Source organism: Companilactobacillus sp. FL22-3, from assembly GCF_054881455.1.
Window position 1 is genome coordinate 1 of record NZ_JBTYYZ010000003.1, and the last position, 57,671, is coordinate 57,671.

Here is a 57,671-nt window from a genome sequence, read left to right on the forward strand (position 1 = left end):
AGCTTCATAGCCTAATTTTTGACGGTCATCTGAACTCGATACTCTTACATATCCTACTTTGAATTCTTTAACTTCTTCATTATTCTTACTATTATTACTAGTTTTTAACATAAAAAAACACTCCTTCTATCTATTCGTCTACTTGTATATATAGACAAATATCAATTAGAGTGTCATTTTATTACTATATATTCAACTCTCAATTATCAGCAAATTTTCTTTGTTCACTTCTATTCTTATAAAATAAGTAATCATTACTATCATCATAAAAATGTATCAAAATTTAGACAAATAAAAAGCCTACAGCACCAGGGCTATAAGCTTGTACTTGCATAAACATATGGGTACTCGGAAGTAACTTCCACAGAGATAATTCTCCACAAGATCTTTAATCATGCGCATCTACCAATACCGCCATGCATATTTTGCTGTAAACAAAAATATAAATAATTTCAAGCTAATTTTTGGGTATCATGAAGATATTTTAATTTTCCATGACAACGTCCACAAACATACTTATTAGTATTTATTTTTTTAACCCGTTTGTATATTAAATGGCAATGCGTACACTCATAAATATGATAATTTCTTTGTCGAGATTTTCCTTGTATCGGAGAATATCTTAAACCGCCCACCTGTTTCAAAAGGATCTTAAAACTGCGGTCACGATGCTGAGCTGGCAGTCCGTCATTATATAAATGATAATGACATAACTCATGCTTAATAACTCCTACCAAGGTCTCATAACCAAAATCCTGATAAATTTTAGGATTGATATCGATATGACGATCAGCAAGATGAAATCTACCACCAGTGGTCTTTAGGCGTCGATTGAAAAATGCTTGATGTACAAAAGGTTTCCCAAAATATTCTTGGGAAACCTTTTGTATTAATTCAGTTAACTGTTGGTCATTCATTAAGCTAGTGTCGTCAACTTTTGGATCAATTTAGAAAACTTATCCATATATTCATCTTGCTTCTTCTCCGACTCATCAAACGCTTTACGATCAACTTTCTTATCGTCGCCAATACTATCAGTCATCTCACTGCAACCTTCAACATACTTTTTGAAAGCAGCTACTAAAGAAATATGTGTTCCCATCAATCTAGCTGGGGCCTTACCTTTTTCCAATTTAGTTAAAATTGCTTGGTAATTAGCTGTTCCAGCGGTGAAGTCCTTTTGAATCTTAACATATTCAACATCATCGATTTTTTCGACTTTCGAATGGTCTAGAGCTTCACGGATTTTTTCATATTCTGGATTTAATTTATCTTGTTCGGTTTGAATTGATTCCACGGTATCATTGATCAATTTTCCATATTGCATTGCTCTCTTTTGTGCAGCATTCATAAAAATTACCTCTTAATTTTTTTCTTCTTGAGTTTTTTCTGAATAAATATCTCGTTCGACAGTGAATCTTGGACGTTGTTTGACTTCATTGAAGATTTTGCCAACATATTCACCAATAACACTGATACTGATTAATTGTACACCACCCAAAGCCCAAATGGATATCATTAATGAAGACCAGCCTTGAATGACATGCCCTTGAATCTTTTGTACAAAACTATAAATCAGTAACACTAAACTGATAAAGACAATAAAGAATCCCAAGCCCATGATCAATTTTATCGGCACGATTGAAAAAGATGTAATTCCATCCATCGCAAACTTGATCATTTTTCTTAAAGGATACTTGGATTCTCCAGCGAAACGTTCCTTTCTGGCATAGTAAACTTTGGCTGACTTAAAACCAACTAAAGGCACAATCCCTCGTAAGAACAAATTCCGTTCTTTATAGCTGAGTAGAACTTGACAGGCACGCTGACTAAGTAAGCGATAATCAGCTGAATCTGGCACCAATTTAACTCCTAATGAACCCATTATCTTGTAAAACATTTCTGCAGTATTGCGTTTAAATGCAGTATCAGTGTCACGGTTATTTCTAACTCCATAGACGACTTCGGCTCCATTTAGATATTCATCAACCATCTTGGGAATGGCATTGACATCATCTTGTAGATCCGCATCTATCGTTATAACGGCATCGGAACTTTTGGCAGCACTAGTAACTCCAGCCAACAATGCTCCTTGATGACCAAAGTTACGACTCAACTTGACCCCTGAAACAATTGGATATTCTTTGGAAAAATCGTCGATCAATTGCCAGGTAGTATCCTTGCTGCCATCATCAACATAGACAATTTTACTCGTGGCTGTGATCTTTTTGTCGGCAATTAATCCATTCACGATAGCCGTTAATTCTTTAGTTGTCTCATGTAAAACCTCTTCTTCGTTATAGCAAGGTACAACAATACTTAATTTAAACATTTCAGACATTAGTTCTCCCCCACTTTATTCTGATCCAATCACAAACAGTTATTAACCCTAAACCGCTCAGAATGGCCAATATCGGTAAAAATTCTAAGCGATATCTTCCTTGAACTTCAATTAACAGTTGAACGACCGCAAATGCCATTAAGGGCAATATCAACACAAATATTTCTTGGCGTGGTTTGCCTTTTAACAACCGCAAGGAGCCGATCCATGAAAAGATTATCAAGACAACCGTTCCCATATAACCCAATAGTTTGGCTAAATCAGTAGCTCTGGTTGAATGCAGATTGATAAATTCTGCAAAATCAACTGTTTGTGAGCGGCTAGCCCAAAGGACCTCATTCTTATTCCAAAACAATCGCAACCAACCGTGAGTCTCGTTTAAATTCTTAATATTTTCTCGAATGACTTGATGTTCCTGACGGCTCATCTTAGCACGACTATCATTCAAATTGAAACGATTAACCATTGCCTGATCATAAACACCGTTTGAATTTGCATCGAGTCCGGTCACAAACTTCCATTCGGAATCACGGTTCTCAAGCCCATATTGATTCAAGCCGCTACTTTTAACCGCTAGTCCAGCCGCTGAAAAAATCACTTGATAAATAACTAGCGTAATTAAGATTTTTCCTAAGCCAGTCCAACTAAAATGGTTATTGTTTAGGAACAGATAAATCAAACCATAAACAAACACTCCCGCAATGATGACTGGACCGATGGGTCTGATGATACTGCCTAGTCCTAACGTTAAACCGGCCAAAGCATATGACCAATATTTGTTTTGCATGATCAAATAGAAAGTGACTAAAAACAACAACATCCCTAAATACTGATTATCTGCCTGACTATTTAAGCCAAACCAATCCAAATCGATCATTAAAACAAAGACAGCCAAACGAGCCATTTTGATATTATTAAATAATTTAATCGTCAAAATATAGGCCATTAACAAAATCAAAACTTGATACAAGACATTCAAGAGCTGTAAGGCAATGACATGCTCGCCAAAAACCTTCACGACAGTCATTACATAGACTAAGAATCCTGTCTGATACGCCCATTTAGCAAAATAATCATTATCATGCGTAAAAATGGGTTTCCCCTTTAAAGCTGCAGGAGCATTGCCCCAGAACGCCCCGAAGTCACTGACTTGAGTTTGAGGAACTAATCTCAACCAAATGAGGGCCACAATCGTAAAAATCGCCAATAAAGTGACTAATATTAACCAATTCAGTCGACTATCAGTATCTTTGATTCGATATAAAAAATATCCAACCCCTATAACAAAAATAATTGCACAAAGAAAAACCAGTATGGCTAGTACTGGTTCGACTTTAATATAATTAACGGTAAAAAAGTGTCCCATTTGAATCAAAACAACTGTTGTAAAAATTGCTAAACAGATTAAAATGATTCGACTAATAATTGCTTGAACTTTATTAATCATTTTTCCCCTCTAGAACTGCTACATTTTTCTGATGGTTCTGACAAAAGTTATTCAGCTTTTCAAGACACTTATCAATACTTTCCATGCTGGCCGCATAGCTGAATCTCAAATGACCTTCACCACCGATACCGAAGAAACTTCCTGGCAAAATTGCTAGGTGTTCTTCATCTAATAAATCATTGGCAAATTTAACATCATCTTGTTCATACTCAGCAGGAATTTTAGCAAACAAATAAAATGCTCCGTCTGGATCTGGACAATCAAATCCTAATTCACTCAAGCCTTCATGAAGCTTATCGCGACGAGCTTGATATTCTGCTCGCATAACAGCTGGATCGTCATAGCCATTCTTATAAGCTTCTAAGGCCGCATATTGGGTGATTGATGTGATCGAAGTCGTTGCCAATTCATGAATCTTATTGATTTGAGAAATGACGGCTTCTGGACCACAAACAACTCCAAAACGCCAACCGGTCATCGCGTGCGACTTAGACAATCCGTTCATCACAAGAGTCTGTTCCGGAAGAATGTTGCCAAATAAAATATGCTTAAAATTATATGTCAATTCACTATAAATTTCGTCACTAATTACAAAAATATCATATTTTTTTAAGATATTTACCAAGGCTTGCAATTCATCTTCAGTATAACTTACTCCAGTTGGATTGCTTGGATAGTTCAATAGGAAAATTTTGATACGTGGATTGGTTCTTAAGACTTCTTCCAGAGCTTCTGGCGTTACTTTAAAGTCCGTTTCCGATGTATCAAGGTAGACTGGTGATGCTCCATTGAAATCAGCATCTGGGCCGTAAATCGTGAATGATGGTGAAGGAATTAAGACTTCATCACCAGACTGCAAAATGGCATTAAAGGCGGAAAAAACACCTTCCGTTACACCGGTTGTCGCAACAATCTGCGTAGTGGGATCATAATTCAAACTATACTTGCCATGTAGATAATCTGCAACTGCTTCCAAAAGTTCATGATCACCTTCGGGAACAGTATAGTGAGTCTTGTTATCTTCAATTGCTTTAATGGCGGCCTGTTTAATATGGTCAGGAGTGGCAAAGTTTGGTTCACCGACAGTCATATTGACAGCTCCTGGGATCTGTTTGGCTCGCGCATTAAACTTAAAAATAGCTTGTTGTTTAATAGCAACAACAGATGGTTTCATTAGGGAAACTAAATCATTTTTCACTGTTAAACACCTCTTTATAGAAGAATACACCTTTATTCTAACATACGATAAAGATTCAAAAAAAAGACATTCAAACAATTTGAATGTCCAAATATGAAATACATAATAGTTGACTAATCATCAAAAACTGTATATGGCGACCGACGTTTATGAGCGGTTTTCTTATACCAGTTTTCAATTATTTCAGCACTCTTATCAGCTACTTCACGGCCTTCTAGATAATCATCGATTTCTTTGTATGTTACTCCTAAAGCCTTCTCATCTGGCAAACTAGGACGATCTTCTTCTAGATCAGCAGTGGGAGTCTTCTCGTACAAATTCTTTGGTGCATCAAGTTCAGCTAACATTTGCTTGCCTTGACGTTTATCTAAGCGGAATAATGGCGTTACATCAGCTGCACCATCCCCAAATTTAGTGTAAAATCCGGTAATGTTTTCAGCCGCATGATCAGTTCCCACTACAACTCCTTGATTGTCTCCGGCAATAGCGTATTGAGCAATCATTCTTGAACGAGCTTTGATATTGCCCTTATTGAAATCAGAAATCTTTAAGCCATTGGCTTCAACAGCGTCTACCATTGCGTCAACACTATCCTTGATATTTACACGAACAACCTTGTCAGCTTTCATCCACTCAATGGCTTGCATGCAGTCTGACTCATCTGATTGCTCACCATAAGGTAAACGTACGGCAATAAATTGATAAGCTGAATCGCCGGTCTCTTCTCGTAATTCCGTCATAGCGATTTGGGATAATTTACCAGCTAGAGTAGAATCTTGCCCACCAGAAATACCTAAGACAAGGGTCTTAAGAAAACTGTGTTGTTTCAAATAATCTTTCAAAAAATCAACGGAACGTCTGATCTCTTCTTCAGGATTGATTTCTGGTTTAGTGTGTTCAAATTCAATTATTTCTTTTTGCAATGGTCTCATTTTAGTCACCTAATCTAATATTGTTTACATCATTTCTAATCTTTTCAATATACTTCATCTTGTGACTGTAAAGTTTTGAAGATAAATCAACTGGATAGATTTGAGGATTCAAGATACGTTTGTACTCATCCCAAAGTGAATCAAGGTTATCGGCACAATATTTTCTAATTTGCTTAACATTAGGCAGATCATATACCAATTTACCATTAGTAAAGATGTCTTGTAATAAAGGTTTAGCTTGAAAATCTTCAACTGTTTTATTGATATAAGTATATTGTGGATGGAACATATAAAGTGAACTATGTTCTCTTGGATCTTCATTCCAAAAAGTAACGTAGTCCCCTTCGGACTTGTCATTCTTTTCGTTATTAGTAATTCGCCAAACTTGCTTCTTGCCAGGAGTAGAAATCTTGGCCGCATTACTGGACAACTTGAGGGTATCCATCATGTTGCCCTTGGAATCTTCGATACTAACTAACTTATAGACTGCACCTAATGCTGGTTGATCAAAGGCGGTGATTACCTTGGTACCAATACCCCAAACATCGATTTTGGCATCTTGCATCTTCAAGTTAAGGACTGTTTTTTCATCCAAATCATTGGAAGCATAGATCTTAGCATCTGGAAAACCAGCTTCATCAAGTTGCTTACGAACACGCTTGGAAATATAAGCCATATCACCAGAATCGATTCTAACTCCAAGGAAGTTGATCTTGTCGCCCATTTCTCGAGCAACTTTAATCGCACTAGGAACACCGCTCTTTAACGTATCATATGTATCGACTAAGAAGACACAGTTCTTGTGTGTTGTAGCGTAAGCCTTGAAAGCTTCATATTCATTACGATAAGTTTGAACTAAAGCATGAGCGTGGGTTCCAGAAATAGGAATACCGAAAATCTTTCCTGCTAAGACGTTACTTGTTGCATCAAAACCACCAATATAGGCAGCTCTTGTTCCCCAAAGTGCAGCATCAACTTCTTGTGCTCGACGTGAGCCAAACTCCATCACTGGATCATCACCACAGACAGTCTTGATTCGAGCAGCCTTAGTAGCAATCAGCGTTTGAAAATTGACCATATTTAGAATGGCCGTTTCAATCAATTGGCATTGTGCCAAAGGTCCTTCAACTTGTAAGATGGGTTCTTCGTTAAAGACAAGATCTCCCTCCAAAGCTGACCGAACCGTACATCTGAATTGCATATCTTTTAGCCAACGAAGAAATTCTTCGTCAAATTCACCATATTCGCGCAAATACTCAATATCTGAATCTGAAAAGTTCAATTCTTTCAGGTAGTCCACCACATGTTCTAGTCCCGCAAAAACAGCAAAGCCATTATCAAATGGTAAACTTCTAAAATAGACTTCAAAGACGGCACGACGATTGTGTAGCCCCTTCTTCCAGTACGTATACATCATATTAAGTTCATAGTAATCTGTATGCAAAGTTAAATCTTCATTTTGAAATTGAGTCATTATAGCTCCCCTACGAATTTATGTTAACAGCATATATTTTACATTATTTGTTATTCAAAGTCGCTTGATAACCGTCATTTACTTTATGTGCTAACTGTTCGATTGAATAATTATCTCTGACCTCTTGATAAAGTGCCAAGCCTTTTTGATCAAGGTTGCCATCACGCCACATTGCGTGAGCATCATTAAGAGCTTCAATCAATCCTTGTTCATCTTCCGAATCGATCAGCCAACCAGTATCATCATTGATTATTTTATCGGTAGCACCAACATTCGTCGCAATGACTGGCTTACCATAGGCTGCTGATTCGAGATAAACAGTTGGTAAACTTTCAGACTTCGATGTTAAAACTGACACATCGCATTCTTGATAATAATCACCAGTATTTTCCCGAAAACCAACAAAATCAACTTTATCTTTGATATGCAACTCTTTAGTTAATTCACGCAGTTGATCCATCAGTGGACCATCTCCTACCAGAGTCAAACGGAAATTAAACTTCACTTTACTTAAAGCTTCCAGCAATAGGCGGTGATTTTTGACCTCAACCAAACGAGCGACCTCTAATAGACTAAAAGTTGGCTGGCGCATGAATCTTGGATTGATTCCAGTGAAATCAATTGCGTTGAAAACTTCATAAGTATGATTGGTATTGATTTTCAAAGATTCAAAGTATTCCTCCAAATCAGGATTCATATAGAAAAGCGAATCTGCACGTTTTAAAGCATGCAAATTCAAATTCAACATAACTTTACCTTTGAGTCCTGAAAAATCAATCCTAGGGTCAGAATGGACGGTTATGACCCATTTAGCACGAATCTTCTTGCGAATTAAAGATACGATATAATTAGCCCGTGGTCCATGTGTATGTACGATATCGAAATGATTGTTATTGATATATTGGGTCAATGGTTTTAGAATCGATAGATCGAATCGTTGCTTCTGTTCCATAACTGATACGCTTAAACCATTTTCACGAGCCATTTTGGAAACAGGTCCGTTTTGAAAAGTTAACAGTGTACTTTTCTCACCGATCATTTTTTGACCTTTCATCAGGTTAACAATATATGTACGAGCTCCGCCGTCTTCATTACCGGCATTAATATGTAAAACCCTCATTAAGACACCTCTCAAATTAATCTTTCTCGTGTATAATAATACATTAAAGGAGAACGCCATGCACAAAAATAGAATAAATATTTTAGGTACAGAGTTTGATAATTTTACTGCAAAACAATTTCATCAATATCTTGATGACGATTTAGATTTAAAAGCTAACAAGTTTATCGTCACACCCAATCCGGAAATTGTTCTTGCAGCCAGAAAAGACCCTGAATTTTCAAAAATCATCAATAATGCTGACTACGTTATCCCTGATGGGATCGGTATTATCAAAGGTGCCAAAAGCCTTGGTACACCGCTTCATGAACGTATTACCGGCTTTGACACTTTACAATACTTGATTGAAACTGCTAATCGTAAGCTTTCAAAAGTTTATTTGTTAGGAGCTAAGCCTGAAGTCATTCAAGCTAGTGCCGCCAAAATAAAAAAAGACTATCCCCAGATCGACTTAGTTGGATATCATGACGGATACTTTCAAGATGAACAAGAAATCATTGATGAAATTTCTGAAAAGAAGCCTAACATCATTCTAGTTGCCTTAGGCTCTCCAAAGCAAGAAATATTCATTAACAAGTATCGTCATAGTTCTGATGCTATCTGGATCGGAGTTGGAGGAAGTTTTGATGTCTTTTCAGGGACTAAGAAACGAGCTCCCAAAGTAATTCAAAAATTGAATCTTGAATGGTTCTACCGTCTAGTAAAAGAACCCACTCGCTTTGGACGAATGCTTGCTATTCCTAAATACATGTCATTGATTAATCAAGAAAAAAAGTACAAATAAAAAGGTTGTAAGTCGGCTTCACATCGACTTACAACCTTTTTATTCTTCAACATCAATTGTATCAGGATCTTGATTATTATTAATGAAAATTCGTGCATTCAACATTGCATAACTCAAGATCGTTACGAAATAAATGCTTACGGATGGCGCTTCGATAACATGTCCTGTCATCAGTGCCATACCAAATCCTAAAGCAATACTGGATACGAGCATTGCCCATTTAAAGGACCACATGTACTTAAACTTGCGAATAAATGTTCCTATCAGATAGATTAGGCAATAAATGAGCGGTGCTAAATAGATGATTGTTCCAATGAAGCCAAACTGGAAGAAAATATCGATATAATCCATTTCGACCAATTTAGCTTTCTTTTCACTCTTATAGCTAGTTGCATAGCCCATCCCAAACATCTTTTGAGCTGGTGTAGCTTTGGAGAAGTTTTGGGCAGCATTTTCAAAGTAAACCGTCCGTCCACTTAACAAATATGAAACAGTCTTATTAGTTTTAACATATTTTTCTTGGTCAGCAGTTAAACCCTTTTTAGTCTTAGCCTGCTTCTTCTTATATTTGATCATATCATTGTGCAACTCAGCAGTTCTGGAAACTGCCATGGCTGGATAGGCTGCAAACACCCCACCTAAAGTCAGGACTAATAGTGCCACAATTCCAGCATTGAATCTGCGACGTCCACCTTCACGGAAAAAGTGAATGATTGAAGCTAAAATTGCCATGCAGAGACCAAAGAGGATTGCCAATAGTGAACCCTTGGTTCCAATCAACAGTGCTGAATAGATAGCAATAATAATTGTTAGCCAGTAATAGATTCTTGTCCAAGTATCGATCTTTTTTAAAGCGTACCAAACCATAATGGGAAAGGCGATGGAGACAATGGCACTCAATTCATTAGCGGCATAAAACCAGCCACTCTCACCCAGTTTGTAATAGGAATATGAACTGAAACTAGTATTAGTGAAATGAGCAATGATCATGATAATACTGATGATGTTTATGGCATAGAAGATCATTTTAGGGAAGAAACGATTGATAATTCGATCCTCAGCTAATTCTTCAAACGCATAGAAATATCCCAGTAACATTACTGGATAATACAAACTCTTAACTAAAGTTGTAATCTCCAATGATGGCAGAAAGAGCTTTTTTTGTTTGTAATTAATAAATAAACTAATTGCGGAAACTAACCCTAAAACTACGAAGTACAGAATTATCCGCATCCCCTGTTTATTATCTCGATTCAAGATTAAAAAAATCAAAATATAAAAGACGGTTAAGGCCATTACAGCCATTCGAATCAAAATTCCGAACGTAACATTAAAATTGGCTTGAGTCATCAACCCAGTAATTGCATCTAGAACTGGCTGAAAAACGATATATAGCATCAAAAAGATACTGTATTTTTTTATAAAGCTTTGCATAAGTGACTCCCAGTTAAAAATTTTAAAACTCAACAGATAATATCTTACCTTAAATTTATCTCGAAAGATATTAATTATCGCTCTAAATAAAATTCAAATCGATCTCCGGCATATTGTGACCGTACGTACTCAAATGGACGATCATCATCCAAAGTTGTAACCTGACGAACACGCAAAATTGCCGAACCACGTTTAACATTTAAAAAGTTAGCGATTTTTTCAGACGCCAAAATAGCTGAGACAGTCTGAGTGGCATTACCTAATTTTAACCCTGCTTTATCTTCCAGGGCCTTATAGAGTGAAGACGTGATGTCTTGTTTGCTCAAGCTATTAACAATACTGATTGGAATCGTAGCAACTTCAAAACAGATAGGTTGTTTGTCCGCATAACGGATTCTTTCCATTCGTAGCACCTGGTCACCAGTATGCAGCTTCAATTTCTCCATTTCGCTGATCGAGGGGTCAGCTACGTGATATGAAACCGTCTTGCTGGAAGGTTTTTTCCCTTGGCTCTCAGTTATCTCGGTAAAACTGGTTGTCCCAGACATTTTTTCTTGAACCTTGCTGCTGGCAACATAAGTTCCCGAACCAACTTGACGTTGCAAAATCCCCTCATCAACCAATGTTTGGATAGCTTGACGCAAAGTCATCCGACTCACATCAAAATCTTGTGACAATTGTCTTTCGGAAGGAATACGTTCTCCCACAGCCCATTTGCCTGATTCAATTTCTTTTCTGATTTCATTATGGATTTGTATATATACTGGTACCTTCATTGCTGCGAACTCCTTTTGAAGCATTACTTCTGTTAATTATACCGTATTTCCTTAAAAAATTAAGAATTGGTCTAAAAACTTAGAAAAAAAAAGGCAAAATCCAAAAATTGAATTTTGCCTTAAAGTGATTGGGTTAGCTGGATTCGAACCAGCGCATGATGGAGTCAAAGTCCATTGCCTTACCGCTTGGCTATAACCCAATGAATGGAGGGGAGTGGATTCGAACCACCGAACCCGAAGGAGCGGATTTACAGTCCGCCGCGTTTAGCCAGACTTCGCTACCCCTCCATGTGATAAACACATGTCTTTATTCGACTTAATTATATTACCGAAAATTTGAAATCATTGCAAGAGGATAATCCAAAAAATTATCTAATAATTTTAATATCTTTGGAACTAACGAATTCATTCGCCGAAATCCGATAGTACTGTGTGCCATTAATTTGAATCACCTTATCGACACCCCAGATGGAAGATCCAGCAATAGCTCGATTAGTGAGTGTTTTACCATGAGAATCTTTCAAAACCGCCATCGGCTTGGCGGTGATTTTAATTCTCTCAATCGTGAATTGATAGCCGTATGCCTGATTAGTTCGAATATAGTAATCCTTCGAAATTTGATAATAACTTCTGCCATTGATTTGAGCTGTTTTTGCAATCGCTAAATTGCTATTAGCAGCTAATTTAACATTCGATATCTTTCTTCCGTTACGATCATAAAGTGCAATCGGTCCATTATCAGGATATACCGTCACTGTCTTGAAATCGCTGGCCGCTAAAACTGGCGTACTAAAGCCAGTAATAGACATCAAAATCCAAGCTAGTAACATTGAAATTTTAAAACTTTTTTTCATCCACTAGTTCCACCTTTTCAAAGCTGAATTTATGATACCAAGTAAATATGAATTAATTTTGATTTTTTCCAATTAAACCAAAATACCCTCTGATTCTTAAAGTTAGAATCAGAAGGTATTCGAATTTTTTCAAATATTTTAGTTTACACCTTGCATCAAACGTTTGATACGAGGTACGAACATGATCAAGATCACTGCAGCAACCAATGTAACTACACCAGTCACTCCAAAGAACATCATTTCGTTTTGGGGATTACCAGGCTGGAACAATTTAACTAATTGCGCATTAGCAGCCTGACCAGCTGAATCGGCTAAGAACCACATACTCATCATTTGACTTGAGAAAGCCTTAGGAGCAAGTTTAGTCGTAGCTGAAAGTCCAACTGGGGAAATCAACATTTCACCAATTTCAATGATACCCCAACTTAGTACCAACCAAAGTGGATTAACTTTTCCACTTGGAGATAAACCAATCAAAGGAATCATCAAAACAAAGTATGAAATTGCTGTGGCAACCAATCCCATCCAGAACTTAGATGGAGATGAAGGTTGTCTCTTGCCAAGTTTTGTCCAAAGAATCGCAAAGAATGGCGTATAGATAATGATAAAGAATGGGTTAAGCATTTGGAACTGTGGTGCTGAAAGATTGAAACCTGCAAAATGCAGTTGAGTTTGTTCAGCCGCAAACAATGCTAAAACAACTGAACCTTGTTCCTCAATTGCCCAGAAAATCATTGCAGCGATAAACAATGGAATATAAGCAACAACTCTTGATTTTTCAACCTTAGTTACCTTTTTACTTGTTAACATCATGATGAAGTAGCCAATAGGTAAAGCAATACCCAAGATACTAATAATCGTAATGATGTTATCAATTGTAAAGGCATGAGCCACAGTCAAAATAATTACAATAATAATTACAGCGATAATTCCGTACGTTAAACGCTTATAGAAACGATTACGTTCCTCGCCAGTAATAGGGTCTGGTGCATGCAAACTTGATTCAGGCAAGTATTTGCGTCCATCCCACCAATATACAATCAAACCAATAAACATACCGATGGCAGCTAATGAGAATCCAGCGTGGAAGTTAAAGGCATTACTCATACTGTTAACGGCTTGTGGTGCAATCAATGATCCCAAGTTAATACCCATGACATAAATACTGAAACCAGAATCACGTCTTGGATCATCATCAGAATACAATCCACCAACCATTTCGGAAACGTTTGGCTTCAAAAGACCTGTACCAATAACGATCAAGGCAATGGAGCCATATAGTCCGCCTTGACCAATTGGAAGTGATAAGACGATGTGACCAAACATGATCAAAACACCACCCCAGAAGACAGTTCTTCTGGCTCCTAGAAGTCTATCACTAATAAAACCACCAAGCACACTGGACATATAAACCAGTGAACCATAAATCGACATAATTGAAGCGGCCGTAGTCTGGTTCATGCCCAGGCCACCCTTACTTACTGCATAGTACATGTAGAAAAGTAAGATAGCACGCATACCGTAGTAACTGAATCTTTCCCAAAATTCAGTTAAGAAGAGCGTACGTAGACCGGTCGGTTGACCGAAGAAACCTCGATCTTTTTTCTCGTCCATTAAAATTCTCCTCACATTACACAATGAATGAGTTAATATTAAGCTTTTCTCTTCCTTATGTCAAAACATTTTTTAATAAAAGCTCTGTTATCCCTTATATATCAACGAATAAAAATAAGAGCCTTTTAATATAGGCTCTTAATCTTAATGGTGCTTAAAGGCCTCTGTTGCCATAACTGCATCTTTCCATCCAGCGTAAAGATTGGTTCTCAAATCTTCAGACATTTGAGGTTGATACGACCTACCAGTTTGATAGTTCTTCTTAATGTCATCAAAATCTTTCCAAAAACCAACCGCCAATCCGGCCATAAACGCCACACCAAGTGAAGTTGTTTCCAATTCTGCGGATCGTTCCAAAGGAGTATTTAAAATATCGGCTTGAAATTGCATCAAATAATCATTAGCTGAAGCCGCTCCGTCCACTTTCAAAACTTCAATCGGCATCCGAGCGTCAGAGCGCATTGTCTCGATGATATCCTTAGTTTGATAAGCAATCGCCTGCAAAGTAGCTTTGACCAAATCCTTATCAGTCGTCCCCCGAGTGATACCAAAAATCGTCCCATGAGCTTGGTTATCCCAATATGGGGCACCCAAACCAGCAAATGCAGGTACGACATACACTTCATCTTGACTAGTTGAGACCTTCGCAATTTCAGAAGTTTCAGGAGTGTTGCTAATTAAGCGCATATCATCCCGTAACCATTGCAACGCAGCTCCGGCCACAAAGACACTTCCCTCTAGGGCATAGCTAACTTTTCCATTCAGACTATAAGCAATTGTCGTCAACAAATTATTATCCGATAAAGCTGGCTTGGAACCAGTATTCATCACCGCAAAAGCACCCGTTCCATAAGTATTCTTGACCATTCCCTTTTCAAAAGCCATTTGTCCAAAGAGTGAGGCTTGCTGCGAGCCGGTCATACCTGTGATTGGAATCTCAGAACCATAAAATTGATAATTCTTTGTTATACCAAATACTTCTGAATTGGATTTCACTTCTGGTAACATCTGACGCGGGATATTAAATAATTCTAATAATCCATCGTCCCACTGCAAAGTATTGATATTATAAAGCATTGTTCGACTGGCATTGGCAGCGTCTGTGGCAAAGTTTTCACCATCAGTCAGCTTCCACAATAACCAAGTGTTAACGGTTCCAAACAATAACTCACCATTTTCAGCCCGAGTTTGTGCACCTTCGACATAGTCTAAGATCCAACGAATCTTCGTAGCTGAAAAATAAGGACTGATAATCAAGCCCGTCTTTTGATGAATCTCGTCACGATATCCCTCTTTGATCAGATCATTAGCCATTTTAGCAGTTTGGCGACTTTGCCAAACAATCGCATTGTAGATTGGTAAGCCAGTCTTTTTATCCCAAACGATTGTTGTTTCACGTTGACTGGCGATACCAATAGCCTTGATTTGGGCTGGTTTAATACCTGAATCGATCAGAGCAGTCGCAATCGTTGTTTGGACCGCATTCCATAATTCATTAGGATCATGTTCGACCCAACCTGGATTAGGCAAAATTTGTTTGATTGGGTGTCTAGCCATCGCAACTTTTTTACCGTTATGGTCAAAAACAATTGCCCGTGCTGTAGTAGTTCCCTCATCAATTGCTAAAATATATTCTTTCTCCATCTCTAACTCCTAAACACCAAAAAAGGCGAAATCCGCCTTTTACTTTCTTACTTTATGCTTAAACTTTCTAGTTGCACTGACAGCTTCTTGCCAACCTTCATACAGATAGTCAGCTTTTTTAGCATCCATTTCTGGTTCAAATGTCGCCCCAGTAGCATATTGTTGCTTAATATCATCTAGGTTATCCCAATAGCCTACTGCTAGTCCAGCTAAAAATGCAGCTCCCAAGGCAGTCGTTTCCAAATCCTTGGCTCTTTGAACTGGAGTTTGTAAAATATCAGCTTGGAATTGCATTAGATAGCGGTTATTGGCAGCCCCACCATCGACTTTCAAAGTTGGGATCTCAATACCTGTATCCTGCTTCATAGTTTCAATAACGTCACGTGATTGATAAGCTAACGATTGCAAAGTGGCCTTGATAAAATCATCTTTAGTCGTTCCACGAGTTAAGCCAAAGACTGCCCCTCGAGCATCGGAATCCCAGTAAGGTGCACCTAAACCAGTAAAGGCTGGTACAACATACACTTCATCGTCATCACTTGAAGCCAAAGCAGCTTCTTCAGATTCCGGAGCTGTATCAACCAAATGCATTGCATCACGCAACCATTGGATAGCTGAACCAGCTACAAAGATACTACCTTCCAAAGCGTAGTAAACTTTGCCATTGATACCATAACCGATGGTCGTTAACAAATTATTATCAGATAGCTTAGGTTTTTCACCAGTATTCATCACGATGAAAGCCCCTGTACCATATGTGTTCTTTACCATTCCTGGTTCAAATGCCATCTGGCCAAAAAGTGCCGCCTGTTGGTCACCGATCATACCAGCGATAGGAACTTCTGAACCGTAGAAGTGGTAGCCCTTAGTTTGACCATATACTTCAGAATTAGGCCGAACCTTTGGCAACATAACTTTGGGAATATTTAGTGCTTTTAGAATTTCATCATCCCATTGAAGGTCGTGAATGTTGAATAACATCGTCCGACTGGCGTTAGAATAGTCGGTCACATGGGCAGCACCACCAGATAACTTCCATAATAACCATGTATCAATTGTTCCAAACAAGAGATCGCCGTTTTCAGCTCGTTTTTGAGCTCCATCGACGTGATCCAAAATCCAACGAATCTTTGTAGCTGAGAAATATGGATCGATCAGCAAACCAGTTTTTTCGTGGATCATCTCACCAAGACCAGCATCTCTCAATTCATCAGCGATGTCAGCAGTCTGTCGACTTTGCCAGACGATCGCATTATAGATTGGTAAACCGGTATTCTTGTCCCAAATGATTGTCGTTTCACGTTGATTCGTGATTCCAATCCCCTTGATCTGCTTTGGCTTGATACCAGATTCGATAAAGACCGTCGCAATCGTTGACTGAACTGCATTCCAAATCTCATTAGCATCATGTTCAACCCAGCCTGGTTGGGGAAAATGTTGTGTGAATTCACGTTGTGCATCGGCAATTTTAGTGCCTTTTTGGTCAAAGATAATTGCTCGAGTACTTGTCGTACCTTCATCAATCGCCATAATATATTCGTTAGCCATCATTTCACCTCATTTTAATGTAAACGTTTCATATTTGAATAGTATAACATCTGCAAAATTTTGCAAACTGTTATCACTTAATTTTTAATATTTTGTTGTTATATTCATTTAATTAAAACAATTTTCTCTTTTTTCTTTCAATACAATTAAAAGTGGCGAACAATCCTACCGATAAGATTGAGATGGACCAACCCAATTTCAATCCAGGAACTCGATAATTTAAAGCCACCTGATGCTTTCCGGCTTTGAGATTTACTGCCATTAAATTATCGACCACTTTATGAATTTTAGCTTTTTTACCATCAACCTTAATGCTCCAACCGTCATCGTAAGGAATACTGAATAGCATTGGCGAATCTTTGGCAACATCGATGGTTCCGCGAACTGTATCGTGATTCAATGTTGATGTGATCTTCAAAGAATTAGCTCGGAATTTTTTAAGGGAGGCTAAGAAGGCCGTTTGATCAAGTGATTGGAAGTAACTTGGATTTAAGTCTAAGGACTTATTGGTCATAATTTTGACGTCGACTTTTTCACCAGTTTTGAAATGTCCTAAGCGTAAAGTGGCTGCACTATAGACATTCATTGAAGCTGTTTGGACTCGTTTGCCATTCACATAAATTTTAGCGGTATCATAGTTCATCGGCGACACATAAAAATACAGCGGTCCACTAGTTCTTGTCGTCAATCGATAGTCATAAAGCGTCTTTTTCCCTACATCAGTTTGATCCATACTGCTGATATCGACATTTTTCAAATACTGATAACTATTACCGTTCAAAGCTTGCCAAAGTAAATCTTGATTAGTCAGAGCTTGCTTAGTGTACATTTGAAAATCATAGACATTTTTATCAACCAAAAATCCCATCGATGGTGCGCTATAATTTTCTTCAACGTGATAATGATTATCCCACTGCCGGATTCGATAATAGACTCCAAACAGAGCATTCGTTAAATTAGTTCCTCCATAGTAACTGATTCTTCGAACATTCAAACTAAAATATCCTAAATTGTGCATCATCTGCAAAGTGTCTTGGTTCAAAGTCGAACTATAGAGGCTCAAACCATTGATATTGAATAAAATAGGGTCGTTATAATTATTATATTTTTCCGGAAAAGCTTTGTTCAACCCTGATTTGGAAACGATTATTCGATGGCCCAATTGTTTTCGACCTTTAATATTTTTCAGGATGTCATTTTCCTTAACGAACTCTGCTCGATATACTAATTGATTGCCTAAACCGGCGGTACTGATTACCGCATTAAAGTTTGCAATCACTTCGAAGACGATCATCAACAACAATAAATTGATGACTTTTTGATTCCGATTTAACCCTAAAAGAATCAGGCCACTGACGATCACACAAACGATACTTAAGAAGAAGTAACGGCCGTCATATTGTCGATTTGGGGTACCGAAGCCGAGTTTCTCGATAATTTTGGGCAAGAGCCATTCTGTAATATAACCGATTGAAATCAAGATCCCCGCTAAACAAGTGCCTCTGACGACGGTATTCTGATCGCGGTAAACGCCGGCATCAAATGCTTTATAGGCCATAAAAACACAAACGAAGGAAAAAATAAAACTATTGCGAAATGGAAAACCAGCGGGGTTTTGGAACATGTGCCAAACCGTGTTGAAAGTCGTCACAAACATACTGATCAACAAGGCTCCAATCAATAGTGATGCATACCATTTATCTTTGTTGCTGATCTTGTTACTGACAAAATAACTCAATAGTAAAATCAAAACTGTCGAAGTCATAAAAACTGACGGACCATGTTCGAGTCTTTGGTCAAAAGTATTGCCGCCAATTCCTAATTGTGTCAATGCCTCTAAACCAAAACGAGCTGAAGGTAAATAATTCCACAAATTAAACGAAGTCTTCGCCGTCTTCATCATTCCGACCAAAGTTGGAACCAAGACTACCATTGAACTCAAGCCTGCCAAAACCGAAGTGATCAAATAATTTCTAATGATCAGCCACTTATTGTTAGCTTGGAATAGTTTATTCTCCAGACCAATATAGACGAAAAAACAAACCGAAAAAATACAGAGCATGTAGCCCAAGTAATAATTAAAAATAATTGCTAAAAGTAAGGAAACATAATAGAGCACGTAACGTTGCTGTTTAATCAGCTTTATCACCCCGACCGCAACTAACGGCAACATGATCAAAGCATCAAGCCACATCAAGTCGTAAAAATATGACGCCACAAAACCACAGAATCCATAAGCGACTGTGAACATGTAATTAGCGAAAAGCGTTTTATTGAAATAGCTTTTTAAAAAGTAAGCCATCGTAACGCCCATCGTGGCAATCTTTAGCATGATGATAATGTTTGCGGCCGCCGGTATCCCTTGTGGACTAAACAAAACGATCAATAAATTAAATGGTGACAACAAATAATAGCTTATAACCGGGAAAAAGTTATCTCCGAGTGATTGGCTGAAGAGATACAAGTGTAAATTACCCGAAACCAACTGCCGTCTGAGCTCAGTTAGAAAAGCTAAATATTGTGTCCCTAAATCACTACTCAAAAAATTATTGCTACCAAATGGGACTAAGCCTGAATAAGCAAATATAAATGAAATAATAATTAGGTTTAATAAAAACGCTCCAAAGTAATACAGGGCATGACGTTTCGACATAATTTTTCTCCTTCAATACTAATCAAATAATATGTGATAATGGCGCCAATTGCAAAAATGACGACAAAAAAAGAGCTTGCATATGCAAGCTCTGTCATCATATTTGTTTTCATATTTGTTTACCTCGGACTAATTATTATTTGATTTTGTTTTTGAATGTGAATGGTTTTGATTTTGTATTTTGTATTTTTGATGGTTTAGTTTAAAAATTTCTTTTCGTTGTAATTTCTGATCATCTTAGTGCAAGCTGCATCTAAGACGGAGACACCCGTTAGAACGAGAATTGGATGTTTTTTCATATTTTTCACCTCGTTTTTTGTATAGCCATACTTGACTATGTAATACATAATATCTGGATATTATGAAGTTGGTCGTAGGAAATTATGAACTTAATGTGAAGTTTCTTGCTTGGTTGATTGGTTGGTTGGTTTGGTGATGCTTTGGTATTGGTTCACTGCCGGCTTCCGTTCGGCTCTGAGGGGTCTGGAACGCCATGGGCATCGCTTTGAACCAATTGAAGTTCGCAATTGTTTCAAAGTCGAGCCTTGTTCTAAGTGTGCTTCGCCCACTAAGAACAATTTCATGGCTGAGACCCCTCAGAGCTCTCACTACAGCCTAGAATGTTAAAACATATTTGGATATCCCTCAAGTGAACAGGTTCAAGAGATAAAACAAGTTCAAAGGCAATAGCAAGTTCAAAGGCTAAAGATTAAAGTCAAAAACTTAAATCCTTAAAAGATAAAATGAACCAGTGTCTTTAAATGAATTAATATCTTTGATAGAAATTAAATAATGTATTGAATTGATATAGATAAAAGTCAATTCAATACATTTTTTTGTCTTGTCCTTTATCTTTTGCCCTTAAGCACCGAGGTTTTCCAGCTTCCACTCCTACCGAGCACAATCAAAAATGTGGGGACCCCTATATATATCACTAACAAATCAAATATGCAGTAACCCAAGTCAGGAGCGGAAGTTCTGGGGGATATCAGTGGTGAAATTTTACTTAATTGGCGAACCTTGCCAATTTAGTAAAAGGTCGAGCTTGAAGACAAGCGGTTCTCTTGGCTCCAAGTCGGCCCACCACGTTCCATATCCCCCAGAACTGGAGCGGATGACGGCAGTGAACAAAAAAAACACTGCACAAAAAAAAGCAGCCTTTCGGCTACTTAATTATTAATATCGTTGCTAATCAGTTACTTTTACTGAGTCAGCTTTTTCTACGGCAGCTCCAGCTAATGCACTGACATAGTTGACTGGCTTGTCAAAGTTTGGTTGGAACAAGAAATCAACCATTGATAATTCATCGATCGTAACGTTCTTTTGAATAGCTAATGATAAGAGGTTGGCAGATTGTGAAACGTCGTACTTACTTGTCAAAGCTCCACCAAGAACTTCTCTTGTTTCTGGATCCCAAACTAAGTTCATCAAAACTGGTGTAGTTGTCAACATGAATTCTGGACGGTAGTTATCTTCCAATGAAACTGTTTCAACTTTCTTGCCTAAAGCTTCGGCGTGAACTTTTGTCAAGCCACTGGCAGCATATGTTCTGCCAAACAATTCAACAGCTGAACTTGCTTGTGTACCCATGTATGCTTCGGTATCTTTTTCGATATTCTTACCTACTAAAATACCTTGACGTACGGAGTTAGTTGCTAATGGAATGTATTGATTGTCTTGAGTTGGGTTGTAGAAGACTGAAGCGGCATCTCCGGCTGAGAAGACGTCTGCTTTACTTGTGTGCATATATTCATCAACAATCAAAGCTCCATTTGGTAATGTTTCAAATTGATCTGAGAACATATCAGTATTAGGACGGAAACCAACGCACATAACGGCAATATCGGCTTCATATGAGTTCTTATCAGTCTTAACAATAACGCTGTGATCTGTTTCTTCGAATGATTGAACTTTTTCATTCAAGCCCAATGTAACGTTGTGATCACGGTAATCTTGTTCTGCTACTGCTGACATATTTGGATCTAAGTTCTTTGCTAAAACATCTGGCAAAGCATCGATCAAGGTTGTTTCTTTACCAAGTGTTGAATAGCCTTCTGCTAATTCGGCACCAATATATCCAGCACCGATAACGATTGCGCTCTTAATATCAGAAGCATTTTCCTTTAATTCTGTAGCGTTAGTCCAGTTCTTGCAGAGTTTTACTCGACTTGAATCAATTCCAGGAATTTGTGGAACGATTGGAGCAGAACCAGTTGTAATAACTAATTTGTCATAAGGCTGTTCAAAGGTTTCGCCGCTAACTAAGTTCTTAACTGATAATTTCTTAGCGTCAAAATCAATGTTAGTTACATCATGTTGCATGTGCATGTGAGCACCCATTTCTGTCAAAGCTTCTGGGCTAGCATAAAACATCTTATTAGGGTCTGAAACACGGTCACTGACCCACAAAGCAATCCCACATGATAAGAATGAAAGGTTATCATTACGTTCAAAGACGGAGACTTCCCAATCTGGATGCTCCTTTAAAATGTTCATTGCTGAAAATGTTCCAGCATGTGTACAACCTACGATACTAACTTTCATAATTGTAGCCACCTTTTTTACGTTATATTTACATTATAGTTAACATTTTAACATAATTAAAGCGTTTACATACTATTTAAAAAAATATATCTGGATTATAAATATTTGAATGTTAATTATAATTGCGTAACGTTATTCCTCATTTTCTCTATATCTGTGTATTAAGTATACAGGCGCCGAAAAAACTAGGTTACCATTATAATTGCACAAATAGTAGAATTTGTGTGTTTAATTATAAATAAATATTTTTATCAAAATTGAGTTACACTGTTTAAACACCTGTGGTATATTGTAATCGTGAAAGAGGTAGAGATATGAAAAATGCAAATTCCTTCTTTTTTTAACTCTTAATGTAGTTAACGGTACATCCTCATATCGTTAATCTTAAAAAGCTTACTCGCCTGGAAGAAAATTGCCCCCCTCAATCAATTTCCTTTCAAGGCGTATCCCATTATAATAATTACTTTGAATGCTTTCATTAATAACAAATCCCTCTCTATTTGACAATTTGGAAATCTCACAAGCGTTCATGTCTTACCTCCGACACTACTGGTAATGCTGCTACACATTCTTGTAGTAAAAAAAACAAGCCCGTCCCCCCAAGATGAGCTAGTTTTTTTTTGCCATTTTTTAATGTTTAGGCTTGAATCAGATTTATAAAAGAAATTTTTTCAAATATGAATCTTTCTGTTTAAACATATGTGGTATATTAATAACTGTGAAAGGGACAAAGATATGTAAATGCTATTTCTTCCTTTTTTTAACTCTTAATGAAGATAAGCGGTACATCCTCATACTGCTTACCTTATGCTTAACGCATTCTGAAAGAAGATTGCCCCCCTCAATCAATTTTCTTTCACACCCTCAAATGCGTATCCCATTACAATAATTTACTTTGAATGCTTTCATTAATTAACAAATTAATTAACAAATCCCTCAAATCCCTCTCTATTTGACAATAATATGGAAACCTCACAAGCATTCATATCTTTTCCCTGACACTACTGGTAATGCCGTTACACGCATGGTGTAACAAAAAAAACAAGCCCGTCCCCCCAGACAGGCTGTTTTTTTTTGCATTTTTTTCAATATTAATTCGAATAAAATCAGACAATTATCATTAATTCGTTTTGATTTAGTGCTTTGAAGCACTCGTTGTAGCATCGACTGTTTCGGTTTTAACTTCTGGTTTCTTAGAAGCACCGGAAGTTGCATCTAATTTAGCATCTGGATCCTTAACTAACTTTTGACCGGTAGCTTTGAGATATTCGTCAACGATTGGTTTTAGATCGACGGCCCACTCATTAACACCTTTGTAGTTGCCTTCTTCATCATGCATTGCTTTGTAATAATGCATAACATGATGCTTTTCTTCGTCGCCACCAGGGACAGGCATTGAAACTAAGTCCGTTTCGCCAGTTCTTAGAGCGTTGATAACTTGCTTAACATGTGTGATGACACGTTCGATGCTTGGATGAACTTTATCTAAACCATCACCCACTTGATCAGGAGTTCTTTTAGCTAACATCTTTTCAGTTGGCAAGAATTTATTGTAATAAATAAATTGATTATTCTCATCGACATAAGTCAATTCAATTGGAATCGTCTTGAGGAAGTAATTCAATTGATTAACTGTCAATAAACCACTATCTAATTTAACGTAAGTATTGCCGTCAACTGCATTGACCTTTTTAGCAGCCTGATCCAACCAATCATCAGCATTCATATCGATACCTTGAACAGTAGTGTCTGTTCCTTTCTTACCACTTAAATCTTCATCTTCGTATCCATTTGTTTGTCCCATCATATTAATCACCTTCGCAAATTTAACAAATTTTTCTAACGTTGATTGTAGAAAATCAATCGTTCGTTGATCCTTTAAATCATCATTTTCATCAAAAGCTTCTTTAACATTTCCTAACAAAAATTCATTCCCTGGCATAACGATAGCGTTGACACCGGGTGCCTCAAGAATCTGACGTAAGTGTAATTGTGCTCTGGAAGAACCTTGATTATGATATGAGGCTCCAACGATCATCACTGGCTTGCCATCCAAAGGATGAACTTCATAAGATAGCCATTCGATCACATTCTTTAACGCTGACGTGACGGTATGATTGTGTTCTGGTGTGGCCATGATAACTCCGTCAGCAGCACTGATCTTGCGGCATAAATTTTGAATTGCTTCACTGTTTGTTTGATCATCATCTTCATTGAACATCGGTACATCATTGATATTCAACAATTCGATATCAGCAACTCCTGCAAAATGTTTTTCCATAAATTGTAGTAACATTCGATTATATGATTGATCGGCAATCGATCCTGCTATTCCAACAAATTTCATCGTTTTCCCTCTAATCTTTGTCCCAGGAGAATTGTTCAGCCTTTTTCTTGTTGATGTCATGGGCATGATTCAATTCTTTGGAAATATTAACGAACTGTTCAAAGTCTTTAAAGAGACCATCCAATTGTTCAACCAATTGAACATCTTTTAAATCTCCTTTATCGTCAAACGCTTGTAATGAATGGCCTAATAAGAATTCAGAACTAGGCATGATCCGAGCTTTTAGTTCAGGTGAATCTAAAATCTGACGCAACTGAGCTTGGGCTCTTGATGATCCTAACGAACCGTACGAAGCACCGGTGATCATTACTGGCTTATCGACAAAGGGATGGATTTCATACGATAACCAGGCTAAGAAACTAGTCAAAGCGGCGGGAATCGAATGGTCATATTCTGGCGTTGAAATTATCACTCCATCAGCAGCCTCGATTCGTTGAGCAATTTTTTTGATTCCCTCAGGAATGTATTGATCAGCACTCTTCTTATAGATTGGAAAGCCTGCAATTTCAACTATCTCAATCGTAGCTTGATCTTGAAAATGTCTTTGCATATATTTTAGCAATTCCCGATTAGTTGATTGACTGGCATTGGTTCCAACAATAGCAATAAACTTATTCATATCATCATCCCATTTTCTATATATTCTCAAGTACATTGTAAAATGATTCACGAATAAAATCAATATAATTTTGTAATCGCTTTTATGTACAAAAATTATATTAAATGAAAGCTCGTCAACAGGCCACTAGTCACATGCGTCTGCAAATCTTTAGTCACAAAAATAGCCTCGATTCCAGGTTGCGATTCTATCAAAGCAGCTCCTTTTTCCATGCCTTGATAAAAGCCAATAGTAGACCAAATCTCGCCATCAATTGAACGATCACTCACAATCGTGACACTGGCCAGATTATTACTGATCGGATAACCGGTCTTGGAATCAAACATGTGGTGATACTCGTGACCATCGATAACTAACTTCCGTTCATAAATTCCAGACGTCCCAATCGACTTTGCCTTAGTTTGAATCACACCTAACGATACATCCCTTGGTGCAGTTGGATTTTGAACCCCAATATTCCACAACTTGTCAGCGTGCTGGCTTGGTCCAACTAATAAGACATTGCCACCTAAGTCAATGATGCCACTTTCTACACCACGTTTTTGCCACAACGCTTTAATACAATCGGCGATATAACCCTTAGCGATTCCGCCCAAATCAATCTCCATACCCTTTTCCAACAAAAAGACTGAGTGCTGTTGGTCATTAAGAAGGATTTTTTCTGGATCAATAATTTTTAGGCGTTCCTGAATAGCTGCATCTGTTGGTTTATTAGCACCCTTGAAGCCAATTTTCCACAATTTAACCAACGGTCCAATTGCGACATTGAACCCTAGATGTTTGCGACTGACCAAGACAGCTTCCTTAATCAGAGCATATGTATCCACAGGAACCTCGACTGCTTTGATCCCGGCGTTGTCATTGATCGACATGACCTCTGATTTAGTTCGATTGACAGTCAACTTATCTTCAAAACGCTGAATCAAGTTATACCCCGCCTCCAAATCATTTTCGGTGGCAGGCGTCGCAACTGATAAATTTATGACCGTTCCTAACGCATAATAACTCTTATTGATTAGTCCCATGATACTTCCTCAATTCGTTTCTAAATTCTTTATAGCAGTGAAACATGTCGTTTTCAATAATGAGAACTTATTCACAATGATTATATTTAGAGTTATATTAATCATAACATTGAGAGGAAATGGAGTGAGTGAAATGTTTGCAGATTCAAATTTAAAATGGAACGCAACTTATGATGTGATTGTCTTAGGATTCGGTGGTGCTGGAGCTTCGGCAGCTCGTTTTGCCGCAGATAACGGAGCCAAAGTTCTCATTACTGACTCAGCACCCGAAGGTCACGAAGGTGGTAATACCCGTTATGCAGGACAAGTTATTTCATCTGGTGATGATCTTGAAGATTTACGTAAGTATTACGAAGATTTAGCTTTCCCTTTGTCATATGATCACGATTTAATGGATACTTTTGTTCAAGGTCTCTATCAAATTCCTAATTATTTGAGTAAATATTTAGGCGTAACGCCTTTTATTATGGGTAAACATCCCGATTCACCAGTCTCAAAAGCCTTGTACTTCATGGCACATGAATACCCCGAATTCCGTGGTCAAAAGACTCATGAACTAGTCGCAGTCCACGAAGGAGTAGCTGACTCGGCACTGTGGAAAAATCTTCGTCAACAAGTCCTCAACCGAGCCGATCAAATTGATGTCTTGTACCATACGCCAGCCAAACACTTGATACAAGATCCTAAGAATCACGCCATTGTTGGTGTCCAAATCGAGCGTAACGGTCAACTATTGAACGTCCAAGCTAAGAACGGCATCGTTATGGCAACAGGTGGCTTTGAAAACAATCCGCAAATGGTCGAGAACTACTTAGGCGAAACTAGCCTCAATCCTATTGGCTCACTCTACAACAAGGGTATCGGCATTAAAATGGCCAGTGAAGTTGGTGCTAAACTCTATAATATGAATAATTACGAATCATATGGCATTTTCCATGGACTCACGCCAAAACCTAAAGCCGGTCAACGTTCACAATTCTTACCATTCGATTGGCCCGCTTTCCATCAAGGCAGTTTAATCGTTGTTGGCGATGATGGTACTCGCTACTTCGATGAAAATGAGATGCACCGTCACGGACACATTCAAGATCACGGAAACTGGCGGATTCCTTTGGCTCAACGTCATCCGTTCGTTATCTTCGACCAAAAGAAGTACGATGAATTAGCTAATGATAAAGACGCCCCTTACCCAGAATTTTTAGACTCAGTTGTTAAAGCTGACAACCTGACTGCTTTAGCAAAAGTCCTCGATGTCACAGTTGAAAAACTTAGTCAAACAATCAAGGACTTCAACCACTTTGCTGAAATAAAGCATGACTATGCCTTTAACCGTGACGCTGATACCTTGAGTGCCTTTGATGATGGTCCTTACTACGCTTTGGCCATGGTACAAGGATTATTGAATACTCAAGGAGGTCCGGTTCATAATTCTCAAGCTGAGGTGCTGGATAATGACGATACGGTGATCCCTCATTTATACGCTGCCGGTGAATTGGGTAGTTTAATGGGACGCCAATATAACGGTGGTAGTAACCTAGCCGAAGATTTGATTTTTGGAAAGATTGCCGGTGAAAATGCTGCTAGTCTTAAAAAAGAAATTGCTACACCGACAGTCGATGCTCAAACTTCTGCCAGCGTTCACGAATCCGGTCTTGGTTCAGATATCGGTGAAGAAAACTATGAGACTAAAGAGAATCAATATATCGGTAAATCGACTGCTGGGATGGGAAATGAAATCGTCGTCCGTGTTACCGCTGAGAACAAAGATGATATTCAAGCAATCGAAGTCCTAAAGCAAAGTGAATCCGATGATTATGGACTCAAAGCAGTCAAAGAATTACCACAAGAAATCGTGGCAAAAAACTCCGTTGATGTCGATTCAATTTCCGGTGCTTCTGCTTCTAGCAAAGCTATCAAAGAAGCTGTCGCCAATGCTTTAAAGCAAATTAAATAATTACTCAAACTATGAAGTTAGAACATAACTGTGGGACAAAAGCACAATTGCTTGTGCTTAGACTAAATAGAGCGGCAACTCGATTTTGAGTTGCCGCTCTATTTACATTAATACTTGTTTTTAGCAGGGAAAATAAAAAAAGAGAAACACTAAGGTTTCTCTTGGGAGTTTGTTACATCAATACTTTATCAAGAATGCCGTCTGCAGGAGTCGAACCTGTGACCGCCGGTTTACGATACCGATGCTCTACCAACTGAGCTAAGACGGCTTAATAAAAAGATTACATCTAATCTCATCAACTAGATGTAATCTATGGGACACCTAGGTAATTCCTAAGTATTTATAACTCCGGTTGTCAGACTCGAACTGACGACAACCTGATTAACAGTCAGGTGCTCTACCAACTGAGCTAAACCGGAATAATTTAATAGCTCTTAACAGAACTATTAAATCTTATCAATTTATAGACTTAAGGTCAATAACTATTTGGCATTTTCTTTAGTAATTTTAGTTACGCCACCCATGTATGGAACCAAAACTTCTGGGATTGTCACTGAACCATCTTCATTTTGATAGTTTTCAAGAATTGCAGCTACAGTACGGCCGGCAGCAAGTCCAGAACCATTCAAGGTATGAGCCAATTGTGTCTTACCATTGGCATCACGATATCTAATATGTGCTCGACGTGCTTGGAAGTCCAAACAGTTAGAACAACTTGAAACTTCACGATACTTATCTTGAGCAGGCATCCAGACTTCAAGGTCATAAGTCTTAGCGGAACTGAAACTAGCATCCCCACTTGAAAGTACGATCACGTGATATGGAAGGCCCAATTGCTTCAAGATATTTTCAGCATTAGCAGTCAATTTTTCCAATTCATTGTATGATTCTTCAGGTTTAGAAACTTTAACCATCTCGACCTTATTGAATTGGTGCATTCTGATCAAGCCACGAGTATCACGTCCAGCAGAACCAGCTTCAGAACGGAAACAAGGTGTCAAAGCTGTAACATACTTAGGCAAATCTTTTTCGTCCAAAATCTTATCGGCAAAGTAATTTGTCAAAGGAACTTCGGCTGTTGGAATTAAAGTCAAAGGATTTTCGTCAACCATAACCGTATAAACGTCTTCGGTAAACTTAGGAAATTGACTAGTTCCAAACATTGCTCCATTGTTGACCAAATATGGAGGGATAACTTCGGTATAACCTTCTTTTTGATGTTGATCCAACATAAAGTTATAAACCGCACGTTCAAGCCGAGCACCCATGCCGATGTAGTAAACGAAGCGTGATCCAGAAACCTTTGTGGCTTGTTCAAAGTCAAGAATTCCTAATTCTTCACCGATATCCCAGTGATGACGAGGTTTGAAACCTTCCTTAGGAATCGCACCAACTTTTCTGATTTCAACATTAGTACTATCATCAGGTCCAACTGGAACAGAATCATCAGGAATATTAGGTAGGCGGACCAAAATGTAATTCATCTTACCTTCAGTTTCTTCCAAGTCAGCATCGATTTTCTTAATGTCAGCTCCAACTTGTTTCATAGCAGCAATTTCATCACTAGCGTCTTCTTTATTACGTTTCTTGTTAGCGATACCTTGGGAAACTGTGTTTCTCTTTTCCTTCAAAGTTTCTGTTTGAACTAACAATTCACGACGTTTTTTATCATATGATAATAGTTCGTCAATTTCATCGCTTTTTACACCACGAGAAGCCAACTTGTTTTTGATCCATTCAGGGTCTTTTCTGATCAATTTAATATCTAACATAAACGCTCTCCTTTTACATATCAGTAATAACTTAATTTACTGTCACCATTTTGATTCAACCAAAACTGTGGCAAAAAAATCTTGAGAAAATAAAAAATGGCCGAATCATCCCTCTAAAGGGACGAATCGGCCATTCGCGGTACCACCCAGCTTCAGCGTATACAAATACACTGCACTTTCAGATTTTATCGGATCAACCCGAACGGCATTACCCGTTGCTAGAATGCTGGAATATATAACCATCACGATTTTCACCAACCATCGCTTCTCTGAAAGGTTTTTGAGTAGGCACTCTTTAAGCTTTTTAATATTCTTCGTTAATCATAATTTAATTTAGATCAAATTTCAACTAGTAGTCAGTGCCTCTTTTAGTTTCTTCGACATCAATATCTTCTAGTTTTAAGAATTTGGTCTTATATCTAATCTTGTAGTAAGCCCAGCAGATGAACAAAATAATCAATCCACTGTAGCTGATCAAGAGTCGGCCAAAGTTAAAGTCAACCATCGAACGAACATCTTGACCTAAGATGATGATGATTCCCAAGACAATGGCCAATAAAGGACCAAATGGGAACCACTTAGCTTTATACTTCAAATCGTCCAAGCTATAGCCCTTATACAGATAAGCTTTTCTGAAACGATAATGTGAAAAAGCAATTCCTAACCAGGCAATGAATCCAGTCAAACCAGAAGCTGCCACTAGTAATTCATAGAACGAATCACCATACAAACTCGTAAATAATGCAACTGCACCAACCAATGCTGTCAAAATCAATGAATAAACCGGTACTCCACGACCATTAGTTTTTTGAAAGGCCTTAGGTGCCATGCCGTTCTTACTCATTGACCACAACATCCGACTAGCAGCGTACAAACCGGAATTAGCTGCCGAAATAACCGAAGTTAAAATAACGGCGTTCATGATTCCAGCTGCCAAAGGAATACCGACTTTTTTGAAGACGATCGTGAAAGGACTGATAGCAATATCTCCTGCTCCTGATCCTAATAAATTAGGACTTGTATAAGGAATCAATGCTCCAATTACTGCAATTGACAAAATATAGAATAATAAAATTCTCCAAAAGACTTGTTTAATGGCCTTAGGAATACTCTTTTCAGGAGTTGCTGACTCACCAGCAGTGATCCCAATCAACTCAGTTCCTTGAAAAGAGAACCCGGCAACGACGAAGACGCTTAGGATAGCTGGTACTCCGCCTACGAATGGTGCACTTTTGTAGGTATAATTTGATAGACCAACTGAACCATGTCCACCTAAGATACCCATAATTGTCAAAATACCACAGATCAAAAAGATAATTACTGCTGCAACCTTGATCGATGAGAGCCAGTATTCCGTCTCACCGAAGGATCCTACTGAAATGAAGTTGATGACTAATAAAATGATCATAAAAGTCAAACTTATCTTCCAAGAAGACCAGCTTGGGAACCAATATCTCACCACCAAAGAAATAGTAGATAAATCTACCGCTAAAGTGATGGCCCAATTGAACCAATAATTCCAACCTAAAGCAAAGCCAAAGGCTGGATCAATAAATTTTGTTGCATATGTAGCAAAAGATCCTGAAACAGGCATATAAGTTGCCATTTCACCAAGACTGGTCATCAAGAAATAAACCATGATACCAATAGCCACATAAGCTATCAAGGCTCCTCCTGGTCCGGCGGTTGAGATAGACGAACCACTAGCAACGAACAAACCAGTACCAATAGATCCACCTAAGGCAATCATCGACAAATGACGGGTCTTCAACGACCTGTTCACATCATTATTTTCCATCTTTAATTCCCCTTTTTTGGACAAAAAAATCCTTATTATCAGAGGAACTACCGACAATAAGGATTATATGTAATTATCCCATTAATCAATAGCTCAACGTTTCTTTGAAACGACAGTCTACTGCCTCTTAAGCAATAGCCCAATCAAGTTACTAAGTAGGAATAACTGATTTCGGCAAACTTCCCTTTCATATTTTTTCAAAGTACCCTATTTGCACTCAAAAATATTAATAATAAAGATTGCACCTCTATCTGATTACAAAATATTATAAATAAATGTTAAGATAGTAGCAAGTAGTGTTTTATATATTTGAAATTTTTAATTAACGTTGCCGGGGAAGACACAATGTTGTAGCAAATTTTTTTAGTCATGCAGGACGTTGAAAAATACCGAATGCTCACAGTTATTAAATCAATACATCCTCGTGAAGTAAACTTAAGTAACATCAGTAACCGTCTCGAATTCACATATCAAAAAACTTATAATATTTTTCAAGCACTGCTTGAAGACTTGGCTGATGTTGCTCCAGATATTGACGCAAGCGATACCCAAATCGAATCAATTGATTTTAGTAAAGTTTCAATCGATACATGCAGATTGTACTTAGTTAAAAATTCGATCGTTTTCCAAGCTTTTAATTATGGACTGCTCAACGTAAATTTATCGTTTGAGAGCTTCAGTAACGAACACTTTACCAGTAAGTCGACTTTAAATCGGCGCATGGCCAAGTTCCGTGCCTTCTTGAAGAACTTTGGTTTAAAGATTTCAAATTCTACACTTGAAATCAAAGGTAATTAAAAAAATATTCGGTGGATGGCATACTACGTTTATTGGTATACCTACCATGGTCAAGAATGGCCTTTCGAATTAGTTCAAGAAAAAATGATCGATGAAATCATCGACAAAGCTCATGTAACTTTCGACAATCCCATCGTTCACTTCCAATTAAAGTATTTCCTAGCAATTTCTAGAATTCGCCTGATCAAACACAACTATATCGACGAATTGCCATACTATAAAGATGTTTTCGGTGATCAAAACCTGGCCAATGACATCCTTGATTCCGATGACTACCCAATCGTTCCCAGCGGCAGTCTTCACAACGAAAACAAATTGATCAACTTATTCAGAAATACAGCCTTTCAACCAAGTGACAGAGCTTTTGAACAACCTATCAATGCTACCGCCAGAATTAATCCCAAGTTCTATGCTCTCGTTTATCACTCTATAGATTTTCTTAAAGAACATTATCACGACGACATGAGTGTTTACCACGATCAAAAGACTTTGAAACATATTATGACCTACGTCACTCGTGACATTGTCTTCTACTACATCATGGCTCCATACTCAGTCATGCATTTGGATACGATGTTTGATAATTACGACGAGCGAGCTTATACCGATTTGTATAAAGATATTTATACCTTCTTCTCCAATATCGATGAGAACGAATTTCCTGGCATCTACATCGCCTCTGAATTGATTTCAAGGGATTTATACCAGGTCCTACCTAGTTACATCTCAACCGTTCGTCAGGAGGATATTATCCGGGTTAAAGTGTTGATAGATCCCGGTAATCAAGCAGCCGAAGTCGTCTTGAGAAATATCCGTAACCTTGAATTCGTCGAAGTCGTTCCTAGTAGTGCCTACGAGAATGTCGATGTTTTAATAACCTCATTAGATATTTTGCCGTTAGACATTGAGAAGAAAAAATATCCAAGCAATCTTAAAGTAATCTCTTGGGATATTTCTTCGACTAGACCAGACTATATCTGGCTCTTGATTCAATTGAATCAAGTTTATGTCCGCAAACTTAAAAGTAAAATTGAAAGTAATAAAGAACAAGAAGCGCTCTAAAGTAAAGAAGGAACCTAATTCAGTTTTTGAATTAGGTTCCTTCTTTATGTTATTGCTCAAGAGCTGACCAAATTGTCAAACTCTGATGTTATTTATTGTGACGAGAAGATCTAGTACTACCATCACCGGTATTCTTTGATTTCTTTTGCGACAATTTGAAACTAAATTTGCCTCGACCACCATCAGGCCCATTACCTTTATTACGTTGTGAATAATAGAGATACATCCAAATGGCAACTGCAATCAAGACAACGATTCCCAAAATGATCCAGAGCCATTGCTTCTTATTGGACTCTTGCTTAGGCATCGTTGCACTGGTGACCGCCTCTGCCTGTTGTTTTTTAACCGTGATCGTATAATTAAAGTCCTTGGGAAAACCACTCTCATTTTTCAAGGAAATGTGTGCTTTATAAGTCCCAGCAGTCAAATTCTTGATGGGAATAAAGTAATTAAATTGCGAGTTAGGCGCAAATTGCAAATTATCCGCTGAATAATTAGTTACTTTACTGCCATTAGTGATCTTAGCCTTCAAGGAAACTTTATTAATGTTGATCGGTTCTGTATTGTCCATTCGATAAGCAATCCCTGTCGAACCCGCCACGGCTTTAGGAGCTGCTGATGTCAATACAGGCATGATGCCATCATCCTTAGAACGCAAGACAACGCCCTTGACGTATCGAACTTGATTCTTGATGTTGATATTTTTCGATTTCGTGGGACTAACTGAGGCAGTAGTCGTAATTCCACCTAAAATAATCCCAGAATATTCAGAACTAGGTGATTTAACTTTGAATGTGACCGTCTTGCTTTCGCCAGCCTTCAAAGTAACCTTTTGTTTTCTTTTACCTTCAACTAGTGAAGTCAAAGATGGCAGTTTCGACTTGTACAACTTGGCATTGTACTTATCGTATCCAATCACTCCAGAGTCTGCCGTATAAGCATTATTGATCTCTGTATTAACAGTGATCGATTTACTACCAGTATTAGCAATCAAAACTTTAAGATCTTGTGACCCGTTTGGCTTAACCTTGAGATCAAAATAAGATTCATCTTTGTTGATTTGATTATCTGGCAAAACTGCTTGAATCGCATAAGCTTTATCGGGTGCGGCTTTTACCACCGTAGCAAATGGTAAAAGCGTTGCAACCACTAATAAAATTGTTGAAAGAAATATTGTTATTCGTCTTTTCATACTTTTAACTCCTACCTGAATACCAAATGGCCCAGAATATTAGGAAAATAAGTGATATCAGAACACAAACTATTAAAATATATGTCACGGTCTTATCGTAGATCAAACCTTTACAACGTTTATTGATATTATTAGCTTGATCTTGCGTAATCGTGTACGTTTTGTGGAACGTCCATGTAGCCTTGCCGCTTCGAGCAGCTCCTTTGATGACATAAGTTCCAGCTTTAATTGGTGTAGTATTTTGATCAAAATCTACTGGGATCTTGGAGTTAGGAGCAATTTTAGGGTAAGTTAAGTCAGCTATCATCTTTTTATCGCCCATATTGAAACGATCTAACCAACTCCTACGCTTAACCGTCATATGTACAATCACATTCTTCATCATTCCAGGCTCTTTATTTTGCAGATTAACAATCATATGGGGCTTTTTCTGGATTGCATCCAATGACAAATTATAAAGGTTCAAAATGCCACCGACTGCTTTGTTATTATCAGTTATCCAGACTGGAACGTCGGCTGATCCTTTGGTTGAATCACCTTTTACATAAATATAAAAATCACCCATTGTCAGTCCCTTAATTTCCGAATCTGGCAATTTAATCTTAAAAGAGACGTCTTTGGTCTGATTCGGCTTCAGTGTCACTTCTTTTTTTGTCGTCATATCTGCAAAAGCATGCTTTAACCCAAATTGTCCTGATTTAACTTTATCGTGGAAGGTAATCTTACCGTCCATGAAGTAGTGGCGTTCGTGGGAACGAGAACCAAAGTATATCTATTGATACTGAAATTTCCTAAAGAAATTTTAACTGTACGTTCTTCATTCGATTTACCCACAATTTGAAACCTATCAGTCACTCCAGAAGAATCATCTTCAATCAACGGCGTCACTGTCACTCCACTAATATCCGCTTGAGTAGTGAGTGGACGGAAGAAAAATGTTATTGCACCTAAAACTAGACCCAGCATCGTTAAAAACCATAATCTGCTTTTCATAATAATCCTCGATTATAAACACTTTCTACCATTTATGATACTAAAAAAGCTATCCCAAGTCTTGGAACAGCTTATTTTTTTAACGACGACGTCTTCTTGGTGTATTACCAGAATTGTTGTTACCATTATTATTGTTATTATTTCTCTTACCAAGGTAAATACCCAATCCAAGAATAATTGCCAATGCAAGAATTGCTAATAAGATATACAACCATAGATAATTAGGTTTGATACCAGCTAGTTTATTGTACTTAGCTGCATCACTATTTGTAATTGTAAAGTCTTTTTCTAGAATCCAACTCTTCAAACCACCAGCGGTTTTATAAGTTAGTTTCAAATGATAATTACCCGCTTGCAATGACTTCTTACCCCAAGGAATACTAAAGTTATAGTTTGAAGTTGGGGCAATTTGTTGGTTACTTGCAATTTGTGTGACTTTGATACTCTTGTCGCCCTTTTTAGTAACGACAGCTTTTGCAGTTAGGCTTCCAGTATAAGCATTCTTTGAATTATGAACGTTAGCAAGTACTCCTTGAGACTTACCACTCGAACTATTTACCAATTTAGGTGTAACTCTTGTAATAGAATAAACAGGTTCAACATTTTCTGCATCTTTTTGATGTATTTGAACCGGAATAGAATACATAAATTTATTTTTAATTAACGTACCACTAGAACCAACTGTTCCCTTTGCTTTTTCTTTATATGGAGAAACTGTAACACCACCCATTAAAGTCCCCTTATAAGATCCTGTAGGTACTTTAACATGAAAAGTCAATGTGGCAGTGGTATTACCTGGTACTTTAAAAACTGATTTATTGGGTGTAATTGCATTTTTAGTTTGAATCTTTAAAGAACTATCTGTTACCTTAGCCTTGTCATAGCTGAGTTCACCATTATCATTGGTATACCCAGTAGTTCCGGTAAAAATAAATCGTCTAGTATCACTGGCCTTATTGATTACTAGTAATTTCAACTCAATATCCTGTCCAGGTGTACCAGTAATAAAATAATTTCCACCATTAATATTCAGATTATCATTATTCTCGCCACCAACTTTTAACGTGTAATCACCTGATGTAGCAGCAGAGACATTAGTTATTTGATTAGCCCCTATTATCGCTCCTCCAAAAAGCAACAGGCATAATAATAATTTCAAAAATTTTTTCTTCATTTGAATCCTCTCCCGATTGAAAACACTAAGATATAATTCATTTTCATTACAAAATAAAAACCACTACGATAGTAGTGGTCTTTAAAAATATTGATAAATTCTTTATCTAAAACCTTTTATTAACCTTCAGCAGGTGTAGTTGAAGGTGTAGCCTTAAAAGTCCAAGTAATAGTTGAATTGTATGACTTGCTTGAAGCTTTAGCTGCTCCTGTAGGTGTTCCTCCAACTGTCAAGTGTTCGTTCTTAGCGTCTGGTGTGAATGATGCATTGATAGCACCTGTATTATATTTTCCAGCTCCTAATGAGATAACATTAGGACCTGCTGATCCATCGGCATTGATAGTAGCTGGTAATGATTCCAATGCTTTTGTACCTGCTACGGCAACGTTTGCACCACTATCATCCTTCAATGGGGTTGCATCCAATGTCATCACAAAACCAGGTGCAGCCTCACGTGATTCTGTAACAGTTAGCAGTCCTTGTCCTTGACTATCTTCTGCTTTTTCATCATACTCGTTACTCTTCAAATTAACAGTTGAACCAGCTGCAGCTGTACCGAATCCAAAGTCAGGAACGGAATCAAGTGTCAAGATACCACTAACAACATTAACGTTAGCATTTGATTGTGCAGTTGCAGTACCAACTGTTTTACCATCGCCTGCATCATAAGCAATTGCTAATCCTGTACCTTCTTGACCTAATCCACCAACATCTTCATCCTTAACTTGTTCTAAGTTACCATTAACGAATTTTCCTGATGTTGTAGCAGCTTGTGCTGTCAATGATGGAGCAATCAATCCTAGAACCATACCTGTTGTTGCTAATGAACCTACTAAAACGTTTCTTGATAATTTCATGATATATCCTCCCTGATATAGAAAATTATTTTTTTGTTTTTGTCTTTCTTGATTACAATTAGATAATAACAAATTTTACAAGCTGTACACTCCATAATTTGTAAATGTTATTTGTCTAAATTGAATCATTTTGTTGCCATTGAAAATCTCAAGCTTTTGCGGAGCTTATAACTGTAAAAAGCGAATAGACCAATTAAAATCGTAAAGCCCGTTATGATCAGACCAGTGTCATGGGCGTCACCTGTTTGTGGGTAACTGGACAGGTTGTTGACATTAACTGATGGAACATAGTCAGTATTTTTATTTTGACTGCCTGTACTCGTGCCAGTATTGTCACCTGAAACCAAAACATTTGTATTCGTTGCGCCACCGCCACCGAGATCTGAAGCATCATCTCTCGAGTTGGCGACTACCGCAACTGGTGCCGATCTGTCAGCTCCACCTCCAGTCGTACTATTAGATTCGGCAATTACATGTGTAAAACTGAACCCGCCAATCACACCTAACAATATAACGGCTATTGCGAAGAAACCGACTACTCGCTTTTTGACTTTGAGACTTTTTTTGGTTCTCATTCTTCTTTTCATATAAAAGACCTCTCATCAAAAGTTCTGTCTGTTTTCTCCTTACGCTTAGTATAGTACCATCTGTATACCCACTTTTAAGTTCGATATAATTAAGAAATTCTTACGAGAAGTGAATCATTTCTTTAAAACGTAGTATTTCACGAGGTTATGTTGTCCCGTGTATGGAAGCGTTTGCTCCGCTTCGTAAATATATTTGAAGTTCAATGACTCTAACAATTCTTGTGGGGCAAGGTTTTTGGTCTCTGTAGCCGCCCAGATTTCATTCAAATGAATTTCATTAAATCCATAATCGATCAATAACTGAACTGCTTCCTTCGCATAACCTTGTCGTCGAAAATCTCGGCTCACTACAAAGCCAATCTCTCGTGTCAACAACAAAGCGTTCGATTCTCCCCGCTTATTTAGTTCAATAATACCAACCAACTGATCCGTTTTCTTCAAAGCAATTACAAATGCCCCTTGACGTCGTTGATAGAGTTCTAAGAGGTTCTGAGCAAATGTCCGGTCATCTGTATATTCTAGGCCAGCCAGTTCATGATTTCTTTTATCGCTGACTAAAGCAAAAAACGCTTCAAAGTCTTCATTTTTAAAACCACGTATTTGAATGTTCTTACCTATAAGATTCATAATTTGCCTCGTTTGGAATTCTTTCAGTCTAATTTCTAGGTTTTTAATTTAGGGTACTCTATAATGAATTTAGTTAAAACAGAAAGGGTGATTTTGCATGGATTTAGATTTTAAAGGTGAAACAATTACAACTTATGGCGACCCATTGACTGTTGGTGAAAATTTTCCCGACTTCACAGTTTTGAATAAAGACAACAATGAAGTCAAGCTTAGCAGTCTATTGGACAAGCCACTTTTGATCAGTGTAGTTCCTGACATCAATACTAGCGTCTGCAGTATTCAAACTAAGCACTTCAATGAAGAAGTTGACGGGCACTCAGAGATCAACTTTGTAACTATTTCAACTAACACACCTGAAGAACAAACTGATTGGTGTGCTGCTGAAAATGTCAAAAATATGGAAATGTTATCTGATATCGATCATGACTTTGGTAAGAAGTCTAAGATTTGGATCAGAGACAAGAATATCCTAGCTCGTTCAGTTTGGGTGGTTGACAAGAATGGTGAAATCATCTATTCAGAAATCGTTCCCGTTCAAACTAATGAACCTAGTTACGACCGTGTACTAGGCCAACTCAACGAATTAATCAAGTAAAACCAAATCTCCTCTGATTCTAATTTTGAGTCAGAGGAGATTTATTTGATTAATTTTTCAAAACTATCGACGCCGATGTTTGACAAACATTACAAAGTGCAATATGCAAGCCAATAAGACGAAGAAAATAATCGTAAAGCTCAGATAATTCAACCAGAAATTATCAGCAATCAGACTCTTAAAGGGTATCTGAATTCCCATCGTAATTAACGCCATCACAGCAATCATGAAGAATAATTGAATATATCGTTTCACAGTTGAATCATCCTTTCTCTTACGGACTGAAATTTTTTTCGCATACTTGTGACAAAGTTGTTTCTTATTATCCGGAATCTCTTTCATCCCAAAAGTCCCCGGTAAGACGATCTCACCAACTTTAATAACTCCAGCTGCTGACATGACCCGATCAATTGTCTTGAATGATTCATCAGTCACTCCCGTCAGAAAATTCTCTAATGAAGAAACATAACAAGAACTGATACTGAGATAGTGTTTATTCTTAAATTGTCCCGGAATCGTGTCACCATTTTCTTTAAAGTAAACTAATTTGGGACGCATACAGTCAAAAAGGTTCTTCATTACACCTGAAAATTCACGAAAATAAGTCGGTGCCGCCAATACCCAGACATCACTTTGGGCCATTTTTTCAGCTAATTCATCCAAAACCAAGTTCTTCTCGTGATATTTATGAGGTGTTACATCGTAATTTTCTAAATAAATCGTTTCAGTTTCGACATCTGCATCAACGTTTTTCAATACTTCAGCGATCATTTGAGCATTCAACCCGTTTTCCTGATGCGAACCGAGTATTCCTAAAATTTTCATACGCATAATCCCCTTTGAGTCTAAGTGTAATATACTGCACAAAGAGATTCAAAACACTAGCATTATCAAGCGATTGTTGCTACAGTATGGTTAACTAAGGAGGTTTTGAATTTATGAAAGTTCTTATTATTGGTGCCCATGGTAAAGTGGGTCACTTGTTGATTGGAGAATTACAATCAAGAAACATTGATTTTGTTGCTGGATTGCGTAGCCAAGAACAAATCAAGGCCTACGAGACAAATAATATTGAGACCCAATTCATCGATCTAACTGCATCGCTTGATAGTATCAAAGATTCAATAGTTGCTTCAGGTGCCGACGTAATTGTCTTCTCAGCTGGTGCTGGGGGCGCTGGCTATGATCTTACACTTGAAATCGACCTCGACGGAGCTATCAAGACGATGATGGTGGCTGAAGCTGTCGGTATCAAGCGCTATATCATGGTTAGTTCGGTCTTTAGCGACAACCGTAGCAAGTGGGACGCATCTGGTATCAAGCCATACATGATTGCTAAACATTATGCTGATGATCATTTGCGGGGAACCAACCTTGACTATACGATCATCCATCCTGGCCACCTAACTAACGACGACGGCACTGGCAAAGTTAAGCTTTTAGGACCAAATGAAGTCGATTCTGTTCCTAGAGTAGATGTTGCCAAAGCCTTGGCTCTGATTATTCAAAATCCATCAACAATTGGTAAAGAATTTACTTTTGCCAGTGGTGATGAACCGGCTGAAGATGTTTTTAGATAAATTTTTTTGAACCTTGAAAAGAGGCTTTTCACAAAATAACTTGTGGAAGGTCTCTTTTTATTATTCGTAAGGCAGGCTCAAGCGATTATTTCGATAGTCTTTCTAAGTTGAATATAGCTAAATTTCCGAACTTTATTTGATAATTTTTATATTTTAATCGTGTTTTTATTGAAAATATTTGATATTTTTGTAATACTTAATAAGTAATCAATAAAACCTTAGGGGGTTATATTTTGCCAAACGATGCTAATCTCAGTTTTATCGAAAAATTATTTCATCTTAAAGCTGCCAATACGACTATCAGACGGGAAGTTCTAGCTGGTCTGACAACCTTCGTATCCATGGCTTACATCTTGTTCGTCAATCCGCAAGTTTTAGGTGCCGCCGGGATGGACAAAGGGGCGGTGTTCACCGCTACTGCTCTTTCAGCAATTTTAGGTTCCGTTTTGATGGCTCTCCTAGCTAATTATCCAATTGCCATTGCTCCAGGACTAGGTGATAATGCCTTCTTCACTTATTCCGTCGTCCTTGCCATGGGTATTCCTTGGCAAACTGCTATGGCTGGAGTCTTCATGTCCAGTATCCTCTTTCTTCTGATCTCCGTTTTAAAATTACGGGAATTAGTAATTGATTCTATCCCCCATGATTTGAAACTAGCCATGGCCGCTGGTATCGGTCTGTTCATCGCCTTTGTTGGTCTTCAAGGTGGTGGCTTAGTCACTGCTAGCAAGTCAACCTTAGTTGAAATGGGATCTTTGACCGTACCAACAACTTGGCTAACTATCTTTGGCTTGATCATCACGTGATTGTTGATGGCTAAAAAAGTGCCCGGTTCAATTTTTATCGGTATGGTCTTAACTACGATCCTTGGTTTAGTTACCAAGTTGATTCCCCTGCCTAAACAAATCATCTCGACTATCCCTAGTATGAAACCTACCTTTGGAGTCGGAATCGCCCACATGCCTGATTTAGCTGACCCCAAACTTTGGGCAGTCGTCTTAGTCTTTCTATTAGTAGCATTCTTTGATACTGCCGGAACCTTAATCGGTTTAGCTGAACAAGCTGGCTTCATGAAAGATAATAAGATGCCTCGTATCGGCCGTGCTTTGATGGCTGACTCTATCTCAATGCTGGGTGGTGCAGTCATGGGTACCACCCCAACAGCTGCTTATGTTGAATCTTCAGCCGGAATCGCTGTTGGTGGCCGGACTGGTCTAACATCGCTAGTCGTCAGTGTGATGTTTGCCGTGGCAATGTTCTTCTCACCGCTTTTGACCATCGTAACTTCCAACGTCACCGCACCAGTCTTGATCATTGTCGGTATTTTGATGGCTCAATCGATGAAACAGATCGACTGGAGTAAATTTGAAATTGCTATGCCAGCTTTTCTAACTATTGTCGGAATGCCTTTGACCTATAATATTTCTTACGGATTCGCCTTCGGGATTCTGTTTTATCCTCTAACAATGTGGGCTGCCGGTCGGAGAAAAGAAATCACACCTATCATGTACATTTTATTATTCGTCTTTATTCTCTTACTTTACATTATCAATGTTTTGCCAACTAAATAGTTCATCTAAAAATCCCGCTGATTTTCAAAAAAATATCAGCGGGATTTTAAAATAGTGTTTAATATTGAACTCATTAATTATCGAATTTGATAAATTGCAATCTGACTGCGTTTAAAACTGCAATAATCGTTACTCCGACATCGGCAAAAACTGCTTGCCACATATCGACTATTCCTAAGGCACCGAGTAAGAGAAACAATACTTTGATGATCAGTGCAAAGGAAATATTTTGAATCACGATCAAGCGTGTCTTTTGAGCTATCTTCATCGCTTGAGCCACTTTCGAAGGTTCATCGCCCATAATCACGATATCGGCTGCTTCGACTGCGGCATCTGAACCCAAACCACCCATAGCAAAACCGACATCGGCCGTAGCTAAAACCGGCGTATCATTGATACCGTCACCGACAAAGGCTACTTTTTTATTGACTTGATGTGATTTCTTGAGGAGTTTATTGACGATTTCAACTTTGTTCTCAGGTAATAGGTTCGTATAAACTGACTGTAAGTGTAACTTTTTAGCAATTGCTTCACCGACAGTCTGATTGTCACCTGTCAACATGACCGTTTGTTTGATACCACGATTATTTAAGAGTTGAATTGCTTTTGCGGCATCAGCTTTAGGCTTATCGGCAATCACGATTGCACCAAAGAACTTTTCAGCCACTGCCACATAAACGATCGTTCCAACTTCTTTAGTTTCAGAAAAACTAATGTTGCCTGCTTGCATAGCCTTGGCATTACCGACGATAACTTGTTGACCGTTAACTTGAGCACTCAAGCCGTGGCCTGCTTTTTCAGTCATCTTTTCAATTGATAAGAGCTTTCCAGTGTAAGCTTGCAAAATCGAAACGGCAATCGGATGTGTGGAGTTTTTTTCAACACTTGCAGCCATTTGCAACAATTGTGTTTCAGAGACACCTGCAGCGGGTATAATTTTCACTACCGCAAATTGACCCTTAGTCAAAGTACCTGTCTTGTCAAAAGCCACGGTGTCGACTTTATTCAAAGCTTCCAAATAGTTGCTACCTTTGACCAAGATTCCCCGCTTAGAAGCGGCCCCAATTCCACCGAAGAAACTCAGTGGCACCGAAATCACCAAGGCACAAGGACAAGAAATTACTAAGAAAATCAAAGCCCGATAGACCCAGACATCCCAAGCACCGTTAACTAAGAGTGGTGGCAAGATAGCTAAAGCCCCAGCTAAGCCAACTACAATTGGCGTATAGACCTTGGCAAACTTAGTGATGAACTTTTCAGCTTCGGCTTTCTTGCTATTGGCGTTTTGGACTAAATCCAAAATCTTAGCCACCGTAGAATCATTGTAAAGTTTTGTCACTTTGATCTGCAAAGTTCCATTTTGGTTGATCGAACCACTGAGGGCTTGATCGCCGACTTTGATATTTTGAGGCATGGACTCACCAGTTAATGCTGAAGTATCAACTGACGAATTGCCCAAAACGACTGTTCCATCAAGCGGAATCTTTTCACCTGGTTTTACGACGATGATCTGACCGATTTGAACTTGGTTAGGATCGACCACTTTTGTTGTTCCATCAAGCTTCAAAGTTGCAAAAGCCGGCTTGACTTCCAACAAAGCAGAAATCGATCTCTTGGACTTGTTGACGGCAATATCTTCAAAGACATTTCCCAATTCATAAAAGAGCATCACTGCAATGGCCTCTGGATATTCGCCCAGAATAATGGCCCCAATCGTGGCAATACTCATCAAGAAATTCTCGTCAAAAATTTCACCGTGCATAATATTCTTGAGCGCCTTATAAACGATGCGAGCTCCAATAACTAAGTAGGCCGTGACATAAAAGCCGATAGTTATCGGTGTTGGCAAGATCGAACTCGACCCTACCAGCAACAAAATAAAAGAAATCAATAACCGAATAATAGTTAACTTAGTTGATTTGCTCAATTCATTTTTAAGACGCTTTTGTTTATTTTTTAATTTATAATCAGACTGGACATCGTAAGACTTCATGGGAATATCCTCCTCGAAAAGGTTTACATGCTCATTTGAATATATGAACAATCATTCATATATTAATTATACTATAATAAAACTTAGTAAATTTCAACCAGTACTAACCACATTCAATTAAGAGGACAAATTATGCCAGAACAAAATTTTGAGGTAGAACATCAAAAGGCTTTGCATAGCCTAAAACAGAATTTGCCTAATGATGAGGATCTTGAAGCAATGGTCAATATCTTCAAAGCATTCGGTGATATGACCCGTGTAAAAATTATTTTTGCGTTGGAAAAAACACCTTTGAGCGTCGGAGAAATCGCCGATACACTTGATATGAGTCAATCCTCTATCTCTCATCAACTAAGCATTCTCAAGCAATTAAATCTCGTTTCTAATGCCAGACGAGGTCGAAACATCCATTACCGCTTGAGTGATCAACACATTATTACGATCTTTAAACAAACCAAAGAACATATTATTGAGGATGAAAATGATTTTTAAATGATACCTTCTGATTCTAAAACTTAGAGTCGGAAGGTATTTTTGTTGGCGACAAAAAAGGCAGGTTTCCCCGCCTAAGCTACTATTTCTACATTTCTAACGTCCCTTAGTCGGAAAGTTTCGCCGTTATCAAGATAAAATAAATCTTCATTGTATCCACTGACTTCACCAGTTAGATCAACAGAAATTTCGTTATTAGTGTCACAAATATTCAATTGTATTTTAATTATTTGGTTATACGTAAATGATTGCATCAAGAACTTAGTGATCTGCTCCGCAGTCTGTTCCTTGCGCAGTTGCTTTTGACGATTCAATTTTTTAGCTTGTCGATTTAAAGCAGCGGTATGGTCACTGAGGTAAAATCCTTGCCACTTCATTTTGCCGCGATCGTGATAGTAGTTATCAAAAAACGATTGGACAGTCTCGGAATCATATTTATATTTACTATTCATCTTTATGCCGTCTTTTCTGTATTAATTCTTGTTTCTGGGGCCATTTCATCCCCACAAAACCATCATACGTGATTGTAAAGCAATATTTTTCCATAATTTTATTAATAATTTTTCCAAATCTGACAAATCATAGTTTTCAATAGTGTGGAGCGGAATCGAGTGCAGCCTTTTTCCCAGTGGTTGAATATTGATAAAAAAGTTATAAGTGCTGTCATAGCAGTCATTAACCACTTGTAAACTATACTTTACGTCTTTTTTCTTAAGAAAATTCTTGTCAATTCGGGACAGGATGATCTTTAAGTCATTATTCATAAGCATTCCCACCATTGTGGCCACCAACCAAAGTAGCTCGATGAATGGCAGTGCCACCTTTTAGCAGACTATTGGCGTAGACGATCGATTCAAAGCCATAGCGTGCCCTGATCTGATCGATGACTGACAACTTATCCTCATCTTGACACTGCTGTTCGACTGGCGTAAAAAAGTTTAATTGCTGTGCCTGTTTGTCGACCAATTTAGATGAATAAACGGCCAAGTTTCTGACCGGCTGCCCTTGCCAATAACTCTCGAACAAATGAATCAATAACTCCGATATCTCATTGTCATTGTCGGTATGATTCAAATTACCGGCAACGCTAAAACCACCACGTTCGCCCTCTTCTTTAGCCGCAAAAGCATAACTGACACTCAAATACAGACAGCCTGCTTGCTTATGATGATGACGCAACCTGGAAGCGACTTGTTGCCCCATCTCTTTGATGACTGTCTCAATCTCTGACTTTTGGTAGTAATCACGGGGCAGGACTTGCCAATTGCCAATACTGTGATTCTTCGGCATGATTTTATCGGACAAATTCGGGCGGTCGATACCCCAAGCTATCGCAAAAATCTGTTCTCCAATCAAACCTAATTCTTGTTTTAAATAAAAAGGATTGGTGTGTGCCAGTTCATTAATATTATGGATACCTAAGCGATTGAGCCGTTTCTCCGTTCGCTTAGCGATACTCCAGACATCAGTCATATTGGGAATCGTCCAAATTTTCTCTGGGACAGTTTCATAATGAATCTCGCCCATTAACTCGGGATCGTGCTTGGCATAAATATCTAATGCAATCTTAGCTTGAACTGGATTATCACCAATACCGACATTCGTATAAAGACCCAGACGTTTGCGGACTGTCTTTTGAATCAAGCGAGCCACGGCTCTTGGAGTATTGCCAAACAAATGCCAAGACTTAGTCATATCAAGAATGGACTCATCGATTGAGTAAGGCCAAACATCCGATTCAGCCGCAAATTCCCGAAAAATATTGTTGATCTGCAAGTTACGTTTAATGTAGAGATTCATTCGTGGCGGTACAACGATCAAATTGGGATCTTGTGGCAGATCTCGTTGACGGGAAACATTTGCTTTTAGATGGAAAACCTTTTTTGCTCTCGGGGAGGTTGCTAAAATTAAGCCACCATTCGTGTTATCAGCTTCACTCATAACAACCAATAGTTCTTTTAAAGGATTGAGTCCACACATAGTTGCTTCAACACTAGCATAAAACGATTTATTATCGATCAAAAAGAATACGCCATGGGGTTCTTTGCTATAATCTATCGTTCTATCCTCCTATCTGTCTACAATTTTATTATACGAACGCATGTTCTATTTTTCAAGAAAAAAATTCAAGTAAAGACTTTAATCCCTACTTGAATCGAATCGAAATTTATTTTTCTAAATCAGATAATTGCTTGAAATCATCATCAGTTAATTCAACATTAGCTGCACTAATATTATCTTGTAAATGTTCAACTGAACTAGTTCCCGGAATTGGCAAGATATTATCAGAACGTTTCAAGAGCCATGCCAAAGTAATCTGAGCGGGACTGACGCCATATTTAGTAGCAATTCCAGTTAATGGACTATCAGCTTTGGCCAAATTACCAGTATTCAGTGGGAACCAAGGCAAAAAGGCAATACCTTGAGCTTGGCAATAATCAACGATGGCATCGTCACCTTTGTGATTACCAACATTGTACATATTTTCCACCGCGTCGATCTTAGCAATCTTTTGAGCCGCCTGTAACTCTTCCAAAGAAACTTGACTGATACCAATATGCTTGATCTTACCTTCATCTTGTAGCTTCTTTAATTCACCAACTTGTTCCTCTAGTGAATAATGAGAATCAATCCGATGTAAGAACAATAAGTCTTCGTGGTCACGCTTGAACTTACGCAACGATAATTCAACCTCTTGACGTAAGAAAGCTGGGACACCAACAGGAATCCACTTTTCTGGACCTACCCGAACTTGACCAACTTTATCAGAAATAAAGATTTTGTCCGAATCTTTATATTCTGCTAAAGCTTGAGCCAAATAGTCGTCGGCATTCCAAGGACCATATGAATCAGCTGTATCAATGAAATTAACCCCTAGATAAAAAGCACGCTTGATAACCTCAACTGCTTGATCAGGGTCTTTATAAGGTCCCCAGACGCCAGGGCCAGTTAATTGCATCGTACCGTAACCAATACGATTAACGACGAAATCTTCATCAAATTTGTAAGTTCCTGCTTTAGTACATTAATTTCTTCCATTATTGAAACCACTCCTCATTAAAAAATCCATGTAGAAAATGTCATGATATTTTCTACATGGATAACTTTAGTCTTTTTGTTTTTATTTACAAATATTTGCTATAAATAGAAATTAATATATCTGCTTAAATATTTTTATAACAGTCGTTTGTATCTTTATCGGCAATGGGGATATCATAATTCCTATTCTTCTACAAACGATCCTTCAACCACTGGATATGATTCTCTTCCCGTTCAATTGCGCGTGTCAAAATTAAATAGTGTCCATATTTATCTTTAATTTGTTTTTCATCAAGGAAGACCGTTTTTTGGCGCTTCTGTAGATGGGCTAACTTAGTCTCATTAATCTGCAGTTCTTCAGTCAATAACTGTCTTCTTAACAATTGATCACGTTGGTCACGAATAAAGTAGAGTTTTAACGAGAATAGTTCTTCATTATCTTACAAAGGTTCCTTTAACCATTGACGCAAAATCTCCAAACCTTTCGTCGTCACCATGTAGTAAGTTGATTTCCCATCATCAGTATCTTCTAACCAGCCATCATCTTTCATACGAGCTAATTCAGGATAGATCTGACTGTGCGACGCATGCCAAAAATCCCCAACTTCATTTTTAAACTCCTGACTGATTTGATAACCAGACAGGTTTCCTTTATTATTGATCAATCCTAGTAAGACATATGGTAATATCCGTTTCTTCGGCATTTTTTCTCTAAATAAAAAATGATATACGTTTTCGTATACCATTTTAGCATGTTACTTATTTGCTCGTTGATAGTTTTCGCCAAAATATTTACCAGCACGGATATCATCAGGCATCCCCTTGTAAGGCGCTTCACTGATAACATCTTCGTTGTTTTGACCAGCATCGCCCATGTAAGTGATATTAGCAAATTCAGGTACGACCAACTTAGGATAAGTTTCATACTTCTCACGAGACTCTTCCATCAAATCGATGTGTTCATTTTGGTAAGTTACAGTGATTTCTGGATGTTCTTCAACCCACTTAGGGAAGAAGATAGTTCCATGGATCTTATTTTCATTTGGTAGGAAATCAAGTGCAACATCAGTACCAGTTGGTTCAGTCCAAGATATCTTATAAATTTCTTCTGTCAACATGACGATGTCTGCCTTTTGATCAGTTACCCAACGTCCAGCGACCATACCACCATGAATTCGGTAATCAACGGTATAGTCGTTCTTTGCATACCATTCATATTCCCAACCATTATCGTATGTGTAAATAAAATGTGTTCCTAAAAAGTCTTCTAAAGTTTTAAATGTTTTTGTCATAATTTAATTGCCTCCTTATGTCGTTATCGACATATAGTTAACTGCTTTTTTTGATAAAATAAAAAGATTGAGACATAAGCCCCGACTCTAAACAAAAACACGATAAAAATTTCCATGAGATGTGGAATTTCTGAAGTGTGTCATAATTGTTAGACAAGAAATCTAACTATTATGGAGCACTTTTTTATATGGTTAAATACGGCTCAAAATTAAATACAGAGATTGTTGATGAATACCTTCAAGAAGGAACCAGCATGCGTCATCTTGCGAAGAAACATAACATATCCAAACGACAAGTTAGTTTTTGAATTCAAAGGTAACGTTTAAGCGGTGCGGACTCACTTAAAAGAAAAGGGACTAAAAGAAATTTCACGGCCGAATTCAAAATTGATGTGATAAACTACTATCAAACTCATGCTGGAAAATAACATCTTAAAAAAATCAATGACTCTGTTCAGGACCTCAAAGGACGAGAAAAAAAGCAAGTAGTGGATCAGATCATGGTCGAACAAGAGCCCCTTCCCCCAAAAAAACGATATAAAAGATGAAACTGTATCCTTCAAAATTCTACGCACTGATGTTACACAAGTCCACTTAGCAGATACACTAAATGGGCTTATATCTCTGCAATAACAGATGAGGCAAGTAAAGAAGTCCTGGCCTTTCAAATGAGTAATAGTCCTAATAGTGAATTGATTATGGATACCTTAAATGAACTCATAATGGTCCTTCCAGAAGAAACAATGCCAATAATTCATTCTGATCAGGGCTGGCATTACCAATTAAAATATTATATTGATAAACTCTCTGAAAATGATTTTGTACAAAGTATGCCTCGCAAGAGAAATTGTCTAGATAATGCGCCAATTGAAAATTTCTTCCATCTCTACAAAACAGAATGTCTTGATGAATTTCCGCCTTGTGAAAATATTGAAGAACCTCAAGAAATTTCAAAAAAACACATCAAATAGTTCAATGATCAAAGAGTTTCAAGAAAAATAAAAGGCATGACTCCCCGTGAATACAGGGAGCATGCCTTGGTAGCTTAAAAATTATTCAATTTTGTCTAACTTTTGTGTTGCACTTCAAAATTAAATAAAAATAACCTTTCATATCTATTAATTTGAGGAACAAAATATGTTCTTTCACCTAATTTTTCAATCGCAAAATCACTTTTTTCTGTAACTAGAAATGACGAGTATTCTTCAGAAATCTCCTTCATCTTCATTAGCTCTTGCAAATGACCACCTGACGAAGAAATAAAACAGACTTTTTTCACTATATTCCCTTCCTAAAAAAAATATTTCAATAGGCACCATTTGGTTTGAAAAACACCATTACTGTTTTACATAAAACATAAATATCAAGCATAGCTCCACGATGATTAATATATTTAAGATCCAACTTCACCATCTCAGAGAATCCAACATCGTTACGACCGCTAATCTGCCACAGCCCAGTGCATCCAGGCTTAACGGTCAGACGTTGTTTGTCGTAATTAGTATAATCTTTAACTTCTCGTGGAAGTGGTGGTCTAGGGCCAACTAGATTCATATTGCCAAGTAAAACGTTAACCAACTGTGGTAGTTCATCGATACTATATATACGGATGAATTGTCCAACCTTAGTGACACGTGGATCATCTTTCATCTTAAACATGGCGCCTTCGATTTCGTTATCCTTCAATAGCTCTTTTAGATGCTTATCGTCATCAACTACCATTGAACGAAACTTATACATTTTAAAAGCTTCTTGTCGTTTCCCTAAACGAATTTGCGAATAAAAGACTGGTCCTTTAGGATCCTCCAGCTTGATTGCAATCGCCACAATTAAGAACAATGGTGACAATAATATCAATCCTATTAGACTAGCAAAAAAATCAAAGACTCTTTTAAATTCCTTATATACATATCGCTTATTCTGGTAAGAAAAATCAACAGAAATACTATCCCCTTTTTCATAATCAAAATATTGCATACTAAATACTTCCCCCAATAACAATAATCTTAGAAAAACCAAAACTTTCTTTTTTTCTTATTCAAGCTAGATATCCTCATATAATCTAGCTCAGTAACGTCGTCACCATTGATAATGTTTTTGGCGTTATCGTTAAACATTTGAGCCTTTTCTGACCCTTCTTCTTGCTCTAGCTTCTCAAAGGCTTCTTTCATTAAGAATCTTCTACCTTTAAAGTTATGTGCATCTGAGGCAAAAACAAATCCCAAATTTGCTTTGATAATCTCTTCAGTCAACTTTTGAACGTGTTTACCAAAGACACCCAAATAACTGCTGCTCGTCAATTGGGTCAGACACCCCATCTTGACAAAGTCATACAATTTATCTGGAGTCTCTTGAAAACCCTGATTCCTTTCAGAATGGGCAATTACCGGTGTGATTCCTCTGGTAGTTAAATCAAAGATCAAATCAGCCATATACTCTGGAATCATCTCATGAGGTAACTCTAAGAGTAGATAACGATTGGTTTCATCCATGAACAGAATGTCATGTTGAGCAATCGCATCCATTAATTCACCTGTTAAGTGAACTTCCTGACCAGGAAAAACAGTTAATGGTATTCCTTGTTTATTTATTGCATCTTGCAAATAATTTGTTTCTCTAATGACGTCTTTTTTATGGTTGGTATATTCACCGTCCATATGGTGCGGAGTTACTAATATATGACTAATTCCTTGATCTACAGCCGTCTTTGCTAAGTCTAAAGACATTTGTAAATCCTTAGATCCATCGTCTACTCCAGGCAAGATGTGGCAATGCAAATCAATTAATTTCATTTTTTCTTCTCAGCTCCATAGTAGCCACCATAATATCCACCATAGTAGCTAGCAGATTTTTCTTTAGTTACTCGATTCATGATTGCACCTAAGATATTAGCATGGACCGTATCTAAAGCCTGTTTGGCTCTAGCAACCCCAACTTTTTCAGCGATTCCTTGGGGAACGACTAAAATAACTCCATCAACTTGTGCAGCTAAAACTTGTGCATCAGTAACCGAATTAGCAGGTGGCGCATCGAGAATTAACAAGCCAAATCGGTCACTCAATCGAGTCAATAAATCCTTAGTCCGCATACTTCCTAACAATTCGGATGGATTAGGTGGAATGGGTCCACTAGTGATTACGTAAAGATCATTAATCATCGTTGGTTGAATGATTTCTTCTAATGATGCATTTCCTAATAAATAACTGGATAACCCTCGATGATTACTAACGTTAAAAGTCTTATGAATTACAGGGCGACGCAGGTCCGCATCGACCAAAATCACTTTTTCGCCTTGCTTAGCCCAGGTTACTGCAACATTGTTGCTAACGGTCGACTTACCCTCAGAGGGAGCTGAAGAGGTAAACAAAATTGATTTCAGTTTTTTATCAACTGATGAAAATTGAATGTTTGTTCTAATTGTATTGAATTCTTCTGCGACGTTGCTTGTTGGGTCATCGTAAGTGATCAAACCAACACCGTGCTTTAAACTGTAATTATCTAATTTTTTAGCTTTACTTTTAAATAATGGCATTTGTTGACCTAAACCCTTCTGTGATTTCCAGTTGCAATAGCATCTTTATTGATTGTTGCTTGTAGATCTTTATGCTCAACTGTTCTTTCAATTACTTTTTGATCGATCTCACTGACGATTCCCAAACTAGTTAAACCTAAGTTATCAGTTAAGAAGCTCTCATCTGAGACTGTTCTATCAGTCAATTCACGAATAAAGGCTAATCCAATACCTAAAATAACTCCCAAAACCAAACCAACTAATACATTCAAAGCCTTTCGAGGACTAACTGGTTTAGTGTCAGTCTCTGCTTGAGAAACGATTGAAACGTTATTGATACTCATGATTTTTCCAATCTTCTTTTTGAAGACCTTGGCCGTCGTATTAGCAATCGCTGCTGCAGTTCCCGCATCAGTTGACTTAGCTGTCACCGAGAAAACTTGTGAGTTCTGTGAGCTATTGATTGTCAATGACTTCTTGATACCTGCCATTGAGCCAGGATAACCTGGATAGCCACTGATCTGTTTATTAACATCACTTAACACTGTAGGGCTGGTAATAATATCCTTATAAGTACTGATCATCTGAACATCGGCTTGAACTTGTTGGAACTGTGCCCCCTGCATCTCTGATGACAATTTACGATTAACTAATATCTCAGTAGTCGCACTATACTTCGGTGTCATTACAAAAAAAGTTATGAAAACTGAAGCCAAAGTCACAACGATAGTTGTCGTAAAAATGGCTTTTAAATGTTTGCGTAGTATACCCGCAATTTGTAGCATACTAATAGTTTGTTCTGATTCCACTACATCCTCCAAAAAAATACATATATAATCGAATCATAATTCACAAATACATTTAGTATATCCTCTTTAATAACTCACGACAATCCGCCATTTAAAGATAATACGTTTACAATTATTTTTAACGACACTAATAAAATTTTCCTATGTTTCTAAATTATTATTTTCTTTATTTTTGACATTATTTGGCGAATAACCAGCAAATAACGAAAATAGCTTCAGTGTCTGTTACAAAAATGTAAAGTAAATGTAATCTTTTCTTCCACTGCAAAAGGGCATAACTTGGCTTCAAGTAATTACAACTGGAGTCAAATTATGCCCTTTGTTTTTTTAATCCATTCTATACAATTCTGCTAACGTTCAATAGCTCTTGTTAAGATCAAAATAATGTCAATTGTTTAATAACTTCATCACTGATGTAAACCTGTCAGTCTCTGTTTCACCAAGCCATTTTCTGGTTTATTTATTAACCATCTGATTCATAACCTTAGCCGTAACTGGGACATCAGCATATTTGCCAATTGAATCCTTATCCATCACTACGGTATTAGTATTTGAGCCCGCCAAATCTGCAAAAGCTTGGATCTGTTGAGCTGTTAAGTACTTGCTGTCAACACTGGCCAAAGTATCATTTAACTTTTGGATTTCATAGGCTCTGGCGTCGGCCTTTGCTTTGATAGCTTCTGCCTCAGCTTTAGCACTAGAAACAGTGGCCTCATTCTTGGCCTTGATTTCAATTTCAATACTTCTGGCATCACCATTAGCTTTGGCAATTGCGGCTGTCTTTTCACGATCGGCTCTAATCTGCTTCTCCATTGATTCTGTAATGGAAGCTGAGGGTTTCAATTCGTCAATATTAACTCGATCAACTTTGATACCATATGTATCGGTCAAGTCCCCAATAGCTAAAGATAAATCAGCGTTGATCTTCGAAGTTGACCCTAAGGCCTCATTCAATTCGATTTTACCAATGATATCACGCAAGTGGCCACGAACTAATTGAATCATGGACTCTACTGAATCACTATTTTCATACTCAAATTTCTTGGCGTCCGTTACATGATAATTCAAAGTGACGTTTGTCTGAACTTCTGCATTATCTTTAGTGATGACTGAATAGCCTTGTAGTGAGAGTGGAATCATCGCTAGACTAACGATCCGGATTTTTTGAAAAATTGGAATATAAAAATTCAATCCGGCACTAACTTCACGACTGTATCTCCCCAGAGTTTCAACTAATCCAACGTGATTCTGACGTACTGTTTTTAACCCAAACATATTAATCCGCCTACTTTTCTGTTTTTAATTCTTGAATTGTGAGAATGTTTCCATTCGCTTTAATAACTTGATAATTCTTACTCTTATCAACTAGATCATTTGCCAACAAATCATAACGATAGTAGATACCCTTAACCTCAAGCAAGTCGTTTGCCATATTGATCTTGTCCCCTCTAACGACAGATCCTACTATTTGGCGCTGCTCAAGGTTAGCTGTCGGCACCGCATCGCTTAGTTTTGTGACAATATAATTGTTGATACTACGATTTTCACGTGCCGCATCTTCAGAGATTCGGTCGTACAAATCTTTATCTAATCTTAGTGCCACCATCTTATTTGCCATGGCCTTATTATATCACTATTATATCAATGTGATATCAATATGATATAAAAAAGAGAACTTCTTTAACAAAGTTCTCTAGCTTTATGTGCATAGTGTTTGTACAATCCCGAGAATCGCTCTTTATAATCAGCTTTCCAAGGTTTATCACGACCGCAAAAATGCAAGATTGACGTATGATCGATCACCCAGTCGATATCATATTCTCCATTGCTTTTGGCATAGTAAAGTGGGTTCATTCTAGCATCATAGTTGTACACTTCGTCTGGTATTTGCTTGATGTGCTGACCGTAGAGTCCCTTTAAAATATCCTGATCTGGTAAAAATAAAGCGATATTTTTAGCTTTAATATAGTCGATAATATCTTTGGCTTTGACATTATTACGAATCGCCGTTAAATTCATCACCATTACCCCAGAATTGTAATAAGTGTCGGCATCGTAATTTCCCAAACGAATTTTATTTAAAGAATCGGTGATATCTAAAGCCACATGGCTGGCAGCTGCATACCAATTACCTTCAAAATCGATATTATAAAGCTTTTTGAGATCGTTGATCACCAGAATATCAACATCTAAATACAGTACCCGTTTCAAATTCTTAGGTAGATACTGGTAGGCCAATAAACGATAATAGATTGTTTTAGGATATCGGTCTGTCACCAGCGCATTATAAAACTGGTGGTCGTCGATAATTATTGGATGATATGTTATTTCCAAATTGGCACAGACTTGCTCGATTCGTTCAGTATCGGCTAATTTTTCGGCTTGAATGACATAGATTGAGATTTTTTTAGCCGAGGTATTTTGGCGAATGGAATATAAAGTTGTAATTAACTGATTCGTAACTCGATTGTCGATTGCAAATAGTAAGTTCACTTTTCCCCCTCCTAAAGTTTATCTACTTCAATCTTATCCTATTATCACGCAGACTGATATAATTGAGTTATTAAAAATTACGGGGTATTCAAATGATCAAACCAATCAATCACGATCAAACTTCTCTTTCTCAAAAATCACTTCCAGCTACTAAAGCTGACTTAGCCGTTGTAAAAGATTTACAAGATACTTGGGCAGCAAATTCTGCTAATTGTGTTGGTATGGCAGCCAACATGATCGGCATCCACAAGAACATTATCGTTTTTGCCATGGGGACTTTGGCCGTACCGATGATAAATCCTACCATTATAAGTAAGAGCAGTCCTTATCAAGCCTCAGAAGGTTGCCTATCGCTTTTGGGTCAGCGTACTACGACCCGTTATCAAAACATCACCGTCAAATATCAAGATGTTGCTTTTAATGAACAGATGCAAGATTTCTCTGATTTCATTGCTCAAATTATTCAGCACGAGATCGACCATTGTAATGGCATTCTTATTTAAGCTTGGCTAGTAAAAGTCAGTTTCTTCCTATAATTAGGTGCCAAAAGGGCCTTGATTCTATCAAAGAACCAAGGCCTTTTTGTGTAAAAACAAATTTTATTTTCGAATTAACTTTGTTCTGCATCTCTTTCAGCAGTAGCTTCTTGATCGAATTCTGCTTCAGAGCCAGCTTTCGCTGACATCACAGCCAAATGTTCGTATGTTGAAGAAACATTTTCTTTGGCTAAAGTCTGCTTGAGTCTTTCATTACCTTTACGCATATCAAGGATTGTCCAGATCAGTAATCCTAATACAGCAGCAATCAAGACGTAAGCAATGATATTAGCTTGAGCTGTTTGAGCTGCAGTAGGGTTATCTCCATAGAAACCTTGAATCTGGCCAGGAAGACCATAAAGGTTCAAACCAGTCAAAGCAATAACTGAGATCCAACCAAAAGCTTTAATAATAGTAGAGTTCTTGAATCTGTCACCCATTTCTGTGGCACTATCTGTCATCAACAATAGTGGCAACATTGAGAATGGTAAGGCGAAGGCCAAGAATACTTGTGAGTTGTTCATCAAATCATTCAAAGCCACATGCTCGTCAATCATGCTCTTACCACTTGTCAACATAACACAGATAAGAA

Annotated in this window: 55 protein-coding genes, 4 tRNA genes, 2 pseudogenes and 1 riboswitch (1 of these 62 running past the window's edge); of the genes and pseudogenes, 11 read left to right on the forward strand and 50 right to left on the reverse strand. The window is 37.8% G+C overall.

The window, feature by feature from the left end; all coding sequences use genetic code 11:
• Positions 1-452: 452 nt before the first annotated feature.
• The 8 genes from ACYT32_RS03325 to ACYT32_RS03360 all read right to left on the reverse strand — a co-directional run bounded on the left by ACYT32_RS03325 (position 453) and on the right by ACYT32_RS03360 (position 8,512).
• Complete coding sequence (locus tag ACYT32_RS03325; protein ID WP_395264761.1) at positions 453-917, reverse strand: SprT family protein; 465 nt, start codon at positions 915-917, stop codon at positions 453-455.
• Positions 917-1,351 carry a hypothetical protein gene (locus tag ACYT32_RS03330; RefSeq protein WP_395264759.1) on the reverse strand — a complete coding sequence of 145 codons (435 nt, stop codon included), beginning with the start codon at positions 1,349-1,351 and terminating at the stop codon, positions 917-919. Before ACYT32_RS03330 ends, ACYT32_RS03325 begins: the two co-directional genes overlap by 1 nt.
• Positions 1,352-1,363: 12 nt before the next feature.
• Positions 1,364-2,341 (reverse strand): glycosyltransferase family 2 protein, encoded by a 978-nt coding sequence (locus ACYT32_RS03335; protein WP_395264757.1) that lies wholly within the window; start codon positions 2,339-2,341, stop codon positions 1,364-1,366.
• Positions 2,334-3,788 (reverse strand): hypothetical protein, encoded by a 1,455-nt coding sequence (locus ACYT32_RS03340; protein ID WP_395264756.1) that lies wholly within the window; start codon positions 3,786-3,788, stop codon positions 2,334-2,336. Before ACYT32_RS03340 ends, ACYT32_RS03335 begins: the two co-directional genes overlap by 8 nt.
• Positions 3,781-4,986, reverse strand: coding sequence for an aminotransferase class I/II-fold pyridoxal phosphate-dependent enzyme (locus tag ACYT32_RS03345; protein ID WP_461793361.1), 1,206 nt, complete (start codon positions 4,984-4,986; stop codon positions 3,781-3,783). Before ACYT32_RS03345 ends, ACYT32_RS03340 begins: the two co-directional genes overlap by 8 nt.
• Before the next feature lie 113 nt (positions 4,987-5,099).
• Positions 5,100-5,918 (reverse strand): ammonia-dependent NAD(+) synthetase, encoded by an 819-nt coding sequence (nadE, locus tag ACYT32_RS03350; RefSeq protein ID WP_395264752.1) that lies wholly within the window; start codon positions 5,916-5,918, stop codon positions 5,100-5,102.
• 1 nt (position 5,919) lies between these two features.
• The gene (locus ACYT32_RS03355) at positions 5,920-7,392 is read right to left on the reverse strand and encodes a nicotinate phosphoribosyltransferase (protein ID WP_395264750.1); all 1,473 of its coding nucleotides are present in this window, start codon (positions 7,390-7,392) and stop codon (positions 5,920-5,922) included.
• 43 nt (positions 7,393-7,435) lie between these two features.
• A complete protein-coding gene (locus ACYT32_RS03360; RefSeq protein WP_395264749.1) occupies positions 7,436-8,512 on the reverse strand; it encodes a glycosyltransferase in 1,077 nt (358 codons plus the stop codon).
• Between the two features lie 58 nt (positions 8,513-8,570).
• Here ACYT32_RS03360 and ACYT32_RS03365 point away from each other — a divergent pair, with 58 nt between their 5' ends.
• Positions 8,571-9,296, forward strand: a complete 726-nt coding sequence (locus ACYT32_RS03365; protein WP_395264747.1) for a WecB/TagA/CpsF family glycosyltransferase — start codon at positions 8,571-8,573, stop codon at positions 9,294-9,296.
• A gap of 39 nt (positions 9,297-9,335) precedes the next feature.
• Here the strand turns inward: ACYT32_RS03365 and ACYT32_RS03370 are convergent, their stop codons facing one another.
• The 13 genes from ACYT32_RS03370 to ACYT32_RS03430 form a co-directional block, all read right to left on the reverse strand.
• Positions 9,336-10,730, reverse strand: a complete 1,395-nt coding sequence (locus ACYT32_RS03370) for an O-antigen ligase family protein (RefSeq protein ID WP_395264745.1) — start codon at positions 10,728-10,730, stop codon at positions 9,336-9,338.
• A 74-nt stretch (positions 10,731-10,804) separates the two neighbouring features.
• Positions 10,805-11,506 (reverse strand): GntR family transcriptional regulator, encoded by a 702-nt coding sequence (locus tag ACYT32_RS03375; protein WP_395264743.1) that lies wholly within the window; start codon positions 11,504-11,506, stop codon positions 10,805-10,807.
• Positions 11,507-11,634: 128 nt separating this feature from the next.
• Positions 11,635-11,706: transfer RNA gene (locus ACYT32_RS03380), tRNA-Gln, on the reverse strand.
• A 5-nt stretch (positions 11,707-11,711) separates the two neighbouring features.
• Positions 11,712-11,794 (reverse strand) — tRNA-Tyr (locus ACYT32_RS03385).
• Between the two features lie 80 nt (positions 11,795-11,874).
• Positions 11,875-12,360: an SLAP domain-containing protein gene (locus ACYT32_RS03390; protein WP_395264741.1), complete on the reverse strand. Its 486-nt coding sequence runs from the start codon at positions 12,358-12,360 to the stop codon at positions 11,875-11,877.
• Positions 12,361-12,498: 138 nt separating this feature from the next.
• A complete protein-coding gene (locus ACYT32_RS03395; RefSeq protein ID WP_395264739.1) occupies positions 12,499-13,974 on the reverse strand; it encodes a peptide MFS transporter in 1,476 nt (491 codons plus the stop codon).
• Between the two features lie 144 nt (positions 13,975-14,118).
• On the reverse strand, positions 14,119-15,618 hold the full coding sequence (gene glpK / locus ACYT32_RS03400) for a glycerol kinase GlpK (protein ID WP_395264737.1): 1,500 nt from the start codon (positions 15,616-15,618) through the stop codon (positions 14,119-14,121).
• Between the two features lie 39 nt (positions 15,619-15,657).
• A complete protein-coding gene (glpK, locus tag ACYT32_RS03405) occupies positions 15,658-17,166 on the reverse strand; it encodes a glycerol kinase GlpK (RefSeq protein ID WP_395264773.1) in 1,509 nt (502 codons plus the stop codon).
• Between the two features lie 112 nt (positions 17,167-17,278).
• Positions 17,279-19,819: a YfhO family protein gene (locus tag ACYT32_RS03410; protein WP_395264735.1), complete on the reverse strand. Its 2,541-nt coding sequence runs from the start codon at positions 19,817-19,819 to the stop codon at positions 17,279-17,281.
• A 1,188-nt stretch (positions 19,820-21,007) separates the two neighbouring features.
• Positions 21,008-22,363, reverse strand: a complete 1,356-nt coding sequence (locus tag ACYT32_RS03415; RefSeq protein WP_395264733.1) for an FAD-dependent oxidoreductase — start codon at positions 22,361-22,363, stop codon at positions 21,008-21,010.
• 1,135 nt (positions 22,364-23,498) lie between these two features.
• Positions 23,499-24,710 carry an NAD(P)H-dependent oxidoreductase gene (locus ACYT32_RS03420; RefSeq protein WP_395264731.1) on the reverse strand — a complete coding sequence of 404 codons (1,212 nt, stop codon included), beginning with the start codon at positions 24,708-24,710 and terminating at the stop codon, positions 23,499-23,501.
• A 10-nt stretch (positions 24,711-24,720) separates the two neighbouring features.
• Positions 24,721-25,329, reverse strand: a complete 609-nt coding sequence (locus ACYT32_RS03425) for an NADPH-dependent FMN reductase (RefSeq protein ID WP_395264729.1) — start codon at positions 25,327-25,329, stop codon at positions 24,721-24,723.
• 95 nt (positions 25,330-25,424) lie between these two features.
• A complete protein-coding gene (locus ACYT32_RS03430; protein ID WP_395264727.1) occupies positions 25,425-26,354 on the reverse strand; it encodes an FAD:protein FMN transferase in 930 nt (309 codons plus the stop codon).
• A 133-nt stretch (positions 26,355-26,487) separates the two neighbouring features.
• Here ACYT32_RS03430 and ACYT32_RS03435 point away from each other — a divergent pair, with 133 nt between their 5' ends.
• Positions 26,488-28,308: an FAD-binding protein gene (locus tag ACYT32_RS03435; protein WP_395264726.1), complete on the forward strand. Its 1,821-nt coding sequence runs from the start codon at positions 26,488-26,490 to the stop codon at positions 28,306-28,308.
• 195 nt (positions 28,309-28,503) lie between these two features.
• Here ACYT32_RS03435 and ACYT32_RS03440 read toward each other — a convergent pair.
• From ACYT32_RS03440 to ACYT32_RS03455, 4 genes are all read right to left on the reverse strand, one after another.
• Positions 28,504-28,576: transfer RNA gene (locus ACYT32_RS03440), tRNA-Thr, on the reverse strand.
• Positions 28,577-28,654: 78 nt separating this feature from the next.
• Positions 28,655-28,727: transfer RNA gene (locus ACYT32_RS03445), tRNA-Asn, on the reverse strand.
• A gap of 63 nt (positions 28,728-28,790) precedes the next feature.
• Complete coding sequence (gene serS / locus ACYT32_RS03450; protein WP_395264724.1) at positions 28,791-30,080, reverse strand: serine--tRNA ligase; 1,290 nt, start codon at positions 30,078-30,080, stop codon at positions 28,791-28,793.
• A gap of 349 nt (positions 30,081-30,429) precedes the next feature.
• The gene (locus ACYT32_RS03455) at positions 30,430-31,878 is read right to left on the reverse strand and encodes an amino acid permease (protein WP_395264722.1); all 1,449 of its coding nucleotides are present in this window, start codon (positions 31,876-31,878) and stop codon (positions 30,430-30,432) included.
• Positions 31,879-31,959: 81 nt separating this feature from the next.
• Positions 31,960-32,136, reverse strand: a riboswitch (Lysine riboswitch).
• A gap of 135 nt (positions 32,137-32,271) precedes the next feature.
• Here ACYT32_RS03455 and ACYT32_RS03460 point away from each other — a divergent pair.
• Positions 32,272-32,676: a helix-turn-helix domain-containing protein gene (locus ACYT32_RS03460; protein ID WP_461793362.1), complete on the forward strand. Its 405-nt coding sequence runs from the start codon at positions 32,272-32,274 to the stop codon at positions 32,674-32,676.
• Positions 32,677-32,691: 15 nt separating this feature from the next.
• Entirely contained in the window at positions 32,692-33,738 is a 1,047-nt protein-coding gene (locus ACYT32_RS03465; RefSeq protein WP_395264718.1) for a hypothetical protein, read from the forward strand.
• A gap of 88 nt (positions 33,739-33,826) precedes the next feature.
• Here ACYT32_RS03465 and ACYT32_RS03470 read toward each other — a convergent pair whose 3' ends face one another.
• The 7 genes from ACYT32_RS03470 to ACYT32_RS03500 all read right to left on the reverse strand — a co-directional run bounded on the left by ACYT32_RS03470 (position 33,827) and on the right by ACYT32_RS03500 (position 39,168).
• Positions 33,827-34,930: a DUF916 domain-containing protein gene (locus ACYT32_RS03470; protein ID WP_395264716.1), complete on the reverse strand. Its 1,104-nt coding sequence runs from the start codon at positions 34,928-34,930 to the stop codon at positions 33,827-33,829.
• Positions 34,931-34,934: 4 nt separating this feature from the next.
• Positions 34,935-35,663: a WxL protein host-binding domain-containing protein gene (locus ACYT32_RS03475; protein ID WP_395264714.1), complete on the reverse strand. Its 729-nt coding sequence runs from the start codon at positions 35,661-35,663 to the stop codon at positions 34,935-34,937.
• Positions 35,609-35,923: a hypothetical protein gene (locus ACYT32_RS03480; protein WP_395264713.1), complete on the reverse strand. Its 315-nt coding sequence runs from the start codon at positions 35,921-35,923 to the stop codon at positions 35,609-35,611. Before ACYT32_RS03480 ends, ACYT32_RS03475 begins: the two co-directional genes overlap by 55 nt.
• A 79-nt stretch (positions 35,924-36,002) precedes the next feature.
• The gene (locus ACYT32_RS03485) at positions 36,003-37,097 is read right to left on the reverse strand and encodes a DUF3324 domain-containing protein (RefSeq protein WP_395264711.1); all 1,095 of its coding nucleotides are present in this window, start codon (positions 37,095-37,097) and stop codon (positions 36,003-36,005) included.
• A 119-nt stretch (positions 37,098-37,216) separates the two neighbouring features.
• Complete coding sequence (locus ACYT32_RS03490) at positions 37,217-37,954, reverse strand: WxL domain-containing protein (protein WP_395264709.1); 738 nt, start codon at positions 37,952-37,954, stop codon at positions 37,217-37,219.
• Positions 37,955-38,079: 125 nt separating this feature from the next.
• Positions 38,080-38,541: an LPXTG cell wall anchor domain-containing protein gene (locus ACYT32_RS03495; RefSeq protein WP_395264707.1), complete on the reverse strand. Its 462-nt coding sequence runs from the start codon at positions 38,539-38,541 to the stop codon at positions 38,080-38,082.
• Between the two features lie 114 nt (positions 38,542-38,655).
• A complete protein-coding gene (locus tag ACYT32_RS03500; RefSeq protein WP_395264705.1) occupies positions 38,656-39,168 on the reverse strand; it encodes a GNAT family N-acetyltransferase in 513 nt (170 codons plus the stop codon).
• 97 nt (positions 39,169-39,265) lie between these two features.
• Between ACYT32_RS03500 and tpx the strand changes: the two genes are divergently transcribed.
• Positions 39,266-39,763 carry a thiol peroxidase gene (gene tpx, locus ACYT32_RS03505; protein ID WP_395264703.1) on the forward strand — a complete coding sequence of 166 codons (498 nt, stop codon included), beginning with the start codon at positions 39,266-39,268 and terminating at the stop codon, positions 39,761-39,763.
• A gap of 63 nt (positions 39,764-39,826) precedes the next feature.
• Here the strand turns inward: tpx and ACYT32_RS03510 are convergent, their stop codons facing one another.
• A complete protein-coding gene (locus tag ACYT32_RS03510; RefSeq protein ID WP_395264702.1) occupies positions 39,827-40,588 on the reverse strand; it encodes a flavodoxin family protein in 762 nt (253 codons plus the stop codon).
• A 113-nt stretch (positions 40,589-40,701) separates the two neighbouring features.
• Between ACYT32_RS03510 and ACYT32_RS03515 the strand changes: the two genes are divergently transcribed.
• Both ACYT32_RS03515 and ACYT32_RS03520 read left to right on the forward strand, forming a co-directional pair.
• Complete coding sequence (locus ACYT32_RS03515) at positions 40,702-41,343, forward strand: SDR family oxidoreductase (RefSeq protein ID WP_395264701.1); 642 nt, start codon at positions 40,702-40,704, stop codon at positions 41,341-41,343.
• A gap of 233 nt (positions 41,344-41,576) precedes the next feature.
• Positions 41,577-42,914: pseudogene (locus ACYT32_RS03520) on the forward strand (NCS2 family permease).
• 73 nt (positions 42,915-42,987) lie between these two features.
• Here the strand turns inward: ACYT32_RS03520 and ACYT32_RS03525 are convergent.
• Positions 42,988-44,907, reverse strand: coding sequence for a heavy metal translocating P-type ATPase (locus ACYT32_RS03525; RefSeq protein ID WP_395264699.1), 1,920 nt, complete (start codon positions 44,905-44,907; stop codon positions 42,988-42,990).
• Between the two features lie 132 nt (positions 44,908-45,039).
• Between ACYT32_RS03525 and ACYT32_RS03530 the strand changes: the two genes are divergently transcribed.
• On the forward strand, positions 45,040-45,399 hold the full coding sequence (locus ACYT32_RS03530) for an ArsR/SmtB family transcription factor (RefSeq protein WP_395264697.1): 360 nt from the start codon (positions 45,040-45,042) through the stop codon (positions 45,397-45,399).
• 74 nt (positions 45,400-45,473) lie between these two features.
• Here ACYT32_RS03530 and ACYT32_RS03535 read toward each other — a convergent pair whose 3' ends face one another.
• From ACYT32_RS03535 to ACYT32_RS03565, 7 genes and pseudogenes are all read right to left on the reverse strand, one after another.
• Positions 45,474-45,851, reverse strand: a complete 378-nt coding sequence (locus ACYT32_RS03535; RefSeq protein WP_395264696.1) for a hypothetical protein — start codon at positions 45,849-45,851, stop codon at positions 45,474-45,476.
• A gap of 45 nt (positions 45,852-45,896) precedes the next feature.
• Positions 45,897-46,163 carry an acetyl-CoA carboxylase gene (locus ACYT32_RS03540; RefSeq protein WP_395264694.1) on the reverse strand — a complete coding sequence of 89 codons (267 nt, stop codon included), beginning with the start codon at positions 46,161-46,163 and terminating at the stop codon, positions 45,897-45,899.
• Positions 46,156-47,457, reverse strand: a complete 1,302-nt coding sequence (locus tag ACYT32_RS03545) for a Y-family DNA polymerase (protein ID WP_395264772.1) — start codon at positions 47,455-47,457, stop codon at positions 46,156-46,158. The genes ACYT32_RS03540 and ACYT32_RS03545 overlap by 8 nt, the downstream gene beginning before the upstream one ends.
• Positions 47,458-47,566: 109 nt before the next feature.
• Complete coding sequence (locus ACYT32_RS03550) at positions 47,567-48,358, reverse strand: aldo/keto reductase (protein WP_395264693.1); 792 nt, start codon at positions 48,356-48,358, stop codon at positions 47,567-47,569.
• Positions 48,359-48,629: 271 nt separating this feature from the next.
• Positions 48,630-48,851 (reverse strand): annotated as a pseudogene (locus tag ACYT32_RS03555) (PadR family transcriptional regulator); the annotation flags it as partial.
• Between the two features lie 27 nt (positions 48,852-48,878).
• Positions 48,879-49,142, reverse strand: a complete 264-nt coding sequence (locus tag ACYT32_RS03560) for a PadR family transcriptional regulator (RefSeq protein WP_395264691.1) — start codon at positions 49,140-49,142, stop codon at positions 48,879-48,881.
• Positions 49,143-49,193: 51 nt separating this feature from the next.
• Positions 49,194-49,730 carry a phenolic acid decarboxylase gene (locus tag ACYT32_RS03565; protein ID WP_395264689.1) on the reverse strand — a complete coding sequence of 179 codons (537 nt, stop codon included), beginning with the start codon at positions 49,728-49,730 and terminating at the stop codon, positions 49,194-49,196.
• Between the two features lie 656 nt (positions 49,731-50,386).
• Here ACYT32_RS03565 and ACYT32_RS03570 point away from each other — a divergent pair.
• On the forward strand, positions 50,387-50,701 hold the full coding sequence (locus tag ACYT32_RS03570; protein ID WP_461793365.1) for a transposase: 315 nt from the start codon (positions 50,387-50,389) through the stop codon (positions 50,699-50,701).
• A gap of 27 nt (positions 50,702-50,728) precedes the next feature.
• The gene (locus ACYT32_RS03575) at positions 50,729-50,779 is read left to right on the forward strand and encodes a hypothetical protein (protein WP_395264768.1); all 51 of its coding nucleotides are present in this window, start codon (positions 50,729-50,731) and stop codon (positions 50,777-50,779) included.
• A 17-nt stretch (positions 50,780-50,796) separates the two neighbouring features.
• Here the strand turns inward: ACYT32_RS03575 and ACYT32_RS03580 are convergent, their stop codons facing one another.
• The 8 genes from ACYT32_RS03580 to ACYT32_RS03615 form a co-directional block, all read right to left on the reverse strand.
• Entirely contained in the window at positions 50,797-51,009 is a 213-nt protein-coding gene (locus tag ACYT32_RS03580; protein ID WP_395264688.1) for a hypothetical protein, read from the reverse strand.
• A 26-nt stretch (positions 51,010-51,035) separates the two neighbouring features.
• Positions 51,036-51,707: a sugar transferase gene (locus ACYT32_RS03585; protein ID WP_395264686.1), complete on the reverse strand. Its 672-nt coding sequence runs from the start codon at positions 51,705-51,707 to the stop codon at positions 51,036-51,038.
• Positions 51,708-51,736: 29 nt separating this feature from the next.
• The gene (locus ACYT32_RS03590) at positions 51,737-52,522 is read right to left on the reverse strand and encodes a tyrosine-protein phosphatase (RefSeq protein ID WP_395264685.1); all 786 of its coding nucleotides are present in this window, start codon (positions 52,520-52,522) and stop codon (positions 51,737-51,739) included.
• Complete coding sequence (locus tag ACYT32_RS03595) at positions 52,519-53,262, reverse strand: CpsD/CapB family tyrosine-protein kinase (RefSeq protein WP_395264684.1); 744 nt, start codon at positions 53,260-53,262, stop codon at positions 52,519-52,521. The genes ACYT32_RS03590 and ACYT32_RS03595 overlap by 4 nt, the downstream gene beginning before the upstream one ends.
• An 8-nt stretch (positions 53,263-53,270) precedes the next feature.
• Complete coding sequence (locus ACYT32_RS03600) at positions 53,271-54,050, reverse strand: YveK family protein (protein ID WP_395264683.1); 780 nt, start codon at positions 54,048-54,050, stop codon at positions 53,271-53,273.
• Between the two features lie 456 nt (positions 54,051-54,506).
• A complete protein-coding gene (locus ACYT32_RS03605) occupies positions 54,507-55,325 on the reverse strand; it encodes an SPFH domain-containing protein (RefSeq protein WP_395264682.1) in 819 nt (272 codons plus the stop codon).
• 10 nt (positions 55,326-55,335) lie between these two features.
• Complete coding sequence (locus ACYT32_RS03610) at positions 55,336-55,668, reverse strand: toxin-antitoxin system HicB family antitoxin (protein ID WP_395264681.1); 333 nt, start codon at positions 55,666-55,668, stop codon at positions 55,336-55,338.
• 62 nt (positions 55,669-55,730) lie between these two features.
• Entirely contained in the window at positions 55,731-56,543 is an 813-nt protein-coding gene (locus ACYT32_RS03615; RefSeq protein ID WP_395264680.1) for a glycosyltransferase family 8 protein, read from the reverse strand.
• Positions 56,544-56,635: 92 nt separating this feature from the next.
• On the opposite strand from ACYT32_RS03615, the gene ACYT32_RS03620 reads away from it, so the two are divergent.
• Complete coding sequence (locus ACYT32_RS03620; RefSeq protein ID WP_395264679.1) at positions 56,636-57,046, forward strand: peptide deformylase; 411 nt, start codon at positions 56,636-56,638, stop codon at positions 57,044-57,046.
• 107 nt (positions 57,047-57,153) lie between these two features.
• Here ACYT32_RS03620 and ACYT32_RS03625 read toward each other — a convergent pair whose 3' ends face one another.
• A protein-coding gene (locus ACYT32_RS03625; RefSeq protein WP_395264678.1) for an Nramp family divalent metal transporter crosses the window boundary here: on the reverse strand, positions 57,154-57,671 show its end. It continues 1,138 nt past the right edge of the window; 518 of the gene's 1,656 nt are visible here — the last part of the coding sequence; its start codon lies off the right edge, out of view; it ends in the stop codon at positions 57,154-57,156.

Excerpts from the sequence above, each read along its gene's own strand:
- ACYT32_RS03325 (WP_395264761.1), bottom strand. The coding sequence starts at position 917 with ATGAATGACCAACAGTTAACTGAATTAATACAAAAGGTTTCCCAAGAA.
- ACYT32_RS03330 (WP_395264759.1), bottom strand. The coding sequence starts at position 1,351 with ATGAATGCTGCACAAAAGAGAGCAATGCAATATGGAAAATTGATCAAT.
- ACYT32_RS03335 (WP_395264757.1), bottom strand. The coding sequence starts at position 2,341 with ATGTCTGAAATGTTTAAATTAAGTATTGTTGTACCTTGCTATAACGAA.
- ACYT32_RS03340 (WP_395264756.1), bottom strand. The coding sequence starts at position 3,788 with ATGATTAATAAAGTTCAAGCAATTATTAGTCGAATCATTTTAATCTGT.
- nadE (WP_395264752.1), bottom strand. The coding sequence starts at position 5,918 with ATGAGACCATTGCAAAAAGAAATAATTGAATTTGAACACACTAAACCA.
- ACYT32_RS03355 (WP_395264750.1), bottom strand. The coding sequence starts at position 7,392 with ATGACTCAATTTCAAAATGAAGATTTAACTTTGCATACAGATTACTAT.
- ACYT32_RS03360 (WP_395264749.1), bottom strand. The coding sequence starts at position 8,512 with ATGAGGGTTTTACATATTAATGCCGGTAATGAAGACGGCGGAGCTCGT.
- ACYT32_RS03365 (WP_395264747.1), top strand. The coding sequence starts at position 8,571 with ATGCACAAAAATAGAATAAATATTTTAGGTACAGAGTTTGATAATTTT.
- ACYT32_RS03370 (WP_395264745.1), bottom strand. The coding sequence starts at position 10,730 with ATGCAAAGCTTTATAAAAAAATACAGTATCTTTTTGATGCTATATATC.
- ACYT32_RS03375 (WP_395264743.1), bottom strand. The coding sequence starts at position 11,506 with ATGAAGGTACCAGTATATATACAAATCCATAATGAAATCAGAAAAGAA.
- ACYT32_RS03390 (WP_395264741.1), bottom strand. The coding sequence starts at position 12,360 with ATGAAAAAAAGTTTTAAAATTTCAATGTTACTAGCTTGGATTTTGATG.
- ACYT32_RS03395 (WP_395264739.1), bottom strand. The coding sequence starts at position 13,974 with ATGGACGAGAAAAAAGATCGAGGTTTCTTCGGTCAACCGACCGGTCTA.
- glpK (WP_395264737.1), bottom strand. The coding sequence starts at position 15,618 with ATGGAGAAAGAATATATTTTAGCAATTGATGAGGGAACTACTACAGCA.
- glpK (WP_395264773.1), bottom strand. The coding sequence starts at position 17,166 with ATGGCTAACGAATATATTATGGCGATTGATGAAGGTACGACAAGTACT.
- ACYT32_RS03410 (WP_395264735.1), bottom strand. The coding sequence starts at position 19,819 with ATGTCGAAACGTCATGCCCTGTATTACTTTGGAGCGTTTTTATTAAAC.
- ACYT32_RS03415 (WP_395264733.1), bottom strand. The coding sequence starts at position 22,363 with ATGAAAGTTAGTATCGTAGGTTGTACACATGCTGGAACATTTTCAGCA.
- ACYT32_RS03420 (WP_395264731.1), bottom strand. The coding sequence starts at position 24,710 with ATGAAATTTGTTGGAATAGCAGGATCGATTGCCGATCAATCATATAAT.
- ACYT32_RS03425 (WP_395264729.1), bottom strand. The coding sequence starts at position 25,329 with ATGAATAAGTTTATTGCTATTGTTGGAACCAATGCCAGTCAATCAACT.
- ACYT32_RS03430 (WP_395264727.1), bottom strand. The coding sequence starts at position 26,354 with ATGGGACTAATCAATAAGAGTTATTATGCGTTAGGAACGGTCATAAAT.
- ACYT32_RS03435 (WP_395264726.1), top strand. The coding sequence starts at position 26,488 with ATGTTTGCAGATTCAAATTTAAAATGGAACGCAACTTATGATGTGATT.
- serS (WP_395264724.1), bottom strand. The coding sequence starts at position 30,080 with ATGTTAGATATTAAATTGATCAGAAAAGACCCTGAATGGATCAAAAAC.
- ACYT32_RS03455 (WP_395264722.1), bottom strand. The coding sequence starts at position 31,878 with ATGGAAAATAATGATGTGAACAGGTCGTTGAAGACCCGTCATTTGTCG.
- ACYT32_RS03460 (WP_461793362.1), top strand. The coding sequence starts at position 32,272 with ATGCTCACAGTTATTAAATCAATACATCCTCGTGAAGTAAACTTAAGT.
- ACYT32_RS03465 (WP_395264718.1), top strand. The coding sequence starts at position 32,692 with ATGGCATACTACGTTTATTGGTATACCTACCATGGTCAAGAATGGCCT.
- ACYT32_RS03470 (WP_395264716.1), bottom strand. The coding sequence starts at position 34,930 with ATGAAAAGACGAATAACAATATTTCTTTCAACAATTTTATTAGTGGTT.
- ACYT32_RS03475 (WP_395264714.1), bottom strand. The coding sequence starts at position 35,663 with ATGGACGGTAAGATTACCTTCCACGATAAAGTTAAATCAGGACAATTT.
- ACYT32_RS03480 (WP_395264713.1), bottom strand. The coding sequence starts at position 35,923 with ATGAAAAGCAGATTATGGTTTTTAACGATGCTGGGTCTAGTTTTAGGT.
- ACYT32_RS03485 (WP_395264711.1), bottom strand. The coding sequence starts at position 37,097 with ATGAAGAAAAAATTTTTGAAATTATTATTATGCCTGTTGCTTTTTGGA.
- ACYT32_RS03490 (WP_395264709.1), bottom strand. The coding sequence starts at position 37,954 with ATGAAATTATCAAGAAACGTTTTAGTAGGTTCATTAGCAACAACAGGT.
- ACYT32_RS03495 (WP_395264707.1), bottom strand. The coding sequence starts at position 38,541 with ATGAAAAGAAGAATGAGAACCAAAAAAAGTCTCAAAGTCAAAAAGCGA.
- ACYT32_RS03500 (WP_395264705.1), bottom strand. The coding sequence starts at position 39,168 with ATGAATCTTATAGGTAAGAACATTCAAATACGTGGTTTTAAAAATGAA.
- tpx (WP_395264703.1), top strand. The coding sequence starts at position 39,266 with ATGGATTTAGATTTTAAAGGTGAAACAATTACAACTTATGGCGACCCA.
- ACYT32_RS03510 (WP_395264702.1), bottom strand. The coding sequence starts at position 40,588 with ATGAAAATTTTAGGAATACTCGGTTCGCATCAGGAAAACGGGTTGAAT.
- ACYT32_RS03515 (WP_395264701.1), top strand. The coding sequence starts at position 40,702 with ATGAAAGTTCTTATTATTGGTGCCCATGGTAAAGTGGGTCACTTGTTG.
- ACYT32_RS03525 (WP_395264699.1), bottom strand. The coding sequence starts at position 44,907 with ATGAAGTCTTACGATGTCCAGTCTGATTATAAATTAAAAAATAAACAA.
- ACYT32_RS03530 (WP_395264697.1), top strand. The coding sequence starts at position 45,040 with ATGCCAGAACAAAATTTTGAGGTAGAACATCAAAAGGCTTTGCATAGC.
- ACYT32_RS03535 (WP_395264696.1), bottom strand. The coding sequence starts at position 45,851 with ATGAATAGTAAATATAAATATGATTCCGAGACTGTCCAATCGTTTTTT.
- ACYT32_RS03540 (WP_395264694.1), bottom strand. The coding sequence starts at position 46,163 with ATGAATAATGACTTAAAGATCATCCTGTCCCGAATTGACAAGAATTTT.
- ACYT32_RS03550 (WP_395264693.1), bottom strand. The coding sequence starts at position 48,358 with ATGCAATTAACTGGCCCTGGCGTCTGGGGACCTTATAAAGACCCTGAT.
- ACYT32_RS03560 (WP_395264691.1), bottom strand. The coding sequence starts at position 49,142 with ATGCCGAAGAAACGGATATTACCATATGTCTTACTAGGATTGATCAAT.
- ACYT32_RS03565 (WP_395264689.1), bottom strand. The coding sequence starts at position 49,730 with ATGACAAAAACATTTAAAACTTTAGAAGACTTTTTAGGAACACATTTT.
- ACYT32_RS03585 (WP_395264686.1), bottom strand. The coding sequence starts at position 51,707 with ATGCAATATTTTGATTATGAAAAAGGGGATAGTATTTCTGTTGATTTT.
- ACYT32_RS03590 (WP_395264685.1), bottom strand. The coding sequence starts at position 52,522 with ATGAAATTAATTGATTTGCATTGCCACATCTTGCCTGGAGTAGACGAT.
- ACYT32_RS03595 (WP_395264684.1), bottom strand. The coding sequence starts at position 53,262 with ATGCCATTATTTAAAAGTAAAGCTAAAAAATTAGATAATTACAGTTTA.
- ACYT32_RS03605 (WP_395264682.1), bottom strand. The coding sequence starts at position 55,325 with ATGTTTGGGTTAAAAACAGTACGTCAGAATCACGTTGGATTAGTTGAA.
- ACYT32_RS03610 (WP_395264681.1), bottom strand. The coding sequence starts at position 55,668 with ATGGCAAATAAGATGGTGGCACTAAGATTAGATAAAGATTTGTACGAC.
- ACYT32_RS03620 (WP_395264679.1), top strand. The coding sequence starts at position 56,636 with ATGATCAAACCAATCAATCACGATCAAACTTCTCTTTCTCAAAAATCA.